Source organism: Geodermatophilus sp. SYSU D00525 (assembly GCF_054050475.1).
Genome location: NZ_JBJGZK010000036.1, coordinates 1 through 44,146 on the forward strand (window position 1 = coordinate 1; position 44,146 = coordinate 44,146).

General features: G+C 74.7%; 40 protein-coding genes. 30 read left to right on the top strand and 10 right to left on the bottom strand.

What is annotated here, in order from left to right; all coding sequences use genetic code 11:
* Together ACI796_RS21135 and ACI796_RS21140 are read left to right on the top strand one after the other, a co-directional pair.
* Positions 1–677, top strand: a 677-nt coding sequence (locus tag ACI796_RS21135; protein ID WP_456943182.1) for a DNRLRE domain-containing protein, incomplete at its 5' end; no start/stop codon positions are given.
* Positions 678–831: 154 nt separating this feature from the next.
* Complete coding sequence (locus ACI796_RS21140) at positions 832–1,746, top strand: heme o synthase (RefSeq protein WP_456943183.1); 915 nt, start codon at positions 832–834, stop codon at positions 1,744–1,746.
* A gap of 171 nt (positions 1,747–1,917) precedes the next feature.
* Here the strand turns inward: ACI796_RS21140 and ACI796_RS21145 are convergent, their stop codons facing one another.
* Positions 1,918–2,862, bottom strand: coding sequence for a COX15/CtaA family protein (locus tag ACI796_RS21145; protein WP_456943184.1), 945 nt, complete (start codon positions 2,860–2,862; stop codon positions 1,918–1,920).
* A 214-nt stretch (positions 2,863–3,076) separates the two neighbouring features.
* Between ACI796_RS21145 and ACI796_RS21150 the strand changes: the two genes are divergently transcribed.
* The 9 genes from ACI796_RS21150 (at position 3,077) to ACI796_RS21190 (ending at position 12,600) form a co-directional block, all read left to right on the top strand.
* Positions 3,077–5,605, top strand: a complete 2,529-nt coding sequence (locus tag ACI796_RS21150; protein ID WP_456943185.1) for an ATP-dependent Clp protease ATP-binding subunit — start codon at positions 3,077–3,079, stop codon at positions 5,603–5,605.
* A 106-nt stretch (positions 5,606–5,711) separates the two neighbouring features.
* Complete coding sequence (locus ACI796_RS21155; RefSeq protein WP_456943186.1) at positions 5,712–6,530, top strand: helix-turn-helix transcriptional regulator; 819 nt, start codon at positions 5,712–5,714, stop codon at positions 6,528–6,530.
* The gene (sufB, locus tag ACI796_RS21160) at positions 6,527–7,969 is read left to right on the top strand and encodes a Fe-S cluster assembly protein SufB (protein WP_456929773.1); all 1,443 of its coding nucleotides are present in this window, start codon (positions 6,527–6,529) and stop codon (positions 7,967–7,969) included. The genes ACI796_RS21155 and sufB overlap by 4 nt, the downstream gene beginning before the upstream one ends.
* The gene (sufD, locus tag ACI796_RS21165) at positions 7,969–9,288 is read left to right on the top strand and encodes a Fe-S cluster assembly protein SufD (RefSeq protein ID WP_456943187.1); all 1,320 of its coding nucleotides are present in this window, start codon (positions 7,969–7,971) and stop codon (positions 9,286–9,288) included. Before sufB ends, sufD begins: the two co-directional genes overlap by 1 nt.
* A gap of 3 nt (positions 9,289–9,291) precedes the next feature.
* The gene (locus ACI796_RS21170) at positions 9,292–9,645 is read left to right on the top strand and encodes a non-heme iron oxygenase ferredoxin subunit (protein ID WP_456943188.1); all 354 of its coding nucleotides are present in this window, start codon (positions 9,292–9,294) and stop codon (positions 9,643–9,645) included.
* 15 nt (positions 9,646–9,660) lie between these two features.
* Positions 9,661–10,434, top strand: a complete 774-nt coding sequence (sufC, locus tag ACI796_RS21175; protein WP_456934998.1) for a Fe-S cluster assembly ATPase SufC — start codon at positions 9,661–9,663, stop codon at positions 10,432–10,434.
* A complete protein-coding gene (locus tag ACI796_RS21180; RefSeq protein ID WP_456943189.1) occupies positions 10,431–11,756 on the top strand; it encodes a cysteine desulfurase in 1,326 nt (441 codons plus the stop codon). Before sufC ends, ACI796_RS21180 begins: the two co-directional genes overlap by 4 nt.
* Positions 11,756–12,223, top strand: a complete 468-nt coding sequence (gene sufU, locus ACI796_RS21185) for a Fe-S cluster assembly sulfur transfer protein SufU (protein ID WP_456943190.1) — start codon at positions 11,756–11,758, stop codon at positions 12,221–12,223. The genes ACI796_RS21180 and sufU overlap by 1 nt, the downstream gene beginning before the upstream one ends.
* Complete coding sequence (locus ACI796_RS21190) at positions 12,220–12,600, top strand: metal-sulfur cluster assembly factor (protein ID WP_456943191.1); 381 nt, start codon at positions 12,220–12,222, stop codon at positions 12,598–12,600. The genes sufU and ACI796_RS21190 overlap by 4 nt, the downstream gene beginning before the upstream one ends.
* A 101-nt stretch (positions 12,601–12,701) precedes the next feature.
* Here the strand turns inward: ACI796_RS21190 and ACI796_RS21195 are convergent, their stop codons facing one another.
* Entirely contained in the window at positions 12,702–14,534 is a 1,833-nt protein-coding gene (locus tag ACI796_RS21195) for an SCO7613 C-terminal domain-containing membrane protein (protein WP_456943192.1), read from the bottom strand.
* A gap of 46 nt (positions 14,535–14,580) precedes the next feature.
* Positions 14,581–16,722, bottom strand: coding sequence for an SCO7613 C-terminal domain-containing membrane protein (locus tag ACI796_RS21200; protein ID WP_456943193.1), 2,142 nt, complete (start codon positions 16,720–16,722; stop codon positions 14,581–14,583).
* Positions 16,723–16,852: 130 nt separating this feature from the next.
* On the opposite strand from ACI796_RS21200, the gene ACI796_RS21205 reads away from it, so the two are divergent.
* From ACI796_RS21205 to ACI796_RS21235, 7 genes are all read left to right on the top strand, one after another.
* On the top strand, positions 16,853–18,454 hold the full coding sequence (locus ACI796_RS21205; RefSeq protein ID WP_456943194.1) for an ABC-F family ATP-binding cassette domain-containing protein: 1,602 nt from the start codon (positions 16,853–16,855) through the stop codon (positions 18,452–18,454).
* A gap of 337 nt (positions 18,455–18,791) precedes the next feature.
* The gene (locus tag ACI796_RS21210) at positions 18,792–19,019 is read left to right on the top strand and encodes a helix-turn-helix domain-containing protein (protein WP_387992902.1); all 228 of its coding nucleotides are present in this window, start codon (positions 18,792–18,794) and stop codon (positions 19,017–19,019) included.
* Positions 19,016–19,798, top strand: coding sequence for an enoyl-CoA hydratase/isomerase family protein (locus tag ACI796_RS21215; protein ID WP_456943195.1), 783 nt, complete (start codon positions 19,016–19,018; stop codon positions 19,796–19,798). The genes ACI796_RS21210 and ACI796_RS21215 overlap by 4 nt, the downstream gene beginning before the upstream one ends.
* Before the next feature lie 76 nt (positions 19,799–19,874).
* Positions 19,875–21,767, top strand: coding sequence for an ABC transporter ATP-binding protein (locus ACI796_RS21220; protein WP_456943196.1), 1,893 nt, complete (start codon positions 19,875–19,877; stop codon positions 21,765–21,767).
* A gap of 43 nt (positions 21,768–21,810) precedes the next feature.
* The gene (locus ACI796_RS21225) at positions 21,811–22,278 is read left to right on the top strand and encodes an SgcJ/EcaC family oxidoreductase (protein ID WP_456943197.1); all 468 of its coding nucleotides are present in this window, start codon (positions 21,811–21,813) and stop codon (positions 22,276–22,278) included.
* Positions 22,275–23,099, top strand: a complete 825-nt coding sequence (locus tag ACI796_RS21230) for a sulfurtransferase (RefSeq protein ID WP_456943198.1) — start codon at positions 22,275–22,277, stop codon at positions 23,097–23,099. Before ACI796_RS21225 ends, ACI796_RS21230 begins: the two co-directional genes overlap by 4 nt.
* Positions 23,100–23,117: 18 nt before the next feature.
* Positions 23,118–23,396 carry a hypothetical protein gene (locus tag ACI796_RS21235; protein ID WP_456943199.1) on the top strand — a complete coding sequence of 93 codons (279 nt, stop codon included), beginning with the start codon at positions 23,118–23,120 and terminating at the stop codon, positions 23,394–23,396.
* A gap of 16 nt (positions 23,397–23,412) precedes the next feature.
* Here ACI796_RS21235 and ACI796_RS21240 read toward each other — a convergent pair whose 3' ends face one another.
* The 3 genes from ACI796_RS21240 to ACI796_RS21250 are packed head-to-tail and all read right to left on the bottom strand — an operon-like array spanning position 23,413 to position 27,712.
* Positions 23,413–24,114, bottom strand: coding sequence for a sirohydrochlorin chelatase (locus ACI796_RS21240; protein ID WP_456943200.1), 702 nt, complete (start codon positions 24,112–24,114; stop codon positions 23,413–23,415).
* An 11-nt stretch (positions 24,115–24,125) separates the two neighbouring features.
* A complete protein-coding gene (locus ACI796_RS21245) occupies positions 24,126–24,881 on the bottom strand; it encodes an SDR family oxidoreductase (RefSeq protein WP_456943201.1) in 756 nt (251 codons plus the stop codon).
* A 5-nt stretch (positions 24,882–24,886) separates the two neighbouring features.
* Positions 24,887–27,712 carry an aconitate hydratase gene (locus ACI796_RS21250; protein ID WP_456943202.1) on the bottom strand — a complete coding sequence of 942 codons (2,826 nt, stop codon included), beginning with the start codon at positions 27,710–27,712 and terminating at the stop codon, positions 24,887–24,889.
* 139 nt (positions 27,713–27,851) lie between these two features.
* Here ACI796_RS21250 and ACI796_RS21255 point away from each other — a divergent pair, with 139 nt between their 5' ends.
* From ACI796_RS21255 to ACI796_RS21290, 8 genes are all read left to right on the top strand, one after another.
* Complete coding sequence (locus ACI796_RS21255) at positions 27,852–28,610, top strand: SIR2 family NAD-dependent protein deacylase (protein WP_456943203.1); 759 nt, start codon at positions 27,852–27,854, stop codon at positions 28,608–28,610.
* Complete coding sequence (locus tag ACI796_RS21260) at positions 28,607–28,789, top strand: hypothetical protein (protein ID WP_456943204.1); 183 nt, start codon at positions 28,607–28,609, stop codon at positions 28,787–28,789. Before ACI796_RS21255 ends, ACI796_RS21260 begins: the two co-directional genes overlap by 4 nt.
* Entirely contained in the window at positions 28,786–29,214 is a 429-nt protein-coding gene (locus tag ACI796_RS21265) for a DUF1772 domain-containing protein (RefSeq protein ID WP_456943205.1), read from the top strand. The genes ACI796_RS21260 and ACI796_RS21265 overlap by 4 nt, the downstream gene beginning before the upstream one ends.
* 65 nt (positions 29,215–29,279) lie before the next feature.
* Positions 29,280–30,818, top strand: coding sequence for an AMP-binding protein (locus ACI796_RS21270; RefSeq protein WP_456943206.1), 1,539 nt, complete (start codon positions 29,280–29,282; stop codon positions 30,816–30,818).
* Positions 30,819–30,963: 145 nt separating this feature from the next.
* Positions 30,964–32,430, top strand: coding sequence for a C40 family peptidase (locus ACI796_RS21275; protein ID WP_456943207.1), 1,467 nt, complete (start codon positions 30,964–30,966; stop codon positions 32,428–32,430).
* Between the two features lie 386 nt (positions 32,431–32,816).
* Positions 32,817–34,115, top strand: a complete 1,299-nt coding sequence (locus ACI796_RS21280; protein WP_456943208.1) for an AAA family ATPase — start codon at positions 32,817–32,819, stop codon at positions 34,113–34,115.
* A complete protein-coding gene (locus tag ACI796_RS21285; protein WP_456943209.1) occupies positions 34,112–35,140 on the top strand; it encodes a DUF58 domain-containing protein in 1,029 nt (342 codons plus the stop codon). The genes ACI796_RS21280 and ACI796_RS21285 overlap by 4 nt, the downstream gene beginning before the upstream one ends.
* A 31-nt stretch (positions 35,141–35,171) precedes the next feature.
* Positions 35,172–36,131, top strand: coding sequence for a VWA domain-containing protein (locus ACI796_RS21290; RefSeq protein WP_456943210.1), 960 nt, complete (start codon positions 35,172–35,174; stop codon positions 36,129–36,131).
* Positions 36,132–36,169: 38 nt separating this feature from the next.
* On the opposite strand, the gene ACI796_RS21295 is transcribed toward ACI796_RS21290, so the two are convergent.
* Positions 36,170–37,141: a quinone oxidoreductase family protein gene (locus ACI796_RS21295; RefSeq protein WP_456943211.1), complete on the bottom strand. Its 972-nt coding sequence runs from the start codon at positions 37,139–37,141 to the stop codon at positions 36,170–36,172.
* A 341-nt stretch (positions 37,142–37,482) separates the two neighbouring features.
* On the opposite strand from ACI796_RS21295, the gene ACI796_RS21300 reads away from it, so the two are divergent.
* Together ACI796_RS21300 and ACI796_RS21305 are read left to right on the top strand one after the other, a co-directional pair.
* On the top strand, positions 37,483–38,631 hold the full coding sequence (locus ACI796_RS21300; RefSeq protein ID WP_456943212.1) for an ATP/GTP-binding protein: 1,149 nt from the start codon (positions 37,483–37,485) through the stop codon (positions 38,629–38,631).
* The gene (locus ACI796_RS21305; RefSeq protein ID WP_456943213.1) at positions 38,628–38,996 is read left to right on the top strand and encodes a hypothetical protein; all 369 of its coding nucleotides are present in this window, start codon (positions 38,628–38,630) and stop codon (positions 38,994–38,996) included. Before ACI796_RS21300 ends, ACI796_RS21305 begins: the two co-directional genes overlap by 4 nt.
* A 40-nt stretch (positions 38,997–39,036) precedes the next feature.
* Here the strand turns inward: ACI796_RS21305 and ACI796_RS21310 are convergent, their stop codons facing one another.
* A complete protein-coding gene (locus ACI796_RS21310) occupies positions 39,037–39,186 on the bottom strand; it encodes a Zn-dependent oxidoreductase (protein WP_456943214.1) in 150 nt (49 codons plus the stop codon).
* Positions 39,187–39,436: 250 nt separating this feature from the next.
* Here ACI796_RS21310 and ACI796_RS21315 point away from each other — a divergent pair, with 250 nt between their 5' ends.
* Positions 39,437–39,811, top strand: a complete 375-nt coding sequence (locus ACI796_RS21315) for a hypothetical protein (RefSeq protein WP_456943215.1) — start codon at positions 39,437–39,439, stop codon at positions 39,809–39,811.
* Positions 39,808–42,330, top strand: a complete 2,523-nt coding sequence (gene fxsT, locus ACI796_RS21320) for an FxSxx-COOH system tetratricopeptide repeat protein (protein WP_456943216.1) — start codon at positions 39,808–39,810, stop codon at positions 42,328–42,330. The genes ACI796_RS21315 and fxsT overlap by 4 nt, the downstream gene beginning before the upstream one ends.
* 66 nt (positions 42,331–42,396) lie before the next feature.
* Here fxsT and msrA read toward each other — a convergent pair whose 3' ends face one another.
* Both msrA and ACI796_RS21330 read right to left on the bottom strand, forming a co-directional pair.
* Positions 42,397–42,912, bottom strand: a complete 516-nt coding sequence (msrA, locus tag ACI796_RS21325) for a peptide-methionine (S)-S-oxide reductase MsrA (RefSeq protein ID WP_456943217.1) — start codon at positions 42,910–42,912, stop codon at positions 42,397–42,399.
* 111 nt (positions 42,913–43,023) lie between these two features.
* On the bottom strand, positions 43,024–43,848 hold the full coding sequence (locus ACI796_RS21330; RefSeq protein ID WP_456943218.1) for an alpha/beta fold hydrolase: 825 nt from the start codon (positions 43,846–43,848) through the stop codon (positions 43,024–43,026).
* Positions 43,849–44,146: the final 298 nt, after the last annotated feature.

A 44,146-nucleotide genomic window follows, 5' to 3' on the forward strand; every position in this document is an offset into this window, starting at 1 on the left:
GGGCGATCGACCTGGTGCAGCAGCAGTACCGGTACGTGACCCACGCGTTCGTGTTCACCGTCCGGGACCGGGATGACTGGAACGCCTACGAGAACAACTTCGGGCTGACCCGCCTGGACGGGACACCGAAACCGGCACTGGCGGCCCTCCGCGCCGCCAACGACCACCTCACCGCCCTCCGGCGCTCGCTCAGGGTCGTCAGTGTGACCCCGACCGCGGACGTCACGGCGTGGCAGGCATCCGCCGGGCGAGTGGCGGGGGCAGCGACGACTCTCGAGGTGGACAGCCGTGTGAGCGGGCCGTCGTCCCGGGCCACCTCCTACCTGCGGTTCGACCTGCCGGCCCTGACCACCGGTGAGGTCGTCGTCTCGGCGGACCTGACGGTGCATGTCGTCGACGGCACCGTCGACGGCCCCGTGGTCTGGTCCACGGCGACGACGTGGAGTGAGGCGACGCTGTCCTGGAAACGACGGCCGGCGCGCACCGCGACTTCTCCACACGCGGACCTCAGCGCGATGGAGCCCGGTCTGGTCACCGTCCCCCTCGACGTCGCCGACTGGACCGGTCAACTCTCCCTCGAGGTGTCCGCCGAGGTCGACGACGGGTTGCAGTTCGCTTCGCGGGAGGCCCCGTCGACCTACCAGCGGCCCACGCTGACGCTCGTCATCGCCTCCTGACCGGTCAGGGAGCTGGCCAGCTGTCGCGCCGTGCCGTGAGGAGCCGGCGGGCTACAGTGGGCCCGTTCCATCCCCGGTTCGAAGGGACCATCGTGCTGTCTTCGTGCCCGGTGGCTCCCTGCCGTCCGTGCGTGCGCGCGGCAGAGGTCGCCCGGTGACGGCGCTCACCCAGCGGCCCGCCGTCCCGGCCCGCCGGCTGTCGGGCGTGGTCGGGGCCTACGTCGCGCTGACCAAGCCGAAGCTCGTCGAGCTGCTGCTCGTGACGACGCTGCCCGCGATGATGATGGCGGCCGACGGGTGGCCGTCCTGGCGGCTGGTGGCCGCCACGATGGTCGGCGGGATGTTCGCCGCCGGCGCGGCCAACGTGTTCAACTGCTGGTACGACCGCGACATCGACCGGCTGATGTCCCGCACGCGCAACCGGCCGATCCCCTCCGGCGTGGTGTCCCCGCGGGCGGCGCTGGTCTTCGGTGCGACCCTCGCCGCGGCGTCGCTGGCGATCCTGTGGCTCGAGACCACGCCGCTGGCCACCGCGCTGGCCGCGGTCGCGATCCTGGCCTACTCCGTCGTCTACACGATGGTGCTCAAGCGCCGGACCCGGCACAACACGGTCTTCGGGGCGTTCCCGGGGGCGGCGCCGGTGCTCATCGGGTGGGCGGCGGTGACCGGCTCGCTCGACTGGCCGGCGCTCGCCTTCTTCGCCGTCGTCTTCTGCTGGCAGATGCCGCACTTCTGGGCGCTGGCCAGCCGCTACCGCGACGACTACGCCCGCGCGAACGTCCCCATGCTCACCGTCGTCGCCGGCCCGGAGAGCGTCGGCCGGCAGTCGGTCGCGTGGGCGTGGGCGACCCTCGGCGCCACCCTGCTCATGGGGTCGATCACCCCGGTGCTGAACTGGGCCTTCGCCATCGGCGGCGGGCTGCTCGGCGCCTGGTACGTCGCCGAGACCCACCAGTGGCTCGACCGCATCCGCACCGCCGTGCCCGACCGGCCGATGAAGCTGTTCTCGGTGTCGATCACGCACATGACGCTGCTGTCCATCGCGATCGCCATCGACGTCCTCGTCTGACCCGCCCCGCTCCGCCGCGAGCCCGGACCCGCCCGGGGGCCGGGCTCGCACCGTCGTGGGGCCGTGCGCCCGCGCGCGACAACGGGCGCCGAGATGCGCGTGGCGGTCGTCATCCGGGGTGCGGTGACGATCCTCCGGCGCATGTCGCCGTGGGCGCGGGGCCCCGGTGGGTCAGCGGGCGGCGGGGACCCGGGCGGCGGGGGCGTCGAGGGGCTGCCCGGTCGCCGGGCCGCGGACCGACCACACCAGCCGCGCGGTGTACGCGGTCACCAGCACCGCGCCGAGCATGTGCAGCAGCACCAGCACGACCGGCAGGTGCGTGAAGTACTGGACGAACCCGACGACGCCCTGCAGCAGCTGGACGACGAGCACGTCGCGCGCGGCCCGGCGGACGCGGCCGGGGGCGTCGGTGGCGTACAGCGCCACCAGCAGCGCGATCGTCAGGCCGACGAGCAGGAACACCGCGTCGGCGTGCAGCCGGCTGACCGTCTCGGGGTCGAAGCCCATGCGGTCGCCGGTGGGGACGCCGGCGTCGTCGAGGTCGCCGCTGTGCGGGCCGCTGCCGGTGACGACCGTGCCCAGCGCGAGCACCACCGCGGTGACCGCGGCGATCCCGCCGGCCAGCAGCGCGATCGGGCGGCGGACCACCGGCTGCCCGACGCCCGGCTCCCGGGACCGCAGCCACAGCACCGTGGAGACGGCGACCAGCAGCGTGGAGACGAGGAAGTGGACGGCGACGGTCCACGGGTTGAGGCCGGTGAGCACCGTGACGCCGCCGATCGCCGCCTGGACCGGGATGCCGAGGAAGGTCAGCACCGCCAGCGGGCGCAGGTCCCGGCGCGGGGAACGCCAGACCGCCACCAGCACCGCGACCGCCACCGCGGTGAGCACGAAGGTGAGCAGCCGGTTGCCGAACTCGATGAGGCCGTGGCCGGCCATCTCCGGCGTCGTCACGAAGCTGTCGTCGGTGCACCGCGGCCAGGTGGGGCAGCCCAGGCCCGAGCCGGTCAGCCGGACCACGCCGCCGGTGACCACGATGGCGCCGTTGGCGACCACGTTGGCCAGCGCCAGGCGCGTGATGACGGCGGGGGAGAAGGCGGTGGGCAGGACCGGCACGGCCCGATGCTAGTCGCGGCCGGCCACCTCTCCCGGGTTCGCCCAGGGCGATCACGGACGGGGAAGGACGGGGCGTCCCGTCGCGCTGTAGGAGGCGCAGGCGGCCGACGCGCCGACCTGGTGTCGGTGCGCCCTCCCGGGTACGGGAGCCCCACCCGGGAGCCATCCGAGCGAGCCCCGCCGACGCCCCGACTTCCCCCCTTGGACGTGAGGTATGACCAGCCCGTTCTTCCCTGGCCCCTACGGGAGCCCGTTCGACGACTTCTTCGCCCGGTACCTCGGCGGCGAGCAGCGCACGCCGCGGCAGCGGGTGAGCCCGATGCAGTTCCTCAGCCAGCAGGCCCGCGAGCTGGTCAACGCCGCGGCCGCGCAGGCCCTGGCGACCGGCAGCGCCGACCTCGACACCGAGCACCTGCTGTGGGCGATGACCGGCGACGAGACCGCCCGCGCCTTCCTGTCCCGCACGGGCACCGACCCCGACCGGCTGCGCACCGAGCTCGAGGCGCAGATGCCGCAGGGGACGCCGCAGGCCGAGCGGGCGGCCCTGACCCCGGCCGCCAAGCGGGTCCTGCTCGACGCCCACCAGGTGTCGCGGGCCCTGGGCTCCACCTACATCGGCCCCGAGCACCTGCTGTTCGCCCTCGCCGTGGACGCCGAGTCCCCGGGCGGGCGGGTGCTGCGCGAGCACGGGGTCACCCCCGAGGCGCTGCAGCAGGCCGCCACCGGCGGCGGCACTCCCGGCGGCGGCCGCCCCGGCCGGCCGGCCTCGAGCACCCCGACGCTGGACGAGTTCGGCCGCGACCTGACCGAGATGGCCCGCAACGGCCAGATCGACCCGGTGATCGGCCGCGAGTCCGAGATCGAGCAGACCGTCGAGGTGCTGTCCCGGCGGCGCAAGAACAACCCCGTGCTCATCGGTGAGGCCGGCGTCGGCAAGACCGCGATCGTCGAGGGCATCGCCGCCCAGATCGTCGAGGGCGACGTCCCGGAGACGCTGCGCGGCAAGCGCCTGGTCGAGCTCGACCTCACCGGCCTGGTGGCCGGCACCCGGTACCGCGGTGACTTCGAGGAGCGGCTGAAGAAGATCATCGACGAGATCCGCGAGCACTCCGACGAGGTCATCGCCTTCATCGACGAGCTGCACACCGTCGTCGGCGCGGGCACCTCGGAGGGCTCCGGCGGCGCGGGCAACATGCTCAAGCCCGCCCTGGCCCGCGGCGAGCTGCACGTCATCGGCGCCACGACGCTCGACGAGTACCGCCGCAACATCGAGAAGGACGCGGCCCTGGAGCGCCGGTTCCAGCCGATCCTGGTGACCGAGCCGAGCGTCGAGGACACCGTGCAGATCCTCTGCGGCCTGCGCGACCGCTACGAGGCACACCACCAGGTGCGCTTCACCGACGACGCCGTCCGCGCCGCCGTCGAGCTGTCCGACCGCTACGTGACCGACCGGCACCTGCCGGACAAGGCCATCGACCTCATCGACCAGGCCGGTGCCCGCGTCCGCCGCCGGGTGAAGACCCCGCCGACGGACCTGCGCGGCCTCGAGCAGGAGCTCGAGCAGTTGCTGCGGGAGAAGGACCAGGCGGTGGCCGCCGAGCAGTACGAGCGCGCCTCCGAGCTGCGCGACGAGGTCGCCACGGCACAGCGCCGCCTGGAGGAGGCCCGCACCGGCGGCGGCTCGGCCGGGGTGCCCGAGGTCGGCGTCGAGGACGTCGCCGAGGTGGTGTCCCGGGCCACCGGCATCCCGGTCAGCCAGCTCACCCAGGAGGAGATGCAGCGGCTGCTGCAGCTCGAGGAGCGCCTGCACGAGCGGGTGGTCGGCCAGGACGACGCCGTCCGCGTGGTGTCCGAGGCCGTCCGCCGGTCCCGCGTGGGCCTGGGCGACCCGGACCGGCCGATCGGCAGCTTCCTGTTCCTCGGCCCGACCGGCGTCGGCAAGACCGAGCTGGCCCGCGCCCTGGCCGAGGCGATGTTCGGCGACTCCGACCGGATGGTCCGGCTGGACATGAGCGAGTTCCAGGAGCGGCACACCGTCAGCCGCCTGGTCGGCTCCCCGCCCGGCTACGTCGGCTACGAGGACGCCGGCCAGCTGACCGAGGCGGTCCGCCGCCGGCCCTACTCGGTCGTGCTGCTCGACGAGATCGAGAAGGCGCACCCCGACGTCTTCAACACGCTGCTGCAGGTGCTCGACGACGGCCGGCTCACCGACTCGCAGGGCCGCACGGTCGACTTCACGAACACCGTGCTGATCATGACCAGCAACCTGGGGTCGGAGCTGATCCAGGGGCGCAACACCCCGCTCGGCTTCGGCACCGGTGACGGCGCCGCGGCCGACGCCGGCCTGCGGGACCGGCTGATGCGGCGGCTGCGCGAGTCGTTCCGGCCGGAGTTCCTCAACCGGATCGACGAGATCGTGGTGTTCCAGCAGCTGGAGAGCGAGCAGCTGCAGCAGATCACCCGGCTGCTGCTCGACGAGACGCGCCGGCGGCTGTCGGCGCAGGGCATCGAGGTGACCTTCACCGACGACGCGGTCGCCTGGATCGCCGAGCGGGGCTTCGAGCCGCAGTTCGGCGCGCGCCCGCTGCGCCGGGCGATCCAGCGGGAGGTCGACAACCCGCTGGCCCGGCTGCTGCTCGACGGCCGCGTCGGGGCCGGCCGGCACGTCGTCGCCGACGTCCGGGACGGCGCCCTCGACCTGCGCGTCGAGGACCCCGAGCCGGCGGCGGCCGCCCGGGCGTGAGCCCGTCGTGACCTGCGCCACCCGGCCCCTGACCTGCACGGTCGGGGACCGGGTGACTTAGGGGGACCTTGCTTGCAGGCCTCCCGAAATAGGTCACAATCGTGTTGTGGAAAGCAGCGCGACGCAGGCGGGGGCGGTGCGGGCCGACGACGTCCGCACCCGTGACCGCGTGACCGCGCTGCTGCTCGAGCACGGACCGCAGACCGCCAGCGAGCTGGCCGGCCGGCTGGGCGTCAGCCCCGCCGCCGTCCGGCGCCACCTCGACGCCCTGGCCGCCCAGGGACGGGTCGAGGAGCGCGCAGCCGCGGGCGCGCACCGGGGGAGGGGCCGGCCCGCCCGGCACTTCCACCTCACCGACGCCGGCCGGTCCGGGTTCGCCCACGCCTACGACGACCTGGCGCTGACCGCGCTGCGGTACGTCGCGGCCTCGGGCGGTCCCGACGCCGTCCGCGCCGTCGCCGAGGCGCAGCTGGCCGGCCTCGAGCAGCGGGCCTCCGACGCCGTCGCCCGCGCGGACGGTGCGCCGGTCGAGCGGGCCCGGGCGCTGGCCGAGGCGCTGACGGCCGAGGGCTACGCTGCCACGGCCTCGGCGATCTCCAGTGGCGGGCAGCTGTGCCAGCACCACTGCCCGGTCGCGCACGTGGCGGCGGAGTTCCCGCAGCTGTGCGAGGTCGAGACGGCGGTCATCGGCCGGCTGGTGGGCACCCACGTCCAGCGGCTGGCCACGATCGCCCACGGCGACGGCGTCTGCACCACCCACATCCCCGGGCCGTCACGCGCCCGGGCTCACACCGGTGCGGGGAACACAACGACCCCCGCACGCCCTGTACCCGGTGAGCGAGCGGCGCGGGTCGTCCCACCACGACCCGGCCCCGCACCGTCCACCAGCACCCCCACGAGCGACCGGGAGAGGACGCCCGCATGACCAGCACCCAGCAGCCGGTGAGCGGCACGCCGCTGACGCAGGACGAGCAGATCGAGCAGCTCGGCCGCTACCAGTACGGCTGGGCCGACGCCGACGTCGCCGGGGCCTCCGCCCGCCGCGGCCTCGACGAGGACGTCGTCCGGGACATCTCGGCGCGCAAGGGCGAGCCCGAGTGGATGCTCGAGCGCCGCCTCAAGGCGCTCAAGCTCTTCGAGCGCAAGCCGATGCCCGACTGGGGGTCGGACCTCTCCGGCATCGACTTCCAGAACATCAAGTACTTCGTGCGCTCGACCGAGGCCCAGGCGGCCTCGTGGGACGAGCTGCCCGAGGACATCAAGAACACCTACGACAAGCTGGGCATCCCCGAGGCGGAGAAGCAGCGGCTGATCGCCGGTGTCGCGGCCCAGTACGAGTCCGAGGTCGTCTACCACAAGATCCGCGAGGACCTCGAGGAGCAGGGCGTCGTCTTCCTCGACACCGACACCGCCCTCAAGGAGCACCCGGACCTGTTCCGCGAGTACTTCGGCTCGGTCATCCCGTCCGGCGACAACAAGTTCGCCGCGCTGAACACCGCGGTGTGGTCGGGCGGCTCGTTCATCTACGTGCCGAAGGGCGTGCACGTCGAGATCCCGCTGCAGGCCTACTTCCGGATCAACACCGAGAACATGGGCCAGTTCGAGCGGACGCTGATCATCGTCGACGAGGGCGCCTACGTGCACTACGTCGAGGGCTGCACCGCGCCGATCTACAAGTCGGACTCGCTGCACTCCGCGGTCGTCGAGATCATCGTCAAGAAGAACGCGCGCTGCCGGTACACGACCATCCAGAACTGGTCGAACAACGTCTACAACCTGGTCACCAAGCGGGCGATCGCCCACGAGGGCGCGACCATGGAGTGGATCGACGGCAACCTCGGCTCCAAGGTCACCATGAAGTACCCGGCCGTCTGGATGACCGGCGAGCACGCCAAGGGCGAGGTCCTGTCCATCGCCTTCGCGGGCGAGGGCCAGCACCAGGACGCCGGCGCCAAGATGGTGCACGCCGCCCCCAACACCTCCTCGACCATCGTGTCGAAGTCGGTGGCCCGCGGCGGTGGCCGCACGTCCTACCGCGGCCTGGTGCAGATCGACGAGGGCGCGTCCGGCTCGAAGTCGACGGTCAAGTGCGACGCCCTGCTGGTCGACACGATCAGCCGGTCGGACACCTACCCCTACGTCGACGTCCGCGAGGACGACGTCGCCATGGGCCACGAGGCGACCGTCTCCCGGGTCAGCGAGGACCAGCTCTTCTACCTGATGAGCCGCGGCCTGTCCGAGGACGAGGCCATGGCGATGGTGGTCCGCGGGTTCGTCGAGCCGATCGCCCGCGAGCTGCCCATGGAGTACGCCCTCGAGCTCAACCGGCTCATCGAGCTGCAGATGGAAGGTGCCGTCGGCTGATGCCGGACCAGAACACCCCCAGCACCACCGGCCTCACCACCGAGTCCGCGACCCTCGCCGGCGAGCTGTTCGGCGACGGCGTCGGCACCCAGGCCGGCCCGCCCGCCGTCCCGGCGGCGGGCACCGGCACGGCCGGCCAGGCCGCGCCCGGCGCCCACTCGCACGGCGGGACGACGCCGACCGGCTCCCCGGCCGAGCGGTTCACCTCGACCGACCCGGACGCCTTCGGCACGGTCACGGGCCGCGAGGAGACCTGGCGCTTCACCCCGATGCGCCGGATCCGCCCGCTGCTCGACGGCGCCCCTTCGGACGCGCACCTGGAGTGGGACACCGACCTGCCCGAGGGCGTCGAGCTGACCCGCGTGGACGCCGACGACCCGCTGCTCAAGGGCCTGCCCGAGCCCGGCGACCGGCTGGCGGCCCTCGCCCGGCAGCGCAGCGGCGGCGCCGCGGTGGTCCGCGTGCCGTCCGAGGCGCGGCTCGACCGGCCGGTGACCCTCGGCCTGGCCGGCACCGGCGGTGACGACGTCGTCTGGGGTCAGCTGGTGATCGAGGTCGGCGCCTTCTCGAAGGCGACCGTCGTGCTCGACCACACCGGCCCGGCCCGGTATGCCGGCGGTGTCGCGGTGCTCGTCGGCGACAGCGCCGACGTCACCCTCGTCTCGGTGCAGGACTGGGCGCCCGGCGCGGTGCACGGCGGGCAGTACGACGCCGTCGTCGGCCGGGACGCCTCCTTCAAGCAGGTCGTGGTCACCCTCGGCGGCGACCTGGTCCGGCTGGTCAGCAACGTCCAGTACGCCGGCCCCGGCGGGCGGGCGGAGCTCTTCGGCGTCTACTTCTCCGACGAGACCCAGCACCAGGAGCACCGGCTCTGGGTGGACCACGCGGTGCCCAACTGCAGCAGCAACGTGCTCTACAAGGGCGCGCTGCAGGGCGACGGCGCGCGCACGGTGTGGATCGGCGACGTCCGCATCCGCCCGGAGGCCACCGGCACCGACACCTACGAGCTCAACCGCAACCTGGTGCTCACCGACGGCGCCCGCGCCGACTCGGTGCCCAACCTGGAGATCGAGACCGGCGAGATCGTCGGCGCCGGCCACGCCAGCGCCACCGGCCGGTTCGACGACGAGCAGCTGTTCTACCTCTGCTCGCGCGGCATCGACGCCGAGACCGCCCGCCGCCTGGTCGTGCGCGGCTTCTTCGCCGACGTCGTCCAGCACATCGGGGTCGACGAGCTGCAGGACCGCCTGATGCGCTCCATCGAGACGCGCCTGGGCGCCCTGCCCGGCCTCGACGAGCAGCCGGTCGAGGTGGCCTGACCCATGGCCTTCGCGCGGGTCTGCGGGCTCTCCGACGTCCCCGAGAACGGGGCGCTGCGGGTGGAGCTCGCCGACGTCGACGTCGCCGTCGTCCGGTACGACGGCGACGTCTACGCGGTGCAGGACGTGTGCTCGCACGCCGAGGTCCCGCTGTCGGAGGGCGACGTCGAGGAGTTCGACGGCGCCCCCACCATCGAGTGCTGGCTGCACGGGTCGTGCTTCGACCTGCGCACCGGCGAGCCCACCAACCTGCCGGCCACCGAGCCGGTCGACGTCTACCCGGTCCGCGTGGAGGGGGATGACGTCTACGTCGACACCGAGTCCGACGGGCGCCTCCCGCTCGCGGCCGGCAACTGAGGAGCGAGAGAAGAAGTGTCGGTTCTGGAGATCCGCGACCTGCACGTCACGGTCGGCGAGGGCGACGAGACCAAGGAGATCCTCCGCGGCGTCGACCTGACCGTCCGGTCGGGCGAGACCCACGCGATCATGGGCCCCAACGGCTCGGGCAAGTCGACTCTGGCGTACTCGATCGCCGGGCACCCGAAGTACACGATCACCGGCGGCACGGTGACCCTCGACGGCGAGGACGTCCTCGCGATGAGCGTCGACGAGCGCGCCCGCGCCGGCCTGTTCCTCGCCATGCAGTACCCGGTCGAGGTCCCCGGCGTCTCGGTGTCGAACTTCCTGCGCACCGCCGCCACCGCGGTCAAGGGCGAGGCCCCGAAGCTGCGCACCTGGGTCAAGGACGTCCGCGACGAGATGTCGGCGCTGGAGATGGACCCGGCGTTCGCCGAGCGCAACGTCAACGAGGGCTTCTCCGGCGGTGAGAAGAAGCGCCACGAGATCCTGCAGATGCGGCTGCTCAAGCCGAAGATGGCGATCCTCGACGAGACCGACTCCGGCCTCGACGTCGACGCGCTGCGCGTCGTCTCCGAGGGCGTCAACCGCACCCGCGAGGAGGGGGAGGTCGGCGTCCTGCTGATCACCCACTACACGCGGATCCTGCGCTACATCAAGCCGGACTTCGTGCACGTGTTCGTCGCCGGCCGCGTCGTCGACGAGGGCGGCCAGGAGCTGGCCGACAAGCTCGAGGCGGAGGGCTACGCCGCCTACGTCAAGGGCTCGAAGGAGACCGCGAAGGCATGACCGCGACCGCCTCGCGTCCCACGGGGACGCGTGCCCCGCTGCCCCTGGACGTCGAGGCGATCCGGGCGGACTTCCCGATCCTGTCGCGCACCGTGCGCGACGGGAAGCGGCTGGTCTACCTCGACTCCGGCGCCACCTCGCAGAAGCCGCGCAGCGTCCTCGACGCCGAGCGCGACTTCTACGAGCGGATCAACGCCGCCCCGCACCGCGGCGCGCACCAGCTGGCCGAGGAGGCCACCGGCGCGTACGAGTCGGCGCGGGCGCGGATCGCGGCCTTCATCGGCGCCTCCGCCGAGGAGGTCGTCTTCACCCGCAACTCCACCGAGGCGATCAACCTCGTGGCGTACTCGCTGTCCAACGCGGTCACCGCCAAGGACCCGGCGCACCGCCGGTACGCCGTCGGCCAGGGCGACGAGATCGTCGTGACCGAGATGGAGCACCACGCCAACCTGGTGCCCTGGCAGCAGCTGTGCGAGCGCACCGGCGCGACCCTGCGCTGGCTCGGGCTCACCGACGACGGCCGGCTGGACCTCTCCGACCTGGACACGGTCGTCAACGAGCGGACCAAGCTCGTCGCGGTCACCCAGCAGTCGAACATCCTCGGCACGATCAACCCGCTCGGGCCGATCACGGCGCGGGCGCGGGAGGTCGGCGCGCTGGTGCTGGTCGACGGCGCGCAGTCGGTGCCGCACCAGCCGGTCGACGTCGCGGCGCTCGGCGCGGACTTCCTGGTGTTCTCCGGCCACAAGATGCTCGGGCCCACCGGCATCGGCGTGCTCTGGGGCCGCTACGACGTCCTCGACGCGCTGCCGCCGTTCCTCACCGGCGGCTCGATGATCGAGGTCGTGCGGATGGAGGGCAGCACCTTCATGCCGCCGCCGCAGCGGTTCGAGGCCGGCGTCCCGATGACCGCGCAGGCCATCGGCCTCGGCGCCGCCGTCGACTACCTGCAGGCGCTCGGCATGGAGAACGTGCAGGCGCACGAGGAGGCGCTGACCGCCTACGCGCTCGAGCAGCTACAGGCGATCCCGGGCGTCACCGTGATCGGCCCGCCGGACACCGTCGCCCGCGGCGGCGCGGTCTCCTTCACCGTCGAGGGCATCCACCCGCACGACGTCGGCCAGGTCCTCGACGACCTCGGCATCGCCGTCCGGGTGGGGCACCACTGCGCGTGGCCGGTGGTCCGGCGCTACGGCGTCCCGGCCACCACCCGGGCCACCTTCTACGTGCACACCGGGTACGACGACGTCGACGCGCTCGTGGAAGGCGTGCGGGCCGCGCAGCGTTTCTTCGGTGTGACGCCGGAGGAGGCAACCGCCTGATGCAGCTCGAGTCGATGTACCAGGACATCATCCTGGACCACTACCGCAACCCCCACGGCCGCGGACTGCGCGACCCGTTCGACGCCGAGGTGCACCACGTCAACCCGACCTGCGGGGACGAGGTGACCCTGCGGGTGCACCTGGACGGCGAGACGATCGCCGACGTGTCCTACGAGGGCATGGGCTGCTCGATCAGCCAGGCGTCGGTCTCGGCGATGTACGACCTCGTCGTCGGCCGCCCGGTCACCGACGCGCTGGCCACCGGCGACTCGTTCATGACGCTCATGCAGTCCAAGGGCGACACGGCCGTGGCCGAGCAGCTCGAGGACGAGCTGGAGGACGCCGTCGCCTTCGCGGGGGTGTCGAAGTACCCCGCCCGCATCAAGTGCGCGCTGATGAGCTGGATGGCCCTCAAGGACGCCTCCGCCCGCGCGCTGGCCGCCACCCCCACTGGAGGACAGGCATGAGCGAGACCACCGAGAACGACACCCCCGAGCTGCCGGCCTACAAGTCGGCGCTGCTCGAGGACGTCGAGGAGGCCATGCGCGACGTCGTCGACCCCGAGTTGGGCGTCAACGTCGTCGACCTGGGCCTGGTCTACGGCATCGACGTCGCCGAGGACGGGAACTCGCAGGTCGCCGTCCTGGACATGACGCTCACCTCGGCGGCCTGCCCGCTGACCGACGTCATCGAGGACCAGGCGCGCGCCGCGCTGACCGGCGGCCCCGGCCCCGGCCTCGTCGACGACGTCCGGATCAACTGGGTCTGGATGCCGCCGTGGGGCCCCGACAAGATCACCGACGACGGGCGCGAGCAGCTGCGCGCCCTCGGCTTCCGGGTCTGAACCCCGGCCTCCCGACGGGAGGCCGTTCCCGCACCTGACGACTGCCCGTGCCCTCCGGGGCGCGGGCAGTCGTCGTCCCGGGGTGCCTCGACTCCCGGGCCTCAGCGCATCTCGGACAGCCGGGCGCCGAAGCCCGCGACCGGCCGCAGCTCCCGGCGGGCGCCGAGTGCCAGCAGGCCGGCGCCCGCGACGAGGACCCCGGCCAGCGGCAGCGGCAGGGCCTCGACCGCCAGCCCGGCCCCGAGCGCGACCGCCGTCGCCGCCCCGAGGACCAGCGGCGCCCGCACCGCGGTGCGCGCGCCGAGCGCCAGGACCGCGGCGGCGGCCAGCAGCACCAGCAGCGGGCGCAGCGCGCCGGGCTCCACCACCGCGGCCACCGTCGACGGCGCCGCCGCGACCACCAGGCCCGGACCCCACGCCGGCCAGGACGGGCCGTCGAGCAGGCGCGGCCCCGCCGCCACCAGCAGCGCCGCGGCGGCCGGCAGGCTCCAGGCCTCGACCACCGCCGTGCCGGTCAGCGCGGCCAGCGTCCACCCGGCCGCGCCCAGCTCGACCGCGCCGGTGCGCCAGGCCGCCCCGGCCTCGGGCCCGCGAGCCGCGCCCGCCGCCCAGGCGCAGGTGAGCACGCCCTGCACGGCCAGGTGCAGCGCCAGCAGACCCCACGCGGCGGCGACCGCGAGCACGACGAGCGCGGCGCCCGCGCAGACGGCACCGGCCGCGCCGGTGGGTCCGCGGACGTCGGCGGCCGGTCCGGGCCGGGCGGCCAGCGTGACGGCGAACAGGCCGGTGAGCGCCGCGGCGGCCGCACCGGGGGAGAGCAGCTCCGCCGGCACCGCGAGCAGCGCCGCGGCCGCGAGGCAGCCGACGGCCGCGGGGAGCGCCCGGGCGCGCTCGTCCCGCCGGGCCGCCGCGACACCGGCCGCGGGCAGCGCGGTCAGCACCAGCAGCGCGACCAGCGCCGGCCAGCGTGCGGCCGCGACCAGCTGCGCCACCGCCAGGACCACCAGGACGAGCCCCGCGGCGGTCGCGGCGGGCAGCAGCAGACCCCGGCGCCAGCCGGTCAGCGTGGCCGCGGCGACGCTCGCGAGCAGCACGCCGAGCCAGCCCGCGAGCGGCAGCGGGACCGGCCCGTCGGTGGACAGCGCCGCGCCCACCGCCCCGCCGGCGACCAGGCCGGCGAGCACGGGCACCAGCCGCGGCGGCCCGAGCAGCGGCTCGACCGCACGCTCCAGCCGCACGAGCAGCAGCCCGGCCGCGGCGGCGACGGTCAGGTCGGCCGCGACCCAGCGGGCGCCGCCGGCGCCGCCGGCGGCGGTGGCCAGCCCGCCGGCCACCCCGGCGGCGAACCACGGCGCGGTGGTGACCAGGGCGGCGCGGGCCAGCGGGCGCTGCGCCGTCAGGGTGACCGCGAGCCCGGCCAGCGCGACGCCGAGCAGCAGCGCGGTGCGCGGCACGCCCGCGGGCACCAGGGGCAGCGACCGCAGGGCCGCCACCTGCACCGCCAGCCACGCGCCGAGCGGCCAGCTCAGCGGCCGGGGGAGCAGCACCCGCAGGCTCAGCAGCAGCACGGCCAGGCCCAGCGCCGGCAGCGGCCCGCCGTCGGTGGTGCGGTCCCCGTCCGCGGCGCCGGTCAGCGCGAGCGCGGCCGCGGCCGCGGCGCACGCCTCCTCGGTGCTGCGCAGCCGGGCGCGGGCGGCCCACGCCGCGGCGCACGCGGCGACCAGCGCCAGCAGCAGGACGCCGATCCGGGCGACCCCGCCGACCAGCGACGGCCCTGCCAGCGCCGCGGCCACCAGCAGGACCACGCCGACGCCGAGGAGCACCTGCGGCGGCCGCAGCCGGGCGGGCAGCGAGGGGAGGGACTGGCCGGGGCCGGCGGCGGCCGCACCCGGCGGGCCCGCGTAGGGCAGTGGCGGCAGCGGCGCGCCCGTCATCGCCGTCCCCCCTCGCGCCCGGCCGTCGGGCCCACGCTAGGGGCGGTCAGTGCATCTGCGCGACCCAGGCGACGGCCTCCCGCGCCTGCTGCCGGCGCCGCTCGTAGGTGGCCCCGACGACCAGCAGGAGCAGGCCCGCGGTGGCCAGCGTGACCCAGCGCGGCACCAGCGGTGCGTAGGGAGCCAGCCGGCCGAGCGCCACCACCAGCAGCGCGCCGGCCCCGACGACGAACGGCGCCTGCCGGTGGGTGAGCGTCCCGCCGACGGTCAGCCCGGCCGCCGCGGCGACCACCCCCACCAGCCGCAGCGGCGCCGGATCGGCCACGGCGGCGACCGCCGACGGCAGCAGTGCCACGGCCACCGCCGCGCCCTCCGCGGCCCAGGACGGGGCACCCGTGCGCAGCGCCGGGAGCGCGAGCAGCAGCAGCCCCGCCGCGGCCGGCAGCGTGTAGACCTCCGGCGTGCGGATCTCCGCACCCGCGGCGGCGATCCACCCGGCGAGCACGAGGTCGGCCACGGCGAGGACGGCGGCGAGGCGGCGCCGGGCGACGACGGCGTAGCAGCCGGCGGCGGCTCCGGCCACGGCGAGGTCGACCGCGACCTGACCCCACGCCCCGGCGCTGCCGGCGGTGATCCCGGCGGCCACGGCGAGGACGGCACCGGCGCCCGCGGCGGCGGCCTCCTCCGGTCGCGCGACGCGGGCCGTCGCGACGGCGAACCCGGCGGCGGCGACGAGGGCGAGCAGCAGGCCGGCGACCGCGGGGGCCAGCAGGCCGCCCTCGGCGGCGAGGAGGACGGCGCCGCCCGGTGCGGCCAGCGCGGTCGCGGTCCCCGCGGTGCGGACCCCGGGGCGCAGCACCGCGGCGAGCCCGGCCGGGACGCCGGCGGCCAGCACCAGCAGGGCCAGCGGCGCGGGGTGCTCGCCGTCGGCCAGGACGCCGGTGCCGGCGGCGGTGAGCACACCGCCGGCGGCGAGCAGCGCGGTCAGCGCCGGCCCGGCCGGTGACGGCGGCGCGGCGGCGGTGAGCAGCACCAGGCCCAGCCCGCCCGCCGCGACGGTCCCGGCGATCCCGAGCCCGCTCAGCGACCCGGCCAGGGCCAGGGCCGCGACCGCCGCCGCGCCGGCCGCGGCGGCGCGCGGCTCCGGCAGGAACGGCGCCAGCCGGGGCTCCCGTAGCAGGGCGCCGGCGACGGCCGCGGCCACGACGAGGACGCCGGTGGCGACCCAGCCGTCCACCGCGCCGCCGTCCCAGGCCAGCGGGACGCCGAGCAGCACGCCGGCGCCGCCGGTCAGCGCGCCCAGGCCGAGCGCGACCTGGTGCAGCGCCGGGCGCAGCGCCAGCAGCGCGAGGACGTCGACCAGCGCGGTGGCGAGCAGCACCGCGACACCGGCGGCGCCCTCGGCCGGCCCGAGGGGGAGCAGCAGCCAGCCGGCCGGCTGGGCGGCGAGCAGGGCGACCAGCGGCCAGGTGACCGTGCTGCGCGTGCCGCGGCCGAGGGCGAGGGCCGCCCCCGCCACCGCGACACAGGACAGCCCGGCCCACAGCCGGGGCGGCACGGCGTCGGCGCCCCACAGGCCGAGCGCGTGCGCGGCGGCGAGGTCGACGGCCAGCAGCGCGGCCCCGGCACCGGCCAGGGCCTCCTCGGTGGCCCGCAGGCCGCGGCGGGCGCTCCACGCCGACGTCGCGCAGGCGGCGGCGGTGACCGTGGCCATGACCGCGGCCTGGAAGGTCACGCCCAGCCGGGTCCAGGCCACCGCCACGAACGCGATCGCCGCCGCGACCACGAGCAGCGCCCCGAGGCCCAGCAGCACCTGCTGGGGGCTCAGCCGCCGCCGCGGGGACGGCGGCTCGAGGAGCGGCGGGGGGACGGGCGGCGCGACCGGGGGAGGCGGCGCCACCGGGGGAGGCGGCGCCGCGGGTGCGGGCGGTGGCGCCCACGCGGGAGCCGGGACGGGCGGCGGGGCCGCCGCCGGACCCGGGGCCGCGGCGCGCAGGGTTGCCACCAGGGCGTCCCGCTCGCGGGCGAACTCGTCGATGGTCGCCCCCAGCCGGGCCACCACGGTCGCCGCCTGCGCGACGGCGGGCAGCCCGCAGGTCCCGCAGGGCGCCGGGGCGGGCGCGGCCGGCGTGCCGCAGACGGGGCAGGGCGGACCCCAGGAGGGCCCGGACCAGGAGGGATCGGTCACGAGCGGATGGTGACGCGCCGGGGGCGCCGGCGGTAGCGATCTCGCCCGCACTGTGGACGGACGGGCGTGCTGTGGACGTCACCCGGCAATCCGCTCCGGTTCCGGGACGACAGGGCCTACCCTGGGATCAGTGATCACGACGACCGGCCTCGAACTGCGCGCCGGCGCCCGCGTCCTCCTCAGCGACGTCAGCCTGCGCGTGCAGCCGGGTGACCGCATCGGTCTGGTCGGGCGCAACGGCGCCGGCAAGACCACCACGCTCACCACGCTCGCCGGTGAGCGCCTGCCACACGCGGGCAAGGTCGAGGTGTCCGGCGAGATCGGCTACCTCCCGCAGGACCCGCGCAGCGGCGACCTCGACACCACCGCCGGCGACCGCGTGCTGTCCGGCCGCGGCCTCGACGTCCTCAAGGCCCAGCTGGTCAAGGCGCAGGTCGCCATGGCCGAGCCCGCCGACGACGCCGAGCGCGACCGCGCGGTCCGCCGGTACGGGCGGCTCGAGGACCAGTTCGCGGCGCTGGGCGGGTACGCCGCCGAGAGCGACGCCGCGCGCATCTGCACCGCCCTCGGCCTGCCCGACCGGGTCATGGGCCAGCCGCTGCGCACCCTGTCCGGCGGCCAGCGGCGCCGCGTGGAGCTGGCCCGCATCCTGTTCTCCGACGCCGAGACGCTGCTGCTCGACGAGCCCACCAACCACCTCGACGCCGACTCGATCGCGTGGCTCAAGACCTTCCTCGCCGCGCACAAGGGCGGGCTGATCGTCATCAGCCACGACGTCGAGCTGCTCGACGCCGTGGTCAACAAGGTGTGGCACCTCGACGCCAACCGGGCCACCGTCGACGTCTACAACCTGGGCTGGAAGCCCTACCTCGCCCAGCGGGAGACCGACGAGCGGCGCCGCAAGCAGGAGCGGGCCAACACCGAGCGCAAGATCGACGCGCTGACCGCGCAGGCGGACAAGATGCGCGCCAAGGCCACCAAGGCCAAGGCCGCGCAGAGCATGGACAAGCGCGCCGCGCGGCTGGCCGCCGGGCTGGAGGAGGTCCGCGTCCAGGACCGGGTGGCGAAGCTGCGGTTCCCCACGCCGGCGCCGTGCGGGCGCACCCCGCTCACCGCGGAGGGGCTGTCCAAGAGCTACGGCTCGCTCGAGGTGTTCACCGACGTCGACCTCGCCGTCGACCGGGGCGCGCGGGTCGTCGTGCTCGGGCTCAACGGCGCCGGGAAGACGACGCTGCTGCGGATGCTGGCCGGCACCGAGGTCCCCGACACCGGCGAGGTGCAGCCGGGCCACGGGCTGCGGATCGGCTACTACGCGCAGGAGCACGAGACCCTCGACCACGACCGCTCGCTGCTGGAGAACATGCGCGCGGCCGCGCCGCAGAGCACCGACACCGAGCTGCGGCGGATCCTCGGCGCGTTCCTGTTCTCCGGCGACGCCGCCGACCAGCGCGCCGGCACGCTCTCCGGCGGGGAGAAGACCCGGCTGGCGATGGCGACGCTCGTCGTCTCCGGCGCCAACGTTCTGCTGCTCGACGAGCCGACCAACAACCTCGACCCGGCCAGCCGCGAGCAGGTGCTCGACGCGCTGCGCACCTACACCGGCGCGATCGTGCTGGTGACGCACGACGAGGGCGCCGTCCGCGCGCTCGACCCGGACAAGGTGATCCTGCTGCCCGACGGCACCGAGGACGCCTGGAGCGAGGACCTCGCCGACCTCGTCGAGCTGGCCTAGTCGAGCTCGCGCAGCGGACCCCTGGCGGGCTGGGACGACGTGCGGCGCACCGCGCCGGCCCTGCCCGCATCGTCGAGGAGGACGACGGGCGCACGCGCTCGCGGCGGGTGGGCTCGAGCGCACCTGCCCGGCGGGTGACCGGCCGGCCCCACCCCGCGCCCGCCGCGCCTCCCGGGGCGGCTCGCCGAGAACTTGTCATTCGCGTGGCCGAGCCGCGCGGGCTGGGTGATCATCGATCCGGGAGGCCGGCGTCACGGGGACGGCGGCACCACGCGAGCCAGCACCCGATCGGGCCGGCGCCCGTCGCCGGCGCGGACGGCTGCGACGGAGGGGAGTCATGGCCGACTCGAGCACGGACCTCGGCAAGGGCAAGCGCATCACCGGTGGGGACCGCACCACCCTGGCCGACGAGCTGAAGAAGCGGTACGACGGCGGGGAGAGCATCCGCTCCCTGGCCACCTCGACCAACCGGTCCTACGGGTTCGTGCACCGGCTCCTGTCGGAGTCCGGTGCGACGCTGCGCAGCCGTGGCGGGGCCAACCGGAACAGCAAGAAGACCGCGTGACGGCGGCCGACGCCGACGGCTGGGTCCGCACCAGCCGGGACGGCGCCGTCCTCACCGTCACGCTCGACCGGCCCGACCAGCTCAACGCCCAGACGCCGGCCACCTGGGCGGCGCTGGCGTCCGTGGGCGCCACGCTCGACGACGACGTCCGCGTGGTCGTCGTGCGGGGCAGCGGCCGCTCCTTCTCCGCGGGCCTGGACCGCAGCCTGTTCGGCGCCGACCCGTCGACCCCCGGCGGGCTCGGCGAGCTGGGCACGATGCCACCCGAGCTCGCCCAGGAGCGGATCCGCGGGTACCAGGGCGGCTTCCGCTGGCTGCGCTCGCCGGGGATCGTCTCGGTGGCCGCGGTGCAGGGGCACGCGATCGGCGCCGGCGCCCAGCTGGCGCTCGCCTGCGACCTGCGGGTGATGACCGAGGACGCCTCGCTGCGGCTCCCCGAGGCGACGCTCGGCCTCGTCCCCGACCTCACCGGCACGAGCACGCTGGCGGAGCTGGTGGGCTACGCGCGGGCGATGGAGGTCTGCGTGACCGGCCGGCCGGTGCCGGCGGCGGAGGCGCTGGCGTGGGGGATCGCGAACGCCGTCGTCCCGGCCACGGAGCTCGACGCCGCGGTGGCGACGCTGGTCGCCGCGCTCACCGCGCCGCCGGCGGGGGCGGTGCGGGAGACCGCGGCCCTGGTGCGCTCGGCCGTCCGCAACCCCCCGGAGGCGCAGGACGCGGCCGAGCGGGCCGCGCAGTCGCGGCGGCTGGCCGAGCTCGCCGCGCTCGTGCGCCGCTGAGGGATCCGGAACAGGAGGGGACCGGCCGCTGTTGTGCCAGCGGCCGGTCCCCGTCCGGCCGTGAGGAGGTCGTGTCGTGAGCAGCCCCATGACCTCCATGGCGGCGATGCGCTCGTTCCGCCGGGACCCGTCGGTCACCTCGCGCCCGCTGCCGAAGGGGACGGTGCGCCGCATCCTCGGCGTCGCCCGGCCCTACCGGCGCGAGCTCACCTTCTTCCTGCTGCTGGTGGTCGGCTCCTCGGTCATCGGCGTGCTCACCCCGCTGCTGGCCGGCGACATCGTCAACCGGATCGCCCGCCTGGACGGCACCGCCGGCGGCATCGTCCGCATCGCGCTGTTCATCGCGGGCCTGGCGGTGCTCGACGCCGCGATCTCGCTGGCCACCCGCTGGTACTCCGCCCGGATCGGCGAGGGCGTCATCTACGACCTGCGCAGCCGGGTGTTCGAGCACGTGCAGCGCATGCCGGTCGCGTTCTTCACCCGCACCCAGACCGGCGCGCTGGTCAGCCGGCTCAACAACGACGTCGTCGGCGCGCAGCAGGCGTTCACCTCGACGCTGTCCGGCGTCGTCTCCAACGTGATCGGCCTGGTGCTGACCGCCGGCGTCATGCTCACGCTGTCCTGGCAGATCACCCTGCTCTCGCTGGTGATGGTGCCGCTGTTCGTGTTGCCCGCGCGGCGGATCGGCAAGCGGCTGCAGGAGATCACCCGGGAGTCCTACGGGCTCAACGCCTCGATGAACGCGACGATGACCGAGCGGTTCAACGTCGCCGGCGCGCTGCTGGTCAAGCTGTTCGGCCGGCCCGACACCGAGGCCGAGAGCTTCCGCGGCCGCGCGGCGCGGGTGCGCGACATCGGCGTCCTGTCGGCCATGTACGGCCGCACCTTCTTCACCGCGCTGACGCTGGTGGCGGCGCTGGCCACCGCGCTGGTCTACGGCCTGGGCGGCTGGCTGGCGTTCGACGGGTCGCTGTCGCCGGGCGACGTCGTCGCGCTGGCGCTGCTGCTGTCCCGGCTGTACGGGCCGCTGACCGCACTGTCCAACGTCCGGGTCGACGTCATGAGCGCGATGGTCAGCTTCGACCGGGTCTTCGAGGTGCTCGACCTGGCGCCGATGATCGCCGAGGCGCCCGACGCCGTCCCGGTCCCGGCCGGCGACCGGTCGATCGAGTTCGACGCCGTCTCCTTCAGCTACCCGGCCGCCACCGACGTGTCGCTGGCCTCGCTCGAGGACGTGTCACTGCCTGAGCACGGCGGCCCGACGGCGGTGCTGCACGACGTGTCGTTCCGGGTCGAGCCCGGGCAGATGGTCGCGCTGGTCGGGCACTCGGGCGCGGGCAAGTCGACGATCGTCAACCTCGTGCCGCGGCTGTACGACGTGACCGGGGGCGCGGTGCGGGTCGGCGGGCTCGACGTCCGGCAGGCGACGCTGGCCTCGCTGCGCGACGCGATCGGTGTCGTCAGCCAGGACGCGCACCTGTTCCACGACACCATCCGCGCCAACCTGCTCTACGCCCGCCCGGACGCCACCGAGGAGCAGCTGTGGGCGGCGCTGACCGGCGCGCGGATCGCCGCGCTGGTGGCCGCGCTGCCCGACGGCCTGGACACCGTCGTCGGGGACCGCGGCTACCGGCTGTCGGGCGGGGAGAAGCAGCGGCTGGCGATCGCGCGGGTGCTGCTCAAGGCGCCGGGGATCGTCATCCTCGACGAGGCGACCGCACACCTGGACAGCGAGTCGGAGGTCGCGGTGCAGCACGCGCTGGACACCGCGCTGACCGGCCGCACGTCGCTGGTGATCGCGCACCGGCTGTCCACGATCCGCAGCGCCGACCAGATCCTCGTGGTCGACGACGGTCGCATCGTGGAGTCGGGCACTCACGAGGAGTTGCTGGCGCTCGGGGGCCGCTACGCCGACCTCTACCGGACCCAGTTCGCCGACGGCGAGCGTCGGACGGTCGGCGCGGCGTAGCAACTAGCGTTCCTCCTGCCCCAGCTGCACCAGGAGGAGCACCGTGACGTCCGCGCACCCGTACGACGCCCAGATCCGCGCCCTCTACGCCGACTTCGTCGACGGCTGGAACCGGCGCAGCGGCGCGGCGGTGGCCGCGGTCTTCGCCGACGACGGCGACATGGTCGGCTACGACGGGACCTCGGTGAGCGGCCGGCTGTCGATCGCCTCGGACCTGCGGCGGGTGTTCGGCAGCCACCCGACGGCGACCTACGTGGCCGTGGTCCGCTCGGTGCGTGCGGTGTCCGACGGCGTGGCCGTGCTGCACGCGCACGCCGGGATGATCCCGCCGGGCGAGGACGACGTGGACGCGGGGCTGCACAGCATCCACACGCTGGTCGCCGTCGACGAGGGCGGCGGGCGGTGGAAGACCACGCTGTTCCAGGCGACGCCGGCGGCGTGGCTGGGCCGCCGCGACGCCCGGGACGCGCTGACCCAGGAGCTGCGCGGGCTGCTCGCCACCGCCCGGTGAGCGTGCTCGTGCGGGCCGCCGAGCTGCTGGCCGGCCCGCTCCCGGTGCTGCTCGACGTCCGCTGGGCGCTGGGTGACCCGCACGGCCGGCGGCGGTACCTGGCCGGCCACCTGCCGGGCGCGGTGTTCGTCGACCTGGAGACCGAGCTCTCCGCACCCCCGTCGGCCGCGGACGGCCGGCACCCGCTGCCGCCGGTGGAGGCCCTGCAGGCCGCGGCCCGGCGGTGGGGCGTCGGCCGCGGCTCGTCCGTCGTGGCCTACGACGCCACCGGCGGCCAGGCCGCCGCGCGGGCGTGGTGGCTGCTGCGCTGGGGCGGGCTGACCGACGTCCGGCTGCTCGACGGCGGGCTGGACGCGTGGGTCGCGGCCGGCGGGGGGCTGGAGACCGGCGACGTCGTCCCGGAGCCCGGCGACGTGGTGCTCACCGGCGGCGGGATGCCGACCCTCACCGTCGACGAGGCCGCGGCGCTGCCCGCGCGCGGCGGGGTGCTGCTGGACGCGCGGGCCGGCGAGCGCTATCGCGGCGAGCGCGAGCCGGTGGACCCGCGGGCCGGGCACGTGCCGGGTGCGGTGAGCGCGCCGACGGGGGAGAACCTGCAGGGCGACGGCCGGTTCCGGACCGACCTGGCCGACCGGTTCGCCGCGCTGGGCGTGCGGCCGGGGACGGCGGTCGGCGTCTACTGCGGGTCGGGCGTCACGGCCGCGCACGAGGTGGCGGCACTGGCCGAGGCCGGCGTCGAGGCGGCGCTGTGGCCGGGCTCCTGGTCCCAGTGGTCGGCCGACCCGTCCCGCCCGGCGGCGACCGGCCCGGACCCGGGCTGACGCCCGCCCACTCCCGTCGTGCCCGCCGACACCGCCCGCGGCGCCGGGCCGCCGGTCCTCGCCGGGCTGGCCGGGCTCGCGCACCTCGTCGTCGGCTGGTTCTACCTGGCCGGCGGGCTGGTGGTCCCCGGGCCGGTCCTCGTGCCGCTGTGGCTGGCCTGGCTGGCCGGAGCCGTGGCGCTCGTGCGGCTGGCGGTCCGCCGCTCGTGGTGGACACCGGTGGTCCCGGTGGCGGCCGCCGTCCTGTTCGTCGCCGTCCTCGTGGTCGGCGAGCGGTGGCTCGGCTGGACCGCCTGAGGGGGCCTTCGTCGCGCTATCGGCTCCCGACGGCGGCGTCGTAGCGGTCGAGCAGGACGGCGGCGATCCGCTCGTCGGGCAGCAGGGGCGCGGTGACGACGTCGGCGCCGGCCTCGGCCAGCTTGCCGTGGAAGTGGCCGGGCGCGAGCAGGTAGGAGGCGACGACGACCCGCTCGGCGCCGGCCTTGCGCGCGGCGGCGACGGCGTCGGCGACGGGGGGCTGCGCGGCCGAGCCGTAGCCGGTGGTCACCGGGCCGGCCCAGGAGCGCTGCAGCAGGTCGGCGGTGTCCTCGACGTCGGCCACCGACCGCGGGTCGCTGGAGCCCGCGGCGGCGAGGACCACGGCGGTGAGCGGGTCGCGCGGGTCGGCGCCGGCCTCGGTCAGCCGGTCGGCGAGCACGTCGGCCAGCCGCGGGTCGGGGCCCAGCGGGCGGGCGGCCACGGCCGAGTCGTGCGCGGCGACGGCGCCCGCGATGTCGACGTGCACGTGGTAGCCGCCGGACAGCAGCAGCGGCACGACGACGGCCGGCCGCCCCTCCGCGGCGAGTCCCGCGACGACGTCGACCACCGTCGGCGGCTGCACGTCGACGAAGGCCGCCGTCGTCACCAGGCCCGGGCGCAGCCGGCGCGCGGCCAGGGCCAGCTCGGCGACCAGCCGGCGCCCGGTGGGGTTGCGCGTGCCGTGCGCGCAGGCGACCAGGACCGGTGCGCCGCTCACGGGGTCCTGTGTCACGGAGTGCGCAGGACGCCGCCGTCGACGGCGACCATCGTGCCGGTGACGTAACTGGCGGCGGGGGAGAGCAGGAAGGCCGCCACCCGGCCGAACTCGTCGGGCTCGCCGACGCGGCGCAGCGGGATGCCGGCCTCCGTGCGCGCCCGCATCGCCGCCGGGTCGCCGGAGGCGGCCTCGATGTCGGTGATCCGGTCGGTCGCGATCGTGCCGGGCATCAGCCCGACCACCCGGATCCCGCGCGGGCCGAGCTCGTCGGCCAGCGCCTTGGCGGTCATGGCCAGGCCCGGGCGCAGCGCGTTGGAGATGGCCAGGTGCCCGATCGGCTGGCGCACCGACGTCGACAGCACGAACCCGATCGCCGCCCCCGCGGACAGGTGCGGCTCCAGCGCCCGGGCCAGCCGCAGCGGGCCGAGCAGCACGCTGTCGACGGCGGCCCGCCAGTCGTCCTCCGCCGTCCGGAGCACCGTGCCCGGCGCCGGGCCGCCGACGGAGACCAGCACGCCGTCGACCCGGCCGAGCACCTCGAGCGCGCGGCCGACGAGCAGCTCGGCCGCGCCGGGGTCGGCGAGGTCGGCGGCCACCCCGGAGGCGCCGTCGCCCAGCTCCGCCACGGCCGCGTCGACCGACTCGGCGGAGCGGGAGCTGACGAGGACGCGGGCCCCGTCGGCGACGAGGGCCCGGGCGGTCGCCAGTCCCAGCCCCCGGCTCGCGCCGGTGAGCAGGTACCCGCGACCGCCCAGGCCCAGGTCCATCGAGGTCAGCCCTGCCGCAGGGAGCGGAGGACGTACTGCATGATCCCGCCGTTGCGGTAGTAGTTCGCCTCGCCGGGGGTGTCGATCCGGACGCGGGCGTCGAACTCCACGTCGCCCGCGGTCACCTTCACCGTGCGGGGCGTGCGGCCCTCGTTGAGCTCGGTGATCCCGGTGATCGTGAACTCCTCGTCGCCGGTCAGGCCGAGCGACTCGCGGTTCTCACCCTCGGGGAACTGCAGCGGCAGCACGCCCATGCCGATGAGGTTGGAGCGGTGGATCCGCTCGTAGCTCTCGGCGATGACCGCCTTGACGCCGAGCAGCGCCGTCCCCTTGGCCGCCCAGTCGCGCGACGAGCCCGAGCCGTACTCCTTGCCGGCCAGCACGACCAGCGGGACGCCGGCCTGCTGGTAGGCCTGCGACGCCTCGTAGATGCTCGTCGTCTCGCCGGTCAGGTGGTTCTTGGTGACGCCGCCCTCGGTGCCGGGCACCAGCTGGTTGCGCAACCGGATGTTGGCGAAGGTGCCACGGATCATGACCTCGTGGTTCCCGCGGCGGGAGCCGTAGGAGTTGAAGTCGCGCCGCTCCACGCCGTGCTCGCGCAGGTACTGCCCGGCCGGGCTGTCGGCCTTGATCGACCCCGCGGGCGAGATGTGGTCGGTGGTCACCGAGTCGCCGAGCACGGCCAGCGTCCGGGCGCCGGTGATGTCCTGCACCGGGGCCGGCTGGTCCTGCATGCCCTCGAAGTACGGGGGCTTGCGGACGTAGGTGCTCTCGGCGTCCCACGAGAACGTGTCACCGGTGGGCGTGGGCAGGTTCTGCCACTGCTCGGTGCCGGCGAAGACGTCCTCGTAGCTGCGGCCGAACTGCTCGGCCGAGACCGCCTCGTCGATCACCCGCTGGACCTCGGCCGGCGAGGGCCAGATGTCGCGCAGGTACACGTCCTGCCCGTCCTTGCCCGTGCCCAGCGGCTCGGTGGTGATGTCGACGTCCATCGAGCCGGCCAGCGCGTAGGCGATGACCAGCGGCGGGCTGGCCAGGTAGTTCATCTTGACGTCGGGGTTGATCCGGCCCTCGAAGTTCCGGTTGCCCGACAGCACCGAGACGACGGCGAGGTCGGCCTCGTTGACCGCGGCCGACACCGGCTCCGGCAGGGGGCCGGAGTTGCCGATGCAGGTGGTGCAGCCGTAGCCGACCAGGTAGAAGCCCAGCTTCTCCAGGTACGGCGTGAGACCGGACTTCTCGTAGTAGTCGGTGACCACCTTCGAGCCCGGCGCCAGCGTCGTCTTGACCCAGGGCTTGGTCTGCAGGCCGGCCTCGACGGCCTTCCGGGCCAGCAGCGCCGCGCCGATCATCACCTGCGGGTTGGAGGTGTTGGTGCAGGAGGTGATCGCGGCGATCACGACGTGGCCGTGGTCGACGAAGGTCTCCGTGCCGTCCTCGAGCACCACGCGGGTGGGCTTGGAGGAGCGGTCGGCCACCGGGCCGGGGATGACGTGGTGCGGCTTGCCGGCGTCGCCGTTGTCGTGCGCGAACGGGCTGGCCGGGTCCGACGCCGGGAAGGTCTCCTCGACCGACTCGTCGACGCTGGAGCCGGCGATCGCGGCGTCGTCGTCGTCGCGGTCCATCTCCTCGACCGGCGCGTAGGTCGGCAGCGCCTCGCGGAAGGAGGCCTTGGCGTCCGACAGCGCGACCCGGTCCTGCGGCCGCTTCGGGCCGGCGATCGAGGGGACGACCGTGGACAGGTCCAGCTCGAGGTACTCGGAGAAGGCCGGCTCGCGCGACGGGTCGTGCCAGAGGCCCTGCTCCTTGGCGTAGGCCTCGACCAGCGCCACCTGCTCGGCCGGGCGCCCGGTGAGCTCCAGGTAGGTGATGGTCTCCTCGTCGATGGGGAACATCGCCGCGGTCGAGCCGAACTCCGGGCTCATGTTGCCGATCGTGGCGCGGTTGGCCAGCGGCACCGCGGAGACGCCCTCGCCGTAGAACTCGACGAACTTCCCGACGACGCCGTGCTGGCGCAGCATCTCGGTGATGGTGAGGACCAGGTCGGTGGCGGTGGAGCCCTCGGGCAGCTCGCCGGTCAGCTTGAAGCCGACCACGCGCGGGATCAGCATCGACACCGGCTGGCCGAGCATCGCGGCCTCGGCCTCGATGCCGCCGACACCCCAGCCCAGCACGCCGAGGCCGTTGACCATCGTGGTGTGCGAGTCGGTGCCCACGCACGTGTCGGGGTAGGCGACGACGCGGTCGCCCTCCTGGCGCGGGAACACCACGCGGGCCAGGTGCTCGATGTTGACCTGGTGGACGATGCCCATGCCCGGGGGGACGACCTTGAAGTCGTCGAAGGCGCCCTGGCCCCAGCGCAGGAACTGGTAGCGCTCGCCGTTGCGCTGGTACTCGATCTCGACGTTGCGCTCGAACGAGTCCGGCGTGCCGAAGACGTCGGCGATGACCGAGTGGTCGATGACCAGCTCGGCCGGCGCGAGCGGGTTGATCTTGTTCGGGTCGCCGCCGAGCTCCGCCATGGCCTCGCGCATGGTGGCGAGGTCGACGATGCAGGGGACGCCGGTGAAGTCCTGCATGACCACGCGGGCCGGGGTGAACTGGATCTCCTGGTCGGGCTCGGCCGACGGGTCCCAGTTCGCCAGCGCGCGGATGTGGTCGGCGGTGATGTCCGCGCCGTCCTCGGTGCGCAGCAGGTTCTCGAGCAGGACCTTCAGGCTGAAGGGGAGCCGGTCCGCGCCCTCGACCGCGTCGAGCCGGTAGATGTCGTAGTCGGTGCCGTCGACGCTGAGCGTCGCCCGGGCCCCGAAGCTGTCCTTGCTGGCTGCCACTGCTTGCGCCTCACCCTCGAGAGTCCATCGGGCTTGAATGCCACCCCCCATCATCCCAGCCGCCTGCGGAGACGCACCGGTGAGGCGACCCTTCCCTTCCCCGGTGACGTCGCTCTCACCGGCGACCTACCGTGGGCGCGTGACCGGCGCCGTCCCCGACCCGCTGCCCGCCTGGCTGGCGCAGGCCCGCCGGTTCACCGTCCTGACCGGGGCCGGCGTCTCCACCGACAGCGGCATCCCCGACTACCGCGGCCCGAACGGGGTGTGGACCCGCGACCCGGACGCCGAGAAGCTCGTGACGCTGTCCTACTACGTCGCCGACCCGGAGATCCGGCGGAAGGCCTGGCGCATGCGCGCGGACGTGCGGGCCGCCACGATCGCCCCGAACGCCGGGCACCGGGCGCTGGCCGACCTGGAGCGGCAGGGCCGGCTGCGGGCGCTGCTCACGCAGAACGTCGACGGGCTGCACCAGGCCGCCGGGTCCTCACCGCGGGCGGTGCTCGAGCTGCACGGCACGGTGCACGCGGTCGAGTGCCTGTCCTGCGGGGACCGGACGTCGATGGACGAGGCGCTGGCCCGCATCGACGCCGGCGACCCCGACCCGGCCTGCACCGTGTGCGGCGGCATCCTCAAGTCCGCGACGGTCAGCTTCGGGCAGGCCCTCGACGAGCGGGTCCTCGACGCCGCGGCGCAGGCCGCCGCCGACTGCGACGTCTTCCTCGCCGTCGGCACCTCGCTGGTCGTGTACCCGGTGGCCGGGCTGGTGGAGATCGCCGCCGGGCACGGCGCCCGGGTGGTGATCGTCAACGCCGAGCCCACGCCCTACGACGGGCTCGCCGACCTCGTCGTCCGTGAGCCCATCTCGACGGCGCTGCCGCGGCTGCTGGGGACGGCGTGACCCGCGCCGGGCCGGAGGCGCGGTACCGCGAGCCGGTGCCCGGCGGGCTGTCCCGGCGGGCCCACGGGGGGATCGTGCTCGACCGCGCCGTCGGCGGCCGCTGGTGCGACGCCCTCGACCGGTGGCGCTCACCGGCCTCCACCCAGCCGTCGGACGAGCTGGTGACGACGCGGCGGTGACCCTGCTCGTCGTCCACCTGGCGCTGACGGCGGCCTACGCCGGCTTCCAGTGGACCGTGCGGGCGCTGGTCTACCCGCAGTTCGCGCAGGTGCCGGCCGCGGCGTTCCCCGCCTACGGGCGGGCGCACCAGCGGCGGGTCTCCCGGGTCGTGGGCCCGCTGTTCGCCGGGCAGGGCGTCACCACGCTGTGGCTGCTGGCCGCCCGGCCCGACGGCGTCCCGCTGCCGCCGGTGCTCGTGGGCGGCGCCTGCCTCGCCGTCGTCCTCGGGGTCACCGCGCTGCTCGCCGTGCCGCTGCACCGGCGGCTGGCGGAGGGGTTCGACGCCGGCGCGTTCGGCCGGCTGCTGCGGGCGGACACCGTGCGCGCGCTGGCCGCCACCGCCGGGGTGGTCGCGGCCGGGTGGCTGGTGCTCGTCAGCGACTAGCGTGACCCCGACCACGTCGAGCGGCTGACCGGCGCGCCGGCAGCCCTGGCCACCGGGAGCCCGGCATGCGCGTGCCCCTGACCACCCGCGACTTCCTCGACCGCGCCGAGCTGGTCTACGGCGACCGCGTCGGCGTCGTGGACGAACCGGACCAGCCCGCCCCGCCGGTGGGCGAGGTGACCTGGCGCGAGGTGGCCCGCCGCGGCCGCGCGCTGCAGGCCGGCCTCGACGCGCTCGGGGTGGGGGAGGGCGAGCGGATCGCGGTGGTCAGCCACAACGCCGCCCGGCTGCTCGAGGTGCTGCTCGCCCTGCCGTCGTCGGGGCGGGTGGCGGTGCCGATCAACTTCCGGCTCAACCCCGAGGAGGTCTCCTACATCGTCGGGCACAGCGGCGCGCGGGTGCTGCTGGTCGACCCGGAGCTGGAGGCGAGCCTCAAGGGCGTCGAGGCCGAACACCGGTTCTCCACCGGCGAGGAGTACGAGCAGCTGCTGGCGTTCGACGCCGAGCCGCGGCCGTGGAGCGCGCCCGACGAGGACGCCACCGCCACGATCAACTACACGAGCGGGACGACGGCGCGGCCCAAGGGCGTGCAGATGACCCACCGCAACGTCTGGGTCAACGCCGTCACCTTCGGCATGCACATGCAGGTCAGCGACCGCGACGTCTACATGCACACGCTGCCGATGTTCCACTGCAACGGCTGGGGCCTGCCGTACACGATGGCCGGCGTCGGCGCCCGCCAGGTGGTGCTGCGCAAGGTGGACGGCGCGGAGATCCTGCGCCGGGTCGAGCGGCACGGGGTCACGATGATGTCCGGTGCGCCGGCGGTGTGGAACGCCGTCCTGGAGGCCGCCGCCGACTGGGACGGCGAGGTCCCCGGCCGCGACCGGGTGCGGATCGTCGTCGCCGGGGCGCCGCCGCCGTCACGGACCATCGCCCGGGTCGAGGCCGAGCTCGGCTGGGAGTTCAACCAGATCTACGGCCTCACCGAGACCGCGCCGCTGCTCACGATCAACCGGCCGCGCGCCGAGTACGACGACCTCGACCCCGAGGAGCGCGCGAAGCGGCTGTCCCGCGCCGGCGTCCCGGCGATCGGGACCCGGATCGCGGTGAGCGAGTCCGGGGAGGTCCTCGCGCAGGGCAACACGGTGCTCGCCGGCTACTGGGACAACCCGGACGCCTCGGCGGAGGCGCTCGACGGCGGCTGGTTCCACACCGGCGACGGCGGCAGCCTCGACGACGGCGGCTACCTGACGATCTCCGACCGCAAGAAGGACGTGATCATCACCGGCGGCGAGAACGTCTCCTCGATCGAGGTCGAGGACGCCGTCTTCAGCCACCCCGCCGTCGCCGAGGTCGCCGTCATCGGCATCCCCGACGACAAGTGGGGCGAGCTGGTCACCGCGCTGGTGGTGCTGGTCGAGGGGGAGACGGCGACCGAGGCGGAGATCATCGCCCACTGCCGGTCCCGGCTGGCCGGCTACAAGGCGCCCAAGCGGGTCGAGTTCCGCGACGAGCTGGCCCGCACCGCCACCGGCAAGATCCAGAAGTTCAAGCTGCGCGAGCCGTTCTGGTCGGAGACCGGCGGCCGCCAGGTGAACTAGCCCTCCCTCATCAGGGGGAGATCCGCCCGCCTGCCCCTCCGGGGGTCACCCGGACCGGTCGACAACCGGTCCGGGTGGCGCCCGCACGGGCGCCCGGAGACGAGCGCCCGGCCTGCGACGCCGGCGCACCGGGAGGGGTCGGCACGTGGGTACGGGTACGCGCACGCGACATCACCGCTGGGCGGTCCGGGCGGCGGGCACGGCGGTCGCCGGGCTGGTCGTCCTCGGGCTGACGCCGGGCACCGCGTCGGCCGCGCCGAGCGACGCCGAGATCGCCGCCGCCGAGGCCGCCCGCGACGCCGCCGCCGCGCAGGTCGGCGTGCTCAGCGCCCAGCTGGCCCAGGCCGAGGCCGCCGCCGCGGAGGCGCACCAGGCCGCGCAGATCGCGCTGCAGGACTACGAGGAGACCCAGGCCGCCTACGAGGCCGCCCGCGCGGCCGCCGCCGCCGCCGCGGCCGCCGCCGTGCAGGCCGACGCCGACCTCGCCGAGGGCCGCACCCAGGTCGCCCGGTACGCGCGCACCACCTACATGCAGGGCAGCACCGCGCCCGGCGCCACCGCGCTGCTCTCCGCCGGCGGCCCGGCTCAGCTGATCGAGCGGGCCGCGCTGCTCGAGGCGGCCGGCACCCACCGCGTCGACGTCGTCGGCGAGCTGACCGTGCTGCAGGGTCAGGCCGCGCAGGCGCAGGAGCAGGCGCGGACCGCGTCCGTGCAGGCCGAGACGCTGCAGGAGCAGGCCGCGCAGGCGCTGGCCGGGGCGCAGGCCCAGGAGACCGCCTCCCGCGAGCAGACCGCCGCGCTCGCCGAGCAGCGCGACGCCGTCGCCGCCCAGGCCGAGGCCGCCGGCCAGCAGGTCGCGGGCATGCAGGCCGAGCAGGACGCCGCCGAGGCCGCTGCCGCTGCCGCGGCCGCGCAGGCCGCCGCGGCCGCCCGCCAGGCGGCGGCCGCCTCGGCGAGCCAGGCCGCGCCGTCGCGCAGCTCGGCCGGCAGCTCCCCGTCCTCCTCGTCGTCGTCCTCGTCGTCGTCCTCGTCGTCGTCCTCGAACTCGACCTCGAGCCGCCCCTCGTCGGGTGCTTCGTCCCCGTCCTCGGGTGGGGCGTCCTCGGGCGGGTCGTCGTCGGGCGGGTCCTCGTCGGGCGGGTCCTCGAGCAGCAACCCGACGCCGCCGGCGACCACCGCGGCCGGCGCGCCCTCCGGCTCGGCGGTGCAGACGGCCATCGACGCGGCGCTGTCGCAGCGCGGCCTGCCCTACAGCTGGGGCGGTGGCGGCGCCAACGGCCCGAGCCACGGCATCCCGCCGGACACCCGCATCTACGGCTTCGACTGCTCGGGGCTGACCGAGTACGCGTACGCCCAGGCCGGCATCCGGATCGGCGGCACCAGCCGTGACCAGTGGTGGCTCAACCGCGGCAAGACCGTCGCCCGGGCCGACCTGCGGGCCGGTGACCTGGTCTTCTGGGCCAACGGCAGCTCGTACCTGGACATCTACCACGTGGCGCTCTACATCGGCGACGGCAAGGTGGTGCAGGCGCCGCAGAGCGGCGACGTCGTGCGGGTGTCGTCGATGTGGTTCGGCAGCGACTACTTCGGAGCCGTGCGGCCGACCGCCTGATGAAGGACCTCCCTGCCCCCACCACCCGCGAGCTCGCGGCGGGACCCTGCAGGGAGGCCACAGGGAGCGGATGAGGCGGGAGTTCGGGGCGTCGGGCAGCCACGGGGGGAGCTGCCCGACGCAGGGGCCACGCTAGCAGCAGGGGCCGCGGCGGTGCAGGGGAACGGACCCGGCGCGCCGCGGCCTTCTCGCCGTCCGGCGCGTCGCCCGGCGCGTCGCGAAGCGCCCCGCCCCGGCGGCGCCCGGCGTGCCAGTACGCGCGACGGCCGGACTCCCGGCTCCGTGTAGGACACTGGCTCGTGGGACGGGCGAGAGGCCCCGTCACCGGCCCCGTGTCGCTCCCGTGACGCGTCCGGAGGCCGCGGACCGGCACGACAGGGAGCCCTGTGACCACCGCCGCCAGCACCCCGCTCGAGAAGCCCGCCGGCGCACCGGTCCCGCCCTCGGTGGACGCCGCGCTGCTCGAGCGCGCGCTGTTCGAGATCAAGCGGGTCATCGTCGGCCAGGACCGGCTGGTCGAGCGGATGCTGGTCGCCCTGCTCGCCCGCGGCCACGTGCTGCTCGAGGGCGTGCCCGGCGTCGCGAAGACCCTCGCCGTCGAGACGCTGGCGACCGTCGTCGGCGGGAAGTTCGCCCGCCTGCAGTTCACCCCCGACCTGGTGCCGGCCGACATCCTCGGCACCCGCATCTACAAGGCGGGGCAGGACGCCTTCGACACCGAGCTCGGCCCGGTGTTCGCCAACTTCGTCCTCACCGACGAGATCAACCGCGCGCCGGCGAAGGTGCAGTCGGCGCTGCTGGAGGTCATGGCCGAGCGGCAGGTCTCCATCGGCGGCGTCACCCACCCGCTGCCCGACCCGTTCCTCGTGCTGGCCACGCAGAACCCGATCGAGTCCGAGGGCGTCTACCCGTTGCCCGAGGCCCAGCGCGACCGCTTCCTCATGAAGGTGCTCGTCGACTACCCGACGCCCGAGGAGGAGCGCGAGATCATCTACCGGATGGGCGCCAACCCGCCGGTGCCCGAGACCGTCCTCGGCCCCGAGGACCTGCGCCGCATGCAGCACACCGCCTCGCAGGTGTTCGTGCACCACGCGCTGGTCGACTACGTCGTCCGGCTCGTCGTCGCCACCCGGCAGCCGCGCGAGCACGGCATGGACGACGTCGCCTCGTGGGTCTCCTACGGCGCGAGCCCGCGTGCCTCACTCGGCCTGATCGCCGCCAGCCGGGCGCTGGCACTGGTCCGCGGCCGCGACTACGTGCTGCCGCAGGACGTCCTCGACGTCACCACCGACGTGCTGCGCCACCGGCTGGTGCTGTCCTACGACGCGCTCGCCGACGGCGTGCCCGCCGACCACGTGGTCAAGCGGATCCTGCAGACGGTGCCGCTGCCCCAGGTCACCCCGCGGCAGCGGGCCGGCGGCTTCGGCCCCGCCGCGCCGGGCGGCCCGCAGGTGCCGCCCCCGGGGGCGCCGCAGTTCGGCCCGCCGCAGGTCGGCCCGCAGGGCCCCTACGCCCCCGGCTTCGCGCCCGCCCCGCAGCCCCAGCCCGGCGGCCCGGTCCCCAACGGCCAGCCGCCGCACGGCGCGTCCGTGCACGGCTCGTCCCCGCACGGCCCGGTGGGCAACGGCCAGGCGCCCCAGGGGCCCGGCGGCAACGGGCACGTCCCGGGGACCCCGCAGGCGTGAGACTGCGGCGCGGCCGGGCGCGGACCGGGGAGGACCCGGCCGCGCCCGCTGACGAGCCCGACGCCGGCGCGCCCGGCCGGCCCGCCGTCGCGACGGCCGACCCCGACGGCGACCTGCCGCACTTCGGCGAGGGCCCGGCCGACGTGCTGCTGCAGCGACTGGAGCTCACCGTCCGCCGGCGCCTGGACGGGTTGCTGCAGGGCGACCACCTCGGCCTGGTGCCCGGCTCCGGCAGCGAGGCCGGCGACTCCCGGACCTACCACCCCGGCGACGACGTCCGCCGCATGGACTGGCCGGTGACCGCGCGCACGCAGGTGCCGCACGTCCGCGAGACGATCGCCGACCGCGAGCTGGAGACGTGGGCGGTGGTGGACCTCTCGGCCAGCCTCGACTTCGGCACCGGCAACTGCGACAAGCGGGACCTCGCGATCGCCGGGCTCGCGGCGGTCAGCCACCTCACCGTGCACGGCGGCAACCGGCTCGGCGCCGTCGTCACCACCGGCGAGCGCGTCGACCGGTACCCGGCGCAGGCCGGGCGGCTGGCCGCCGACCGGCTGCTGCGCGCCGTCGTCGCCACCCCGCGGGCCGCGACCGGCCGCCGCGGCGACCTCGCCGCCGCGCTGGAGACGCTGCGCCGCCCGCCGCGCCGCCGCGGGCTGGTCGTCGTCGTCTCCGACTTCCTCGGCGACCTGGACTGGGAGCGCCCGCTGCGGGGCCTGGGCACCCGGCACGAGCTGCTGGGCATCGAGGTGGTCGACCCGCGCGAGCTGGAGCTGCCCGACGTCGGCCCGCTGACCGTCGTCGACCCGGAGACCGGGCAGACGCTGGAGGTGCCCACCGGCGACCCGCGCTTCCGCGCCCGCTTCGCCGAGGCCGCGGCCGAGCAGCGGCGGGCGATCGCCGCCGGGCTGCGCCGCGCCGGGGCCGGCCACCTGCAGCTGCGCACCGACCGCGACTGGGTGATGGACGTCGTCCGGTTCGTCGCCGACCGGCGGCGCGCCGGCAGCGGCGGGGCGTCCCGGTGAGCAACCACCGCACCACGAGAGAGGCCCGCCCGTGAGTTTCCAGTCACCGCTGTGGCTGATCGCGCTCGTCCCCGTCGTCGCGCTGGCGGTCCTCTACGTGGTCCGCCAGCTGCGCCGCCGGGTGTACGCGGCGCGGTTCTCCCAGACCGGGCTGGCGCAGAGCCTGCTGCCCAAGCGGGCGGGCTGGGTGCGGCACGTGGCGTTCGGCCTGACGCTGACCGCCCTGCTGGGGCTGGTGCTGTCGCTGGCGCAGCCGTCCACGGAGGTCCGGGTGCCGCGGGAGACGGCGACCGTCGTCCTCGCGCTGGACGTCTCGCTGTCGATGCAGGCCGAGGACATCGAGCCCAGCCGGTTCGAGGCGATGAAGGCCGCCGCCAGCGACTTCGTCGACATCCTCCCGGAGCGGATCAACCTGGGGCTCGTGTCGTTCTCCGGCACCGCCTCCACGCTGGTGGCGCCGACCACCGACCGCGAGCAGGTGCGCGGCGCGATCCAGAACCTGGAGCTGTCGGAGGCGACGGCGATCGGCGAGGCGATCTTCACGTCGCTCACCACGATCACCACGTTCCAGTCGACGCTCGACGTCGACGACCCCGAGCAGCTGCCGCCGGCGCGGATCCTGCTGCTCTCCGACGGCTACAACACCGTGGGCCGGGAGAACACGCAGGCGATCGCGGCGGCGCAGGCGGCCGAGGTGCCGGTGTCGACGATCGCGTTCGGCACCGACTACGGCTCGATCGAGATCGGCGGCGAGGTGACGCCGGTGCCGATCGACCGCGACGCGCTGCGGCAGATCGCCGACGACACCGGCGGGCAGTACAACGAGGCGCGCAGCCGCGCCGAGCTCGAGGCGGTCTACGACGACCTCGGCAGCCAGATCGGCTACACCACCGAGCCGCAGGACGTCTCGTACTGGTTCGTCCGCGTCGCCACGCTGCTGCTGGCCTGCGGGCTGGGCCTGGCGGCCTGGCGCCTGCAGCGCCTGTTCTGAGCGCGGGCCGGGGAGGTCGCCCTCCCCGGCCCGGGGCCCTACTTCGTCGGGTCGAGGACGAGCTTGCCGGTCGTGCGGCGGGACAGGATGTCCTGGTGCGCCTCGCGGACGGCGGTCAGCGGGTAGCGGCCGCCGCCGACCGGCTCCAGCGCCCCGTCGGCGGTGAGCTGGAGCAGCTCGGTCATGGCGTCGTCGAGCATGGCCGGGCGGCTGAAGCAGTGCGCCAGCCAGAAGCCGACGACCGCGCGGCTGGTGCCCATGAGCGACGGCGCCTGCACCGGCTTCGGCGGGCGGCGGCCGGCCATGCCGTAGGCCACGAGCCGGCCGAACGGCGCCAGCGCGGAGAACGAGCCGTCGAAGACGTTGCCGCCGGTCATCTCCAGGACGACGTCGACCCGCTTGCCGCCGTTGGCCTCGCGCAGCGCGGCGGTGAACGTCTTCGGGTCGTCGTCGGCCAGCGCCGGGTCGACGGTGGCGTCGGCGCCGAGCTCCTCGGCCAGGGCCCGCTTCTCCGCGCTCGAGGCGGTGGCGATGACCCGCCCGGCGCCCCAGCGCTTGGCCAGCTGGACGGCCAGCGAGCCGACCCCGCCGGCGCCGGCGATGACGACGACCGACTCGCCCGCGGCCAGGTGCGCGCTGGTGCGCAGCAGGTGCCAGGCGGTGGTGCCCTGCAGGACGAGGGCGAGGGCCTGCTCGTCGGTGACGGCGTCGGGCACCGGCCAGGTCAGCCGCGGGTTCGCGACGACCTTCTCGGCGTAGCCGCCGCCGTCCAGCAGGCCGACGACGCGCTCGCCGCCGCCCACCGGCCGGCCGACGAACTCCGCCCCCGGGATGAGCGGCAGCGTCTGCGGGGCGAGGTAGCTGTCCTCGGTCTGGTGGGTGTCGGCGTAGTTCACGCCGGCCGCACTCACCTCGTAGAGCTGCTGGCCGTCGCCGGGGACGGGGTCGGGGAGGTCGACGACGTCGAGGACGTCGGGGCCGCCGAAGCGGGTGATCTGCACGGCACGCATGCAGGGGACGCTAGGGGACGGCGCCGACGCAGCGGTGTTTGGTCGACTTGAGACGGCCTCCGGCTCGGGCCAAGTCGAATGCGGAGCCCGAGCAATGTGTCGGTGGTGCCCGGGACACTCGGTGCGTGGCAGCAGGGAACCGCCCCATCGCCAAGCGACGGGTCCACGGCACGGCATATGCGCCAGAGCCTGGCTATCCGGGACCTGTGGCATGCCGGCCGGGCGAGCTGCTGCGCGGTCTCGTTGCCATGCATGTGTTGCTGACGGGGCGATCTCGTTGCTGTGACACGCCCTTAGCCCGTCGGTCGTGACTTGCTCCTGCTGGTCTTTAGTCTGCCCAGGTGGACGTGAGCAGAGCTCTTGAGCAGCACATAGCGGTGTTCGGCGAGGGCGGTAGCGGCAAGACGGTCTTGCTCTCCTCGTTCTACGGAGCGACTCAAGAACCCCAGTACCGGAAGCAGAGCCTCTTCCACGTCGTTGCGGACAACATCGGCCAGGGCGCCCGGCTGCACCGGAACTACCTGGGCATGAAGAACTCAGCGCAGCTGCCCGCGCCCAACCGCTTCACCGGGACGTCCTACTCCTTCTCGATCAAGCTGAAGGACGGATCCGCCCCCAAGTCGATGAAAGACAAGCCGTTCGACGCACTGCGCTTGGTCTGGCATGACTACCCAGGGGAGTGGTTCGAGCAGGACGTTAGCGGGCCCGAGGAGGCGCAGCGCCGCGTCGACACGTTCAGGTCCCTGCTGAGCTCGGATGTCGCGCTCTTGCTGGTGGACGCTCAGCGGTTACTGGACAACGCCGGGCAGGAGGAGCGGTACCTAAAGTCGTTGTTCGCCAACTTCCTAAACGGGTTGCTGTCGCTCAAGGACGACCTGCTCGAGGACGGGCAACCGCTCGTCGATTTCCCGCGTATCTGGGTGCTCGGTTTGTCGAAGTCCGATCTGTTGCCGGACCTGGACGTGTTCGCGTTTCGGGACCTCCTCGTCGAGAAGGCAACCGATGACCTGGACGCACTGCGCCAGGTGCTGGCCGGGCTGGTGGAGGCGGAGGACGCACTGTCCGTCGGTGAGGACTTCGTGCTGCTCTCGTCAGCGAAGTTCGGCGCTGAGACGATCGAGGTCACCGAGCGCATCGGGGTCGACATGATCCTGCCGCTGGCCGCCATGCTGCCCTTCGAACGCCACGTCAAGTGGGCTCAGACGGAGGCGTTGCAGGGAAAGGTGGTCGAGATGCTGCTGCGTGGCGCTGGGCCCCTGGCTACTGCGTTGGTGGGGACCAAGAGCAAGTTCCTCGGCCTCGTGGGGCAGGTCTTGAACTTCGTCGGTCCCAGCCTGGCCGAAGCAGCCGGGCTGGACGGGGAGAAGATGAAGCAGATCAACTCCGATGCCCTGGCGAAGAAGGACTACCTGCGCGCCACGTTGACCCGCTTCGGGATGGACTTGGACAAGGGTGAAGAGGATCGGGTCCTGCTCAGGAGCCTGCGGTGAGCCTCATCTGGGCTTCCCGGGGACGGGCGTGGGGTTTCCGCTTCCTCAGAAACGACGCCTGCGGGGATCCGCTTGCGCTCTACGACACCGCTTTCTCGGGACTTGAGGACGCGGCCGAGGCATGCCGTCGCGTTGCAGCGATCGGGGCGCAGCCCGAGCTGGTGGCGCTGCGCTTTCCGGACCCGGCGGGGCGGCGTGATCGAGCCGGCCGGGTGATCCCGCACGACTTCGTCGTCTTCGGGCCGTCGGCCGGTGAAATCCGATCGGTCGACGATGGTCGTCAGCGCATCTGGCCCTTGGTCGCCGACAACTTCGAGCGAGTCTGGGAGCTGCCTGAGCCGCCGCCCGTCATCGAATGGCGGTGAGGCCGCGCGATAGCCCGCGCGTTGACCGCTGATCTAACTCTCAGGACAGCTGGTGGTGGGTGTCGGCATAGTTCACGCCGGCCGCACTCACCTCGTAGAGCTGTTGGCCGTCGCCGGAGACGGGGTCGGGGAGCTCGACGACGTCGAGGACCTCGGGGCCGCCGAAGCGGGGCATCTGCACGGCACGCATGGGGAAGGCTATGGCCGGACTGGGAGACGGCGATCGAGGAGGCCCGGCCGCTCCCGCGTGCCGGGTGGGAGCAGGGGTTCGACGAGGAGCGGGCCGCGGTGCCGCAGGCCGGGACCTTCCGTGGCGTGGCGACCACACGGCGTGGCGGACGCCACTGACCACGGCCCGTGACCACGTGACGACCTGTCGATGTGCGCACCCTCGGTGGGAGACTGGTCACACTCCGACGACAGGGGTCGAGATGGAACCCGTGAGTCTGCTGTTGGCGGCATTGGCGGCCGGGGTCGGGGCAGGAGTGCAGGACGTCGCCGGCTCCGCGGTGAGGGACGCGTACGCGAAGCTGCGCGAGGTCCTCCGCCGGCGGTTCGCCGGCAGGCCGGCGGCCGAGGAGGCGCTGGCCGAGCACGAGAAGGACCCGAAGGCGTACGAGCCGCTGCTGCGCAAGTACGTGACCGAGACCGGCGCCGACCGCGACGCCGAGGTGCTGGAGCTGGCGGAGCGGGTGCTGGCTCTCGCCGACTCCGCGGGCAGCGCGGCGGGCAAGTACCGGGTGGACGCCGCCCACGCGCAGGGCGTGCAGGTCGGTGATCGCAACCAGCAGATCAACACCTTCGGCGCCGGGTGACCGAGGACGTGACGCCGGAGGTCCCCGCCGGCGCGCCACGGGTGCACGCCGAGCGGGCGCAGGGCCTGCAGGCCGGCAGCTTCAACCGGCAGACCAACGTCTTCCAGGTCAGCAGGGAGACGGTGGCCCGCCACGCGGTCTTCCTGCCGCCCCGCCACCGGGTGACAGGGCGCGAGCAGCTCCTCGACCGGGTGCGGCGTGAGCTGCTGCGCCTGACCGCGGGCGAGGACGCCGGCCCGGCCGTGCTGGCGCTGCACGGCCTGGGCGGGGTGGGCAAGTCCAGCCTCGCTCTCGAGTACGCCCACCGGCACTGGATCGCGGAGGACTACGGACTGGTGTGGTGGGTGGCGACGGCCGAACCGGCCACGGTTGCCACGCAGTTGGGGACGCTGCTGGCCGCCCAGCTCGAGGTCGACGTCGAGGGCCGGGACGCGGTCGCGGCGACCCACGCGGTACTGGCCGCGCGCACGGACCCGTGGCTGCTCGTCCTCGACAACGCCGAGAGCCCGGGCGCCGTCCGTGAGTTCCTCCCGCCGGCCGGGTCCGGGCACGTGCTGGTCACCAGCCGCAACCCCAGCTGGTATCCGCACCCGCGCCTCGAGGTGCCGGACCTGGACCCGACGGCGGCGGTGGCGTTCCTCGTCGGCCGGACCGGGGACCCCGACGAGGTCAGCGCCGGGCAGCTGGCCGAGGAGCTCGGCCGCCTGCCGCTGGGCCTGGAACAGGCCGGCGCCTACATCTCGGCCTCCCCCGGCGCCACGCTCGCCTCCTACCTGACGTCGTACCGCCGCCACCGGCCGGACCTGCTCGGTCAGGGAGACCCCACCGACTACGAGTACCCGATCGCCCGGACGTGGAGCCTGGCGTTCGAGGCGCTCGGCCCGACGGCGGTGGGGCTGCTGCGGCTGCTGGCCTGTTACGGCCCCGACGACGTCCCCCTCACCCTGCTGCTGTCCGGCGGTGCCGACGCAGCGGAACTGGCACCGGAGCCCGCCGACGTCCTCGGCGTGCTGGCCGGGGACGAGCTGGCCCTGGACAGGGCCCTGGCCGCGCTGTACCGCTACTCCCTGGTGCGGACGGGCGCCGGCTCCCGGAGCGTGCGGAGGGCGGACGCCGATCTGCCGCGGGACGGGCGGACCGTGTCGGTGCACCGCCTGGTCCAGGCAGTGGTCCGGGACCAGCTGACGGACGAGCAGCGGACGGCGTGGGAACGCGCCGCGCGCTCCCTCCTCCACCGGGCCCTGCCCCTCGACCCGGAGGACCCGGCGAACTGGCCGGCCTTCTCGGCGCTGCTGCCGCACCTGCTGGCGACGCTCCCCGACACCGACGACGACCTGCGAGGGGCCGCGCGCTTCCTGCACGTCTGCGGGGACTTCCGCGGCGCCCGGCGGGTGCTGGACCGGGCGGCCGCGGGCCTGGCCGGGGCACTGGGACCGGAGCACCCCGACACGCTGGCGGCGCAGGTCGACCTGGCGCGGACCCTCTTCGCCCTGTGGGACCTCGACGGGGCGCGCCGGGTGCTGGAGCAGGTCGCCGGGATCCGGTCACGGGTGCTGGGCCCCGCCCACCCGGCCACCCTCACCGCCCAGGCCAACCTCTCCCTCACCCTGTGGCACCTGGGCAGGTGGATCGAGGCGCGGGAGGTGCTGCAGCGGGTGATCGCCGGACTGGCGCAGGTGCTGCCCGAGCCGGGACCGGCCGGCCCGCCCGGGCCAGGTGGGGGCGAGGCCGACCTGGCCGCTCTGGCCGACCTGGGCGACCTGGCCGAGGCGAGGCTGCCGCTGGAACGGGTGCTGCCGGCCCGGTTGCGCGCATCGGGGTCCGACGAGCCCCCGATCCTCACGACGAGGGCGGTCACGGCGCTGTCGCTGGCCGATCTGAGGGGACTCGGAGAGGCGCGGCGGGTGCTGGCCCGCATGGAGCAGGTGCTGGAGCAGACGCTGGGACCGGAGCACCCGGGCACGCTGACGACCTCCGGGAACCTGGCGTACGTCCTGATGGGAGCGGGCGAGCTCGACGAGGCCCGGCGCGTCCTGGAGAGGCTGGTGGCGGCCCGGTTGCGGGCCTCGGGTCCGGAGCACCCGGCGACGCTGACCGCGCAGGGCAGTCTCGCCGGGACCCTCACCGTGCTGGGGGAAGTGGCCGAGGCCCGCCGGCTCCTCGAACAGGTGGTGTCCGTCCGGGAGCGGGTGCTGGGGGGAGAGCACCCGGACACCAGGACGGCGGAGGCCAACCTGGCGCTGGTCCTGGCGCAGTCGGGGGAGTGGTGCCCGGCGCGGAGGTTGCTCGAGCGGGTGGTGGACGGGCTCGGGCGGACCCTGGGACCGACCCACCCCGACACCCTGACGGCCCGGGCCGACCTCGCGGCCGTCCGGGCCGGGGCGGGGGAGTGGGATACGGCCCGGGAGGTGCTCGAGCGGGTGCTCGAGGACCTCCCGCAGACAGTGGGCCCCGATCACCCGGTCACGGTCTCCGCGCGGGAGAACCTGGCCGTCGTCACCGCCCACCGGGGCGCCTGAGCGGTCCTCACCGTGTGGAGCGCGCCGACGGCCGGCGCACCGGGCGAGGTGCGCCGGCCGCTCACGTCAGCGGGCGGTCTGCGCCTCCCGGCGCGGGAGCACCCAGTCGGGCCGCACGTAGTGGCAGGTGTAGCCCCACGGGTACTTCTGCAGGTAGTCCTGGTGCTCCTCCTCGGCCTCCCAGAAGGGGCCGGCCGGCGACACCTCCGTCACGACCTTCCCGGGCCACAGGCCCGAGGCGTCGACGTCGGCGATCGTGTCGAGAGCGACGCGCCGCTGCTCCTCGCTCGTGTAGAAGATCGCCGAGCGGTAACTCCGGCCCACGTCGTTGCCCTGCCGGTCCACCGTCGTCGGGTCGTGGATCTGGAAGAAGAACTCCAGGAGCTCCCGGTACGAGATCACGGACGGGTCGAAGACGATCTCGACCGCCTCGGCGTGGTCGCCGTGGTTGCGGTACGTGGCGTTCGGGGTGTCCCCGCCGGAGTACCCGACGCGGCTCGAGAGCACCCCCGGGCGCTTGCGCAGCAGGTCCTGCGCACCCCAGAAGCAGCCGCCGGCGAGGATCGCGGTCTCAGTGGTCACGTGTGCCTCCCTCTGTGTCGGGCGCCTGGCTGAACACCGCGACCGGGGCTGGTCTTCCCGCCGGCTCCCATCGGCAGCCGGCGGGACGACGAGCCCGGAACGGCGACGAGGTCACGAGCGGATGAACTCGAGCAGGTCCGCGTTGATGGTCTCGGCCTGCGTCGTCGGCATCCCGTGGGGGAAGCCGGCGTAGGTCTTCAGCGTCCCGTTCTGCAGGAGCTCCGCGGACCGCGGCCCCGAGTTCTCGTACGGGACGACCTGGTCGTCGTCGCCGTGCATGACCAGGACCGGCACCGTGATCTTCCGCAGGTCGTCGGTGAAGTCCGTCTGGGAGAACGCGACGACGCCGTCGTGGTGGGCTTTCGCGCCGCCCATCATCCCCTGGCGCCACCAGTTCGCGATGATCGCCTCGGACGGTTCGGCGCCCGGCCGGTTGAACCCGTAGAACGGCCCCGACGGCAGGTCGCGGTAGAAGCGGGACCGGTTGGTCGCGACCTGGGTCTGGATGTCGTCGAACACGCTCTTCGGCAGGCCGCCGGGGTTGGCGTCGGTCTGCACCATGAGCGGCGGCACCGCGCTGATCAGCACGGCCTTCGCGACGCGGTCCTCGCCGTGCCGGCCGAGGTAGTGGGCGACCTCGCCGCCGCCGGTCGAGTGGCCGACGTGCACGGCGTCGTGCAGGTCGAGGTGCGCCGTCAGCGCGGCCAGGTCGTCGGCGTAGTGGTCCATGTCGTGCCCGTCGCCGGTCTGGGTCGAGCGGCCGTGTCCCCGCCGGTCGTGCGCGATGACCCGGTAGCCCTGGGCCAGGAAGAACATCATCTGCGCGTCCCAGTCGTCGGCCGACAGCGGCCAGCCGTGGCTGAAGACGATCGGCTGACCGCTGCCCCAGTCCTTGTAGAAGATCTCGGTGCCGTCGTCGGTCGTGATCGTGCCCATGTCGTGCCTCCGTCGGTCTCGGAAGGGTGGTGCGTCCGCAGGTGGGCAACCGCCCGGGCGCGACGTCATCCCAGCGCGGGTCGGTGGTCGGCGAGCGGCTGTGGTGAGGCGGTCGGGTGAACTCGGTGGTCGACGGGTCCCGTGCCCAGGCACGCGTGCACCGTCGTGGCCGCCCCGGGTCGGGTTCTCCGGCCGCCTCAGCGTCGTGGGGGGGGGGGGGGGGGGGGGCCCGCCCCGGCGCACCCCCCCCCCCCCACCACACCCGCACGTCCCGCCGGCAAGCACTACCCTTCCTCTC

What these genes read in the sequence shown, in the direction of transcription:
- ACI796_RS21170 (WP_456943188.1), top strand. Translation starts at nt 9,292, where the DNA reads ATGGCCTTCGCGCGGGTCTGCGGGCTCTCCGACGTCCCCGAGAACGGG.
- ACI796_RS21270 (WP_456943206.1), top strand. Translation starts at nt 29,280, where the DNA reads ATGCGCGTGCCCCTGACCACCCGCGACTTCCTCGACCGCGCCGAGCTG.
- ACI796_RS21180 (WP_456943189.1), top strand. Translation starts at nt 10,431, where the DNA reads ATGACCGCGACCGCCTCGCGTCCCACGGGGACGCGTGCCCCGCTGCCC.
- ACI796_RS21210 (WP_387992902.1), top strand. Translation starts at nt 18,792, where the DNA reads ATGGCCGACTCGAGCACGGACCTCGGCAAGGGCAAGCGCATCACCGGT.
- sufB (WP_456929773.1), top strand. Translation starts at nt 6,527, where the DNA reads ATGACCAGCACCCAGCAGCCGGTGAGCGGCACGCCGCTGACGCAGGAC.
- ACI796_RS21245 (WP_456943201.1), bottom strand. Translation starts at nt 24,881, where the DNA reads ATGGACCTGGGCCTGGGCGGTCGCGGGTACCTGCTCACCGGCGCGAGC.
- ACI796_RS21190 (WP_456943191.1), top strand. Translation starts at nt 12,220, where the DNA reads ATGAGCGAGACCACCGAGAACGACACCCCCGAGCTGCCGGCCTACAAG.
- sufD (WP_456943187.1), top strand. Translation starts at nt 7,969, where the DNA reads ATGCCGGACCAGAACACCCCCAGCACCACCGGCCTCACCACCGAGTCC.
- ACI796_RS21295 (WP_456943211.1), bottom strand. Translation starts at nt 37,141, where the DNA reads ATGCGTGCCGTGCAGATCACCCGCTTCGGCGGCCCCGACGTCCTCGAC.
- ACI796_RS21330 (WP_456943218.1), bottom strand. Translation starts at nt 43,848, where the DNA reads ATGGGCACGATCACGACCGACGACGGCACCGAGATCTTCTACAAGGAC.
- ACI796_RS21195 (WP_456943192.1), bottom strand. Translation starts at nt 14,534, where the DNA reads ATGACGGGCGCGCCGCTGCCGCCACTGCCCTACGCGGGCCCGCCGGGT.
- ACI796_RS21150 (WP_456943185.1), top strand. Translation starts at nt 3,077, where the DNA reads ATGACCAGCCCGTTCTTCCCTGGCCCCTACGGGAGCCCGTTCGACGAC.
- ACI796_RS21310 (WP_456943214.1), bottom strand. Translation starts at nt 39,186, where the DNA reads ATGCGTGCCGTGCAGATGCCCCGCTTCGGCGGCCCCGAGGTCCTCGAC.
- sufU (WP_456943190.1), top strand. Translation starts at nt 11,756, where the DNA reads ATGCAGCTCGAGTCGATGTACCAGGACATCATCCTGGACCACTACCGC.